Source organism: Flavobacterium macrobrachii (genome assembly GCF_014486675.1).
GTDB lineage: Bacteria > Bacteroidota > Bacteroidia > Flavobacteriales > Flavobacteriaceae > Flavobacterium > Flavobacterium macrobrachii.
The window spans coordinates 1-53,059 of the sequence record NZ_JACTAC010000014.1 but is presented as its reverse complement, the minus strand read 5'-3'; the positions used below and the strand labels follow the sequence as shown (position 1 = coordinate 53,059).

The following is a 53,059-nucleotide window of genomic DNA, read 5'->3' as shown; positions in this document are numbered from 1 at the left end:
GTTTTTATAGATAGATTTTGTGAGGACAGTTTAATTTACTTGTCCTCACTTTTTATAATATTACAATTTTATTTTGTATTGCAAATAATACTAATCCTGCAATATTTTGTGAATTTGTTTTAAAAAGTAGACTATTCCTATGAGTATCTACAGTTCGTGGACTTATAAATAGTTGTTCTGCTATTTCAGTAGAATTGAACTGTTGACAAATAAGTTCAAGGACTTCTCTTTCTCTTGATGTCAATTCGACTTTTTCAAAAAAATCACTCCTATTTTCAATTGGAAACTTAAATTCTGACAAAATTTTAATTACTTGTTCATTGTAATAAAAAGCCTTTTTATAAACTTCATTTATAGTAAAAATCATTTCTTTTGGTGAAGCATTTTTAACTAAAAATGATGCTGCACCAATTTCTATCATATTAGCAATAAATGATTTAGTATTATAACTCGTTAAAGCAATTATTTTAATATTGGGAAATTGTTGTGTAATCAATTTTGTAGCTTCTACTCCATTTAGCAAAGGCATTTTTAAATCCATCAATATAATATCTGGACGATTGGAGTTGGTTGTTAAAAAATCAATCAACTGATTTCCATTGGCAGCTTCAAATATAACTTCGAAATTCTGTTCGCGTTGCAAGAGAAAGTAAATTCCTTTTCTAAATAATTCTTCATCATCTGCAAGCGCAATTTTTATTTTGTCACTCATCATTAAAAAATAATTTCAATTTTAAATCCTTGATTTATATTGGTTTCTATAGAAAATTTACCTTGTATAACACCAATTCTACTTTCAATATTAATTAAACCCATTCCTTTAGTATGATTAGAACGCTCAAATCCAACGCCATTATCTTCGTAAAGAAATTGCTTTTTTTCGTTTAAATGATGAAAAGAAATTTGCACCTTACTAGCATTGGCGTACTTTAAAGTATTATTAAATAATTCTTGTAAAATTCTAAAAATCGAAAGCTGAATTTCGTTACTTAATTGACTAAAATCAATTGTATTTTGAAAATAAATTTGAAATTTTCCTGTAGATTTTGTTTCTTCTATTAATTCTTCAATTCCAGCTTCCAATCCAAATTTTTCAAAAACAGGCGGAAATAAATCGTGTGCAATTCGTCTTGAGCTTTCGAGTACTTTTGAAGTTAAATCGGCTATATTTTCGGTAATTTCAGCAATTTCATTTGACGAAAGATTTGGAGTTTTTAGTAAATGACTATTCAAAGAAACGACATTTAACTTAGAACTAATTTCATCATGTAAATCACGTGCAATTCGTTCACGTTCGTTTTCTTGAGTTGTTATCATCGCTTCTATCATTTCTTTTTGATGCTGAATTTCGAGATTTTTTTTATCAACTTCGTGTTTGATAATTTTTTTTCTGGAATAATAGAAAAACAATATCAAAACAAAAGCCATTGCCATGAAAGCCAAAAAAGTATACGTAAAAACTCTAATAATTTCAGTTTCTGTTTTCATGTCTTTTTGTTTTTAATAAATCTTTAAGTATAAACAACTGATATATAACATACAGAAAAATGTTTAAAAACCATGTATATACTCCTGCTACATCTTCTATTGCAATCATAATCAATTCATAGGATAAAAAAAGAAATGTACTGCCATAAAGATAAATAAGTAATCCTACAGTTGTATAATAAAAATAGTGCTCTTTATTTAGTAAATTATATAGGTGAAAAGCAGCATATATCACAACAGGTAATGATGTTACGAAAATTTCAAGCAGATTAAGTGAAAAAAAAAGTTCAGGTTTCCAAGCATAATTAATACTTAACACAAGTAATGTTATAATAGATACTATTTTTACCACTTTTTTTTGAAAAGGAACATCCAACAATGTATAGTAAAAATAACTGAGTATTAGAAATTGAAAAATAAAATAAAAATGTGACAAAAAAAGATTATTCATTTTTAAAGTAAACATAACCTTAGATGTCATTTGAATAAATAACATCAAAAGGTTATAAACAAAAAATATTTTAACTGATTTTGTCTTTTTGCAAATATTTTTACCTAACAGTACGCAGTTAACAAATAACAAGATATATCCAATATCAGCAAAAATCTCAGAAACTATTTTTATCATTTCAAATTGAAAAGAGGACTTTTGATATCACATTTGTCAGGACAAGGCTGTGTAAAATCATAAATTTCATAACCTTTTTGAGAATCAATCATGTCATCTCTATTAGAGTCAACTCCAACGAGCATTAATTTTTGCAAACCACTTTCGGGATCAATCCCTACATATGCTCTGATATCAACAGTTCCGTTTTCGCTTAGCAGCTGTTTAAAATCAATTCCAGGAATAAGATAAGCAATTACAGAGTCAGGATTTTTTTCTCTGTAAACTTGTGCCCAGTTTTGAGCTTGCTCTAAAGAAATAACATTTTTTGCCATAATTTGTGTATAGTTTTTTTAAATAGCTAAAATTAGCACAAAATATAGTATTACCTATGAATTAAGTAAAAAATAAGTGTTTTTACGTAGGATTAAAAAGGCACATCGCTATCGTCATCGGAATTTATATTACTTCCAAATGCCTCATTAGCAGAAGGTAAATTTTTAGTCATAAATGGATTATCGTCTGCATTCATTCTAGATGGTAAATCGTCATACATACTTCCAAATTCATCGAGATTGTCAAATTTTCCAAGATTTCCAATGAATTTCAGTCGGATATTTTCTAGCGAACCATTTCTGTGCTTTGCAATAATAAATTCGGCTTGACCTTCGGTTGGAGAATGTTCATCGTCATCCCATTCGTCAATTTTATAATATTCTGGACGATAAATAAAAGAAACAATATCGGCATCTTGCTCAATTGCTCCCGATTCACGAAGGTCTGAAAGCAATGGTCTTTTACTTGAGCCACGTGTTTCCACTGCACGCGACAACTGTGATAAAGCAATAACTGGAACTTCTAGTTCTTTTGCCAATGCTTTTAAATTTCGGGAAATGGTTGAAATTTCTTGTTCACGATTTCCGCCACCTTTTCCGCCACCGCCAGCAGTCATTAATTGAAGATAATCAACAATAATCATCTTAATTCCATGTTGTGAGGACAAACGACGCGCTTTTGCTCTTAAGTCAAAAATGGATAATGAAGGCGTATCATCAATATATAATGGTGCTTTTTCTAAATCCTTTACTTTGGTAGAAAGCTGTTCCCATTCGTGTTTTTCTAATTTTCCGGTACGAAGTTTTTCAGAAGACAAACCTGTTTCCGAAGAAATCAAACGTGTAATCAACTGAACCGAAGACATTTCCAGAGAAAATAATGCTACTGGATGACCAAAATCTATTGCCATATTTCGAGCCATTGAAAGGACAAACGCCGTTTTACCCATACCTGGACGAGCAGCAATAATAATTAAATCGGAAGGTTGCCAACCCGAAGTTACTTTGTCAAGTTTATCAAAACCGGTGGCAATTCCTGATAAACCCTCTTTATTTGCTATTTCTTCAATTCTTTTTTTGGCTTGAATAACCAAACTTTGCGCCGTTTCTGAGCTTCGCTTGATATTTCCTTGTGTTACTTCATAAAGTTTCGATTCGGCTTTGTCTAATAAATCAAAAACGTCAGTCGATTCATCATAAGATTCTTCTATAATTTCGGATGATATTTTTATTAAACTACGCTGAATGAATTTTTGCAGAATAATTCTCGAATGAAACTCAATATGAGCCGACGAAGATATTTTTTGCGTTAGCTGAATTAAATAAAAATCGCCTCCAGCCAATTCTAATTTTCCGTTCTTTTTTAACTGAGCCGAAACGGTTAATAAGTCAATAGGTTGCGAATCTGTGAATAACTGAAAAATAGCTTCAAAAATATGTTTGTGACCTTCTTTGTAAAAAGCATCAGGTTGCAAAATATCGATAACCTCATCAACTCCTTTTTTATCAATCATCATTGCGCCAAGCACAGCTTCTTCTAGGTCGAGAGCTTGTGGCGGTAATTTACCTTTTTCGAGATTTATGATAGTAGTTTTATCTACTTTTATTGGGTTAATATTTTTGAGATTTTCCATGAAGCGAAAGTAATTATTTTATAAAAAAAAACAGGATTGAGTTATTCAAAAATGATGTTTATAAGTTTCATTTTTTTGTTAATAACCATAAAAAAACCGCCTCGTTATTGGCGAGACGGTTTACAATATTTTATAAGATTTTACTCCTTGTATTCGCCCATTTTACTGTATTTGTCCATTCTTTGCGCTACTAATTCTTCTGTTGATAAATCTTTTAGTTCGTTAAACGCTTTCATGATGTATTGCTCAACTGTTTTGAAGGTTGTCACTTTGTCATAATGTGCACCGCCAAGTGGTTCTGGAATTATATCATCAACTAATTTTAGTTTTTTCATATCGGCAGAAGTCAGTTTTAATGCTTCGGCAGCTTGTTCTTTATATTCCCAACTTTTCCAAAGAATAGACGAACACGATTCTGGAGAAATTACAGAATACCAAGTATTTTCCATCATTAAAACTCTATCGCCAACTCCAATTCCTAATGCACCGCCAGAAGCACCTTCTCCAATGATAACGCAAATTACTGGTACTTTTAAACGACACATTTCAAGAATATTTCTAGCTATGGCTTCGCCTTGTCCTCGCTCTTCGGCTTCTAAACCAGGATAAGCTCCTGGTGTATCGATTAAAGTTACGACAGGAATATTGAATTTTTCTGCCATTTTCATTAATCGAAGTGCTTTTCTGTAACCTTCTGGATTTGCCATACCAAAATTACGCAATTGACGCATTTTTGTATTAATTCCTTTTTGTTGACCAATAAGCATAAACGATTGACCATCGATTTGACCTAAACCGCCAACCATTGCTTTATCATCTTTGAAATTTCTATCGCCAAAAAGCTCTAAAAAGGTACCTTTAGTTAGGTTTTCAATATGTTCTAAAGTATATGGTCTGTTTGGATGACGAGATAATTGCACTCGTTGCCAAGCCGTTAGGTTTTTGTATATTTTCTTTTTGGTTTCTTCTAGTTTCTTCTCGATTTGTTTGCAAGTAGCAGTAACATCAACGTTTGATTCTGAACCAATAATTTGACATTTGTCGAGTTGATCTTCCAATTCTTTGATAGGAAGTTCAAAATCTAAGTATTCCATGAGTTGTAGTTTTGTTTAATCGAATAGCAAATATAAAATATTCTATTGTGATACAAGTAAATTTTGACAGATTAGTTGAAAAAAATCAAGAAGATTGAACCGATTTTTTTCGGCTTTTAATTATAACATTCAGTAATACAGTAAATAAGATTATCAGAGCACCAATATAAAATTCAAAACTCATTTGTTCTTTTTCTTTGAAAATAAGCACGGCTAAAATTATTCCATAAATAGGTTCTAAATTGATGGTCAACATGACTGTATATGGACTTAAAAATTTCATTACAGCTGTTGATGCAATAAAGGCATAAGCAGTACAAACTGAACTTAAAATCAATAAATAGACAAAATCTTTAGTAGTAAGTTGGAAAAAATCGGCATTGAAACTATTCCCAAAAAGTAATAAAATTGAGAAGAAGAAAACACCGCCAGATAATTCATAAAAGGAAATAACTGTTGCGTCGTGTTCTTTAACAAATTTGCTATTGATGACTGCAAAAAGTGCTGATAGAAAAGCAGAAATCAAAGCGAGAATTATTCCTTCCCAATAATTTCCTTCGACATTAAAAATGATGTATAATCCACAAATTACAAGAATACCAAGGAAAACTTCATACCAAACAATTTTTTTTCCGTACAAAATAGGTTCCAACAATGATGCAAAAAATGCGCCAGTTGATAAACAGGCTAACGTAACAGAAACATTGGAAACTTTGATAGCTTTAAAGAAAGTAAACCAATGCAAAGCAATGATTAATCCGGAGAAAATAAATTGTAAAAATGCTTTTTTGGAAACCCGCAATGGAAGCTTTTTGAAATAGATAAAAACAGCTATAAATCCAACGGCAAAAAGCATTCTGAACCAAACTAAAGGCAATGCATCCAAGGAAATCAATGCACCAAGAATGGCGGTAAATCCCCAAATGAATACTATCAAATGAAGATGTAAATAGCTTTTTGTATTATCGCTTAGCATTTCTTAAAAGGAAAATTGCTAAAACTCCAAAAAGAATATTTGGTGTCCAAACGGCTAATAATGGTGGTGCCGTTGAAGCTTCGGCAAGAACTCCGAATACTTTGTCTAAAAATACAAAACCAAAGGCAAGAATGATTCCGATAGCTAAGTTCATTCCCATTCCGCCGCGACGTTTCATAGACGAAACAGAAACTGCAATAATCGTTAAAATAAATGCCGAAACCGGAATGCTGTATTTTTTATACAAAACCACCAAATAGGTATTGATGTTAGACGAACCACGTTCTCTTTCTTTCTCAATAAATTTGTTCAACTCGTTTAATGGTAGCGTTTCTGCGATGTAAACTACTGGCGTTAAATCGTCTAAATCAAAAGTAAAAACAGTATCTTTCTTTTCGCCTTTTTCTATGATATCGTTTAATATTCCAACTTTTCTTTTGGTGTAATTAAAAATGGTATAAGTAGAGTCTTTTGGATTGAATTTAATTCGTGAAGCGCTTAATTTGTACTTTAATTTATCGCCTTCAAATTTTTCCATAGAAAAGTTAAAAGCCATTTTAGATACATCATTAAAACTGCTTACATAAATGTATTCGTCTTTGCTGATTTGTCTAAAAACATTGGAGTCGTCTTTAACACTTGCACTATTGTTATTGAGATATTTATACCTAAAACTCTTGAAACCAGCTGCTGCACTTGGCATCAAAAAGACATTCATAACCAATGCAAAAACCGAAACCATCGTGGCTCCAATTAAATAAGGTCGTAAAAATCGGGTGAATGAAATTCCGGAACTTAAAATAGCTATAATCTCGGTATTGTTAGCCAATTTTGAGGTGAACCAAATAACCGATAAGAACAAAAATATCGGAAATAATAAATTGGCAAAATAAATGGTAAAGTCTAAATAATACTTTGCTACTTCAACAAAAGGGACTTTATTGGCTAAAATTTTATTGATTTTTTCAGATACATCGATAATAATTCCAATAGGAATAAACATCAATAACATTACTATAAATGTTACTAAGTAGCGTTTTAAAATGTATTTATCAATTATTTTCATCCTCAATTTAGAGTTTAGAATTTAGAATTTAGAAAGTTATCGATTATAAAAATCTATTTCTAATTTCTAACTTCTGATTTCTGACTTTATAATCGTTGGCTCATATTTTTCACCATCATGTCTTTCCAAGTTCTAAAATCTCCTGCTAATATATGTTTTCTGGCTTCGCGAACCAACCACATGTAGAAACCTAGATTATGAATGGTTGCGATTTGCTTTCCTAATAATTCATTTACAGTAAACAAATGGCGAAGATAGGCTTTGGTATATTGTGTATCAACAAATGTGATTCCCATTTCGTCTATTGGTGAAAAATCGGCTTCCCATTTTTTGTTTTTCATGTTGATTGTTCCGTTGGCTGTGAAAAGCATTCCGTTTCTTGCGTTACGCGTTGGCATAACACAATCAAACATGTCAATTCCTAAAGCTATATTTTCTAGAATGTTGATTGGTGTTCCAACTCCCATTAAATAACGTGGTTTATCTTCTGGAAGGATTTCACAAACCACTTCGGTCATGGCATACATTTCTTCGGCTGGTTCACCAACAGATAAACCACCGATGGCATTTCCTTGTTGACCTGCATTAGCAATATATTCAGCAGATTGTTGACGTAAGTCTTTGTATGTACTTCCTTGAACTATTGGGAAAAATGTTTGCTCATAACCATATTTGAATGGTAATTTATCTAAATGAGTGATACATCTGTCCAACCAACGATGTGTCATGTGCATTGAACGTTTTGCATAACGATAATCACATGGATATGGTGTACATTCGTCAAATGCCATGATAATATCGGCACCAATAGAACGCTGAATTTCCATTACATTTTCGGGAGTAAAAAAGTGATACGAACCATCGATATGACTTTTGAACTTTACTCCTTCTTCTTTAATTTTTCTATTGGCAGAAAGCGAATAGACTTGATAACCACCAGAATCGGTTAAAATATTTCTATCCCAATTCATGAATTTATGCAAACCTCCAGCTTTTTCGAGAATTTCGGTTTGTGGACGAAGGTATAAATGATAAGTATTTCCAAGAATAATATCGGGATTGATATCGTCTTTTAATTCGCGCTGATGAACACCTTTTACGGTTCCAACGGTTCCAACAGGCATGAATATTGGAGTTTCTATTACGCCATGATCAGTAGTTATTGTTCCTGCTCTGGCTTTTGACTGTGTATCTTTTTGTAGTAAATCGAATTTCATTTGTACAATTATAGTCGGCAAAGATAAATTAATTCGGATTTATCAATTAGTAATTATGAAATTATTTAACATAATCGAATTGAGTTCTGCTAAAGGTTATAAATGAGTTACTAAAAGTACAAAATGTTCTGCTAAAGGTTATGAATGAGTTGCTAAAAGCACAAAATGTTTTGCTAAAGGTTATAAATGAGTTGCTAAAAGCACAAAATGTTTTGCTAAAGGTTATAAATAAGTTGCTAAAAGCACAAAATGTTCTGCTAAAGACATAAAATGAATTACTAAAGGCATAAAATGTTCTGCTAAAGACATGAAATGAATTGCTAAAGGGTAAAAATGAGTTGCTAAAGGTTGAAAATGAATTTCTAACACATTTTATAAAGTGAAATTTCTTATTAACAAACGTTTGATAAGTAATGTACAAAACTTTTGTCTTTCGAAAAAATAGAATTACTTTTGCGACATTAAATTTTTAACTACATAAAATGTCTAACACGCAACATTTACAAGATTTTACAACACAAGTTAGAAGAGACATTCTTCGTATGGTTCATGCCGTAAATTCTGGTCATCCTGGTGGTTCGCTTGGCTGTGCTGAATTTTTTACTGTGCTTTATCAACATCAAATGAAACGCAATTCAGGATTTGATATGAACGGTATTGGAGAAGATTTATTTTTCTTATCAAATGGTCACATTTCGCCTGTTTTTTACAGCGTTTTAGCAAGAAGTGGTTATTTCCAAGTATCGGAATTGGCAACTTTTAGAAAGTTAAATTCGAGATTGCAAGGACATCCAACTACGCATGAAGGTTTGCCAGGAATTAGAATGGCTTCGGGTTCATTAGGACAAGGATTATCAGTAGCAATTGGTGCGGCGCAAGCTAAAAAACTAAACAAAGACAACCATTTAGTTTATGCTTTGCTAGGTGATGGCGAATTGCAAGAAGGTCAAAACTGGGAAGCGATTATGTATGCTTCGGCAAAAAAAGTAGATAATTTAATCGCAACTGTTGACTTCAACGGTCAGCAAATTGATGGTTCAACGGATGATGTATTATCTTTAGGAAATTTGAAAGCTAAGTTTGAGGCTTTCGACTGGGATGTTTTAGAAATCAAAGAAGGAAATAATATTGACGCCATCATTGCTGGATTGGAAGATGCTAAAAGTAGAACAGGTAAAGGAAAACCGGTTTGTATTTTGTTGCACACGGTTATGGGTAATGGCGTTGATTTTATGATGCATACGCATGCTTGGCATGGAAAAGCGCCAAATGATGATCAGTTAGCTATTGGTTTGGCTCAAAATGCTGAGACTTTGGGAGATTATTAATTGTATTAAGACTTAAGTATTAAGAATCAAGACTATTAATAAGAAAGTATTACTACAATTTAAAACACAACACAAACAAATGAAAAAATACGAAAATACAGGAAGTAAAGATACACGTTCAGGATTTGGTGAAGGAATGACCGAATTGGGACAAAAAAATGAAAATGTCGTAGCACTTTGTGCCGACTTAATTGGTTCATTGAAGTTTGACGATTTCAAGAAAAATCATCCAGAGCGTTTTTTCCAAATTGGAATTGCAGAAGCTAATATGATTGGAATTGCTGCCGGATTAACCATTGGAGGAAAAATTCCTTTTACAGGAACGTTTGCTAACTTTTCTACGGGAAGAGTTTATGATCAAATCCGTCAATCGGTGGCTTATTCGGATAAAAACGTGAAGATTTGTGCTTCGCATGCTGGTTTGACACTTGGAGAAGATGGTGCAACACACCAAATTTTGGAAGACATCGGTTTGATGAAAATGTTGCCAGGAATGACAGTAATCAACACTTGTGATTATAACCAAACTAAAGCAGCAACGATTGCATTGGCAGAACATCATGGTCCAGCATATTTACGTTTTGGTCGTCCAGTTGTGCCAAACTTCACTCCTGCTGACGAACCGTTTGTGATTGGAAAAGCAATTATGCTCAACGAAGGAACCGATGTAACGATTATTGCTACTGGACATTTGGTTTGGGAAGCGTTGATTGCTGCTGAAGCTTTGGAAGCCAGAGGTATTTCTGCTGAAGTAATTAATATTCACACGATTAAACCACTTGACGAAGAAGCTATTTTAAAATCGGTTAAGAAAACTGGTTGTGTAGTTACTGCCGAAGAACACAATATCATTGGTGGTTTAGGCGAAAGCGTTTCGAGAACTTTGGTTCAAAATCATTTAGTTCCACAAGAATTCGTTGCTGTAAACGATAGTTTTGGCGAAAGTGGAACACCTGACCAATTAATGGAAAAATACAAGCTGAACAATCAAGCGATTGTGGAAGCCGTTGAAAAAGTATTGAAAAGAAAATAATTTTTTAAATAAATAACTCTTAAAAAACACCTTTGGAAATTAATTTCTCTAAAGGTGTTTTTTATTTAAACAAATTATTAAATCTCTTTAACTAGCAATTATTGAACGCAACCTTTTTTACATTGCTACGTCTTAAAAATAAAATTAATATGACAATAAAGAATTACTCGACATTACTACTTGTTTACTATCTTTTCTCGAGCTGTTTTGGATTTGGAGAAGTTGATTCCAGAAGTAGTTTTAAACCTGTTTATATGAAACGTTCTGATTTTGAAAATTCTATAAAATTTGAAGCACCTAAATCAATTTTAAAATCAGGAAAAATATACATTAAAGATGAAATAATGTACTTAAATGATGTAAACAAAGGATTTCAAATTTATAATTATTCCAATCCAAATAATCCAGTAAAAATTGGGTATATAAACATTCCTGGTGCTACAGATGTTGCTATTCGAAATAATATTTTATATGTCAATCAAGCAACCGATTTAGTTACAATTAACTATAATACTTCTGCTAACTCTGTCACAGTTACTAATCGAATAAAAAATGCTTTTCCACCCAAAGTTTCTCCCGACGGATTTATGGCAAAAGAAAAACAAAATCAAGTTGTTATTGACTGGACCAATTCAAATTAATTATGAAAAAAAATATTATTCTTTTACTTTCAGTATTATTCTTTGGTTGTTCAACAGATCAAAATAACAACGAAACAAGTGATGGACAAGGTGGTTCTTTGGCTATTTTTGCATTGAAAGGCAACTATCTATATGGAGTAGATAATTCAAAATTGAATGTGTTTTCTCTTTTAAATCCGTCAGCTCCTGTAAGTGTAAATGAAGTTGAAGTTGGTTTTAATATTGAAACATTGTTTTCTTTTGAAAATTATTTATTTATTGGATCTAGAAATGGAATGTTTATTTATTCTATAGAAAATCCAGAGAATCCTATTCTTTTATCACAAGCTCAACATTTTACAGCTTGTGATCCAGTTGTTGCTAATGCTACGCATGCATTTGTAACTTTACATTCGGGTACTTTTTGTGGAAATAATTTAAATGTTTTACAAGTGTATAATACAACAGATGTTAATAATCCAATATTAATTCACTCAAGAAATCTTACTTATCCAAAAGGATTAAGTCTTTACAACAACTACCTTTTAGTTTGTGACGATGTAATAAAAATATTTGATATTCAAAATCCAGCTGAACCAGTATTAGTAAATACAATTAATAAAGAATGTTTTGATATTATTATAAATAACAATACGCTTTATGCAATAGGTGATTTTGGTTTATACAGGTATGAATTAAATCCTAATAATATCAATGATATTCAGTATAAAAGTGAAGTAGCTTTTTAACTTAGAAATACCCAAAAATTAAAAAAACCGTATCAATTTTAAACTGATACGGTTTTTATTTTTTTAATATTCTCTATTCACATCAAAAGCTTCCAAATAATCGGCTACTCGTTTTACAAAGCTTCCGCCAAGCGCACCGTCAACAACTCTGTGGTCATAACTGTGAGATAAAAACATTTTTTGACGAATTCCGATGAAATCACCTTCTGGAGTTTCTATAACCGCAGGAACTTTTCTAATCGCTCCAAGAGCTAAAATTCCCACTTGAGGTTGATTGATAATTGGGGTTCCAAATACAGAACCAAAAGTTCCAACATTCGTTACAGTATATGTTCCGCCTTGTGTATCGTCTGGTTTTAATTTTCCAGCTTTCGCACGATTTCCTAAATCGTTTACCGCTTTTGCCATTCCAACTAAATTCAACTGATCCGCATTTTTAATTACTGGAACAATTAAATTTCCATTTGGTAAAGCCGCAGCCATTCCAAGGTTGATATTTTTCTTTTTAATAATGTAATCGCCATCTACAGAAATATTCATTCCAGGGAAATCTTTCAATGCTTTGGCAACCGCTTCCATGAAAATTGGTGTAAACGTCAATTTTTCACCTTCGCGTTTTTCAAAAGCGCCTTTCACTTTATCTCTCCATTTCACGATATTCGTAACATCAACTTCAATAAACGATTGTACGTGAGCCGAAGTTTGAACCGAAGCAACCATATAGCCAGAAATTAACTTACGCATTCTGTCCATTTCAATGATTTCGTCGCCACCATTTACTGAAACTGGCACTGCAGAAGTTGCTGTTGGTTGAACATTTTGAACAACAGGTTTTACTACTGGAGTTACCGTTTGTGCTACAACTGGCTGATTAGTTCTATTTTTTACAAAATTCAAAATATCGTCTTTCGTAACGCGACCATCTTTTCCTGAACCCGAAATACTTTCCAATTCAGCAACAGAAACACCTTCTTGATTAGCAATATTTTTTACTAATGGCGAAAAGAATTTATCTGAACCTGAAAAATCAACTGGAGCGACAGTTTCTTTGGCTACTTCAATAGTTTTGGTAACTTCTGCAACAGCAATTGGCATCTCGACTGCGCTCGATGTGACAGAACTATTTTCAGCAGATGAACTTCCACCTTCAGTTTCGATAATTGCAATGGTTTGACCTACTTTTACAACATCGTCTTTACCAAAAAGTTGTTCTACCAAAACTCCCGAAACTTCACTTGGAACTTCGCTATCTACTTTATCAGTAGCGATTTCAAGTACTGCTTCATCCATTTCGATTTTATCGCCAACATTTTTTAGCCAATTCGTAATTGTTGCCTCAGCAACGCTTTCACCCATTTTAGGTAATTTCAATTCAAACTTTGCCATATCTATAAACTAAAGTTGTGTGTTTTAAATTTCGATGCAAAAATACTAATTGTTTTGAGCAAACACTACGAATTATGCAATTTTTGATAAATTTATAATTTCTCCTATATCGTTTGCGTGATTACTGCCAATAATTACTTTTGACTGTGGTAAATACATTTTATAAGTGATAGTAGCAGCTTTATGTTTTTGCATAAAATCAATGATTTCTTTGAACGAAAACGACTGAAAATCAAAGATAATTTCGGTATGTTTATTTTTATTTAAGGAAAATTCAAGAAGATTAGATTGAAAACTAATTGGTTTTTCTAATGCTAATTGTACTTCGTTTTTGGAGAATAAAATATAATTGTCAACTGCTATACTTCTATTTTTTTGTTGTGATTTTTTGATTTTGGAAAAAACAAAAGCACCAATTTTCATAAATCCACTAAAAAACAATGACTTTTTAAAATGTTTGTTATAGAAAAAATTCATCGCTTCTTGAAAACGCTTCATGTATTTTTCATCACGAACGGTGCTTTCACCTTTATAATGTATTACCGAAGTTTCTGCAAAATAGTAGTTTTCTCTACCCGATTTTTTGACCATATAACTCAAATCGATATCATCCGAATACATAAAACAATTTTCATCAAATCCACCAACTTCAAGATATAATCTTCGTTTCATTACCATAAAAGCACCAACGAGAATATCCGCTTTTCCCGATTGATTTTCCGATAAATGTTGTGCATAATATTTACCAAAAACATTTGAAATTTTATACAATCCGAAGATTTTGGTAAAAGCAACCCAAGGTGTTGGAACGCCACGCTTGCTTTCGGGCAAAAAGTTTCCTGTTCCGTCGATGAGTTTGCAACCTATTATTCCGAGTTGCGTGTTGCGTGTTGCGTGTTGCAAGTTTGGCATCTCGACTGCGCTCGATGTGACAGCATTCAGTATTTTTTCAAATGTATCTTCGGCGACAACCGTATCAGGATTTAGAATGCAAATGTATTCGCCTTTGGCTTGGTCAACGCCAATGTTATTTCCTTTTGGGAAACCAAAATTGGCTTTATTTTCGATGAGTTTAACGTTAGGAAAGTATTCTTTCATCATTGCACAACTATCGTCTGATGAATTGTTGTCAACCACAATTATCTCGGCATCAATATTCTGAATGGCTTTTTGCACACTCAAAACACAGAGTTCGAGAAAATAACGGACGTTATAATTGAGGATAATTACGGATAGTTGCATTGGACAAATTTAAAGCAACTTTTCTAAATCTTCAGGATTTTTTAGATTGTTCCAAAAAACATGTAGTTCAATTACTTTTTTTTCAGTGTTGAAACTATAATATAGTGTTGTTTGTTTTGAAATAACTAGACAATACAATTTGTATTTTTTATTAAAAATTCCAATTTCAGGATTTATTGAAAGACGATTTAAATTTATATCAACTAAATCTTCAAATTTTTGAACTTCTTTTTCATTCCACTTCAACAAAATAAATCCTAATTCTTCTGTATAGGAATTTATAGCTGTTAAATTCCATTTAAAAGAGAAACTCATTTCAAAAAAGGAAACTTTGATTTAATTATTTGTCTTGCTTCTTCATGAGAAAAAACCTTTCCATCTTGATGTTCTTTAATTGATTTTTCCAAGAGTTTTACCAAAACTGGATGCAATTCCTCGGAAGTTGCTTCAACTTTTGGAGTTGTTTCATACACTTCTGATGGTTCGTTTATTGTATTTTTCTTTTTGGAAGTCATTTTGAAAAAAATTTGAATTGTAAATATACGAAAAGTTTGAATTAGTTAATATACCAGTCAGGTTTTTGAAACCTGACTGGTGTAAAATTGTAGATAAACACAAAAGACGATTGTTTTTTAACCCCGATTATCTCACTGATGAAATGATTTTTATCTGTGTTCGATGAATTTCATTTGAAATGGAAATCCTTTTTTGAAAAAAAAGATTGTAATGTAAAGCGGGAAAATGGAATACCGATAAATCCCGAACGATTCGTTCCAAAAGAAAAGATTGCTTCTTGCTTTGTAATGAACTACTTTTGCAATCGTAAAAAATAATATTGTGAATTACCTTTCTGTAGAAAATATATCGAAATCGTTTGGCGAACGAACATTGTTTAAGGACATTTCGTTTGGAATTAATAAAGACCAAAAAATTGCTTTTATTGCCAAAAATGGTTCGGGAAAAACCCAAATTATGCGCATGATTAATGGTGATGATGAACCTGATACTGGGCAAATTATCATTAGAAAAGGCATTAAAATGGCGTTTTTGTCGCAGAATAATTTACTGCAAGATGAACTGACGATTGAGGAAAGTATTTTTGCTAGTGATAACGATGTTTTAAAGGTGATTGAACGCTATGAAAAAGCGTTGGAAAACCCTGAGGATGAGGAAAAATACCAATTGGCTTTTGATGAAATGGATCGTCATAATGCTTGGGATTTTGAAACGCAGTTCAAGCAAATTTTGTCCAAACTGAAATTGGACGATTTGAAACTGAAAGTGAAATCGCTTTCGGGTGGACAAAAAAAGCGTTTGTCTTTAGCAATTATTTTGATTAATCGTCCGGATTTGTTGATTTTGGATGAACCAACTAACCATTTGGATTTGGAAATGATTGAATGGTTGGAAAGTTATTTTGCAAAGGAAAACATAACTTTATTTATGGTAACGCACGATCGATTTTTCTTAGAACGTGTTTGTAATGAAATTATCGAACTTGACAACGGAAAATTATATTCGTACAAAGGCAATTACTCTTACTATTTGCAGAAAAAAGAAGAACGAATTGCGATGGAAAATTCATCGATAGACAAAGCGCAAAACTTGTTTGTAAAAGAATTGGCTTGGATGCGAAGACAACCTAAGGCTAGAACAACCAAATCGAAATCCCGTCAGGATGATTTTTATAAAATTAAGGAAGTTGCTGAAAGCCGCAGAAAAGAAAATGTAGTTGAGCTGGAAATCAACATGGAACGCATGGGAAGCAAAATTATTGAGCTTCACAAATTGTTTAAAAAATTCAAAGACAAAGTTATTCTCGACAATTTTACGTATGATTTTCAACGTGGTGAACGCATAGGAATTATTGGTAAAAACGGAACAGGAAAATCAACATTTCTTAATATTTTAACCAAGACAATGGTTCCAGATAGTGGAAAAGTTGTCATTGGCGATACGATTAAAGTGGGTTATTATACGCAAAGCGGCATTAATCCAAAACCGGGACAAAAAGTTATTGATATCATTAAAGAATATGGCGAATACATTCCGCTGACGAAAGGGAAAATCATTTCGGCTTCGCAGTTGTTAGAACGTTTTCTTTTTGATGCCAAAAAGCAATATGATTTTGTAGAAAAACTTAGCGGTGGCGAATTGAAACGATTGTATTTGTGTACGGTTTTAATTCAAAATCCCAACTTTCTTATTTTGGATGAACCAACGAATGATTTGGATATCGTTACGCTAAATGTTTTGGAAAGTTTCCTTTTGGATTATCCAGGATGTCTGCTTGTAGTGTCGCACGACCGCTATTTTATGGATAAAATTGTGGATCATTTATTTATTTTCCGTGGCGAAGGACAAATTGAAGATTTCCCAGGAAATTATTCCGATTTTAGAGCGTATGAAGATAGTTCGGAACCAACCAAAAAAGAATTAAATTCGGTTAATACGGAGAAAAATAGTTGGAAGCAAAACAACTCGACTGCTGCTGGTTTAAATTTCAACGAGCAAAAAGAATTCAACAAATTGGAACGTGAAATCAAAGATTTGGAATATGAAAAGAAACAAATCGAAAATCTTTTTGCCGAAGGAAAAGTATCCGATGCTGAAATTACGAATAAAGCCAACGAATTGGAAAAAATCATAAAAAAACTAGAAGAAAAAGAAGAACGTTGGTTTGAGCTTTCTTCAAAAATGGAATAATAAAAAAGTTTGCAGTCTCAGTCTCAGTTGACAGACTGAAAACTGTGACTGAAAACTGTGACTGAAAACTGTGCTACAAATCATTAAATCATATCTGAAATTCCTCTACAATTCCAAAAACCAACACGGAGTTCATTCGCCGTTTGTGTATGATTTAGTAACGAAATGCTTTTATGATAAAATAAAACATCCCGAATATTCCATTCTAAAAAACTATCGGAAATCATTACTTGAAAACAAAAACTTCATCGACGTAACTGATTTTGGTGTAGGTTCACGTGTTTTTAAATCCAACAAAAGACAAATCTCAAAAATTGCTAAAACTGCTGGAATTTCTCCAAAAAGAGCCGAGTTACTTTTCAGAATAACAAAATATTTTCAACCTGATACTATTCTGGAAATTGGAACTTCATTAGGATTAGCAACATCTGCTCTTTCTTTAGGTAACTCAAATGCAAAAATTACTTCACTTGAAGGTTGCCCAAAAACATCTGAAGTTGCTATAACCTTATTGCAAAAGTTTGGTTTCTTTAATGCAAGAGTGGAAACAACAGAATTTTCAAGCTATCTGAAAACCCAACAACTGACAACCGACAACCGACAACTGATTTACTTCGACGGAAACCATTCCAAACAAGCAACACTTGACTATTTTGAACTTTTACTTCCAACTATTGCTAACGAAACCGTTTGGATTTTTGACGACATTCACTGGAGCAAAGACATGGAAGAAGCATGGGAAACCATAAAAAATCATCCAAAAATTACTGTAACCATCGATACATTTCAATGGGGAATTGTGTTCTTTAGAGCCGAACAAGAAAAAGAACATTTTACAATTAGAGTGTAAAAAAAATAGCAACCATTACTGATTGCTATTTTCTGAATTGAATAAATAAACTTAAAAATTATTCTTTTGCCTCTTCATTTTCTCTTGCTTTAGCACCAATTCTGTTTACTTTAAACATTGGAGCAAATTTAAATTTTATTGATGCAATTTTAGTATTATCACTAGATGACAAACCTTCTTTTTCAACTGTGTTTTTTCTTGTATCTAATGCTTCATACATTAACTTAACTTCATCATAATCTTCTCTAGAAAAATCACTTTTATTTGCTTTGTAAGTATCAAAGAAACTTTGATATGTACTCAAAATATTATCTTTATTAACCCACGAAAAATTCATGTCTTCACCAATTTTTCCAGCACCAAAAAATCGATCTCTCAAAAGTTGATTTGGATTGATAACCTGTTTTTTTGCCGCTTTTGTTTCAATAGTTGTTTTAACAATAACATATCGTGCATTAATACTATCAATTTTTGCCTGACTAGTATACTTTACATCTTCAGTTAACTTTGATATCGCATCACTCGATTCTAAATTTTTTCTATCAAAATCACTAGAAATTCTGTCCCAATTGGTTTCCGTTTCTTCAATATTAATCGCTTCAATAGAATCTACATAACTTTCCAATGAAGCTATTTTTTTATCCGCAATTTCCAACTCCTTGTTTTTACAAGAAACTAAACTCACTGCTACGATAAAAAAAACTCCATATTTCAAAATACTTTTTTTCATTTTATAAGGTTTAAATGTTGATGTAAAACTAATCCAACATCAATTTTTAAGCATTACACAATTATTTATAAAAATTACATAATTCTTTCAATTAAAAGCAAAAAACAATTGTAACAATATCAGTATATTTACTACCAATAAAAAAACTCAATTCAATTAAAAATGGCAAATCCATTAATCAACATAACACAAATCAAAAGAGATTTCCAGCTTGGAAACGAAACCATAAATGTTTTAAAAGGCATTGATTTACAAATCAATAAAGGCGAATACGTTGCACTAATGGGACCAAGTGGTTCAGGGAAATCAACACTGATGAACCTTTTGGGATGTTTAGACACACCAACTTCTGGTAGTTATATTCTCAACGGAAAAGACGTTTCCCAAATGCACGATGACGATTTAGCCGAAATTAGAAACAAAGAAATTGGTTTCGTTTTTCAAACCTTCAACCTTTTACCAAGAACAACAGCGTTAGACAATGTAGCTTTGCCAATGATTTATGCCGGTTATTCAAAATCCGACAGAAATTCTCGCGCTTCCGAAGTACTAACCCAAGTTGGACTTGCCGATAGAATGGATCATCAACCCAACCAACTTTCGGGTGGACAACGCCAGCGTGTTGCCGTTGCTCGTGCTTTGGTCAACAAACCTTCCATCATTCTTGCTGACGAACCAACAGGAAACCTTGACAGTAAAACCTCGGTCGAGATCATGAAACTTTTTGGCGACATTCACGCCGCTGGAAACACTGTCATTTTAGTAACGCACGAAGAAGACATTGCAGCTTATGCTCACAGAATTATTCGCCTTCGAGATGGATTAATCGAAAGTGATAATATTAATAAAGATCATTTATAATTTAAACAACTCAAAATAGTTTAGTTATGAAAAAAGTTTTCTTTTTGATTATTATATTGCTCAATTTTTCTACTTCTTTTGCGCAAAATGAGACACATAAAAAAGTAACAAATTCATTTATTCTAAACTTTAACAACAGTAATTTTGAAATGATATTCAATTCATTTTCAACAAAAATGAAAAATTCACGTCCCAAAAATTACTTCCTTAATTTGTTTAAAAAGGTTAAAAAAGATTACGGAAATTTGTTGTTTATAGAGCTAACAGATTACCAAGAAAACAGTCAAAAGAAATCCAGAGGAATATATAATGGCCATTTTGAATCTGGAAATCTACAAATCAAGATAACAGTTGACTCAAAAGAAGAAATTATAGGATTATATATTTTAAAAGATAAAATAGTTTTATGATGAGCGAATCGCATGGGCTTTATCAGTAATAGTAATTCCAGCTTTTCGTTTCTATCTTTCTTGAATTGCCACGGGTTTAAACCCGGCAATTCAAGAAAGGATTTCCACTACAATCTGGGCTAATTAGATAAACCTTTCTAATTTTTGCTACCTTTGAAAAAAGAAATTTAAGTTTAAAATAAACTCTCAAACTTTTAAACACATAAACCCAAAATGAAAGTATATACCAAAACCGGCGATACCGGAACCACAGCGCTTTTCGGCGGAACACGTGTGCCAAAGCATCATATTCGCATCGAAAGTTATGGAACGGTAGATGAATTAAATTCGCATATAGGTTTAATTCGAGACCAAGAAATTAATGTTTTATATAAAAACATATTAATTGAAGTTCAAGATCGACTTTTTACTGTTGGCGCAATTCTTGCCACACCACCAGAAAAAGAAGTTTTAAAAAACGGTCAAAAACGCCTTCAAAATCTTGGCATTCTTGAAACCGATATCGAATTTCTCGAAACCGAAATCGACACTATGGAAAATAGTTTGCCACCAATGACACATTTTGTACTTCCTGGCGGACATACAACCGTGTCATATTGTCATATTGCAAGATGCGTTTGCCGTCGTGCCGAGCGTTTAGCTGTCCATTTGAATGACATAGAACCAACTGACGAACTCGTAATTAAGTACCTAAACCGACTTTCTGACTACCTTTTTGTCTTGGCACGAAAGTTGTCCTTTGACCTAAAAGCCGACGAAGTTCAGTGGATACCAAGAAAATAGAAATTTTAGATTGTTGATTAACGATTCTCGATTTAAGAATAAAAAATCAACATTTAAAGTTTAAAATGTTTTATAAAAATCACTGTTCTTAAATCAAAAATCAGCACGTTCTTACCTAATATTGAAAATAAATCAAAAAAAACTTGACTTTTTCAGTTAAAAATTTATTTTTGCATAAATTAAAAACCGATAGAAGATGTATTGGACATTAGAATTAGCATCCTATTTAAGTGATGCGCCGTGGCCTGCAACCAAAGATGAGCTTATTGACTACGCTATTAGAGCTGGTGCTCCGCTAGAAGTAGTTGAAAACCTTCAGTCTATTGAAGACGAAGGCGAAATATACGAATCAATGGAAGAAATTTGGCCAGATTATCCAACCGACGAAGACTATCTTTGGAACGAGGATGAATATTAAAAAATAACAACCAACAATTGAAAAGTCCGAATTAGGGCTTTTTTTTTGTTAAAATTTGCACTTTATAAAATAAAACAATTATGAGTTTCATAAATAGTATTCTCAAAGCTTTTGTTGGAGATAAATCTCAAAAAGACGTAAAAGCGATACAACCTTTAATTACTAAAATTAAATCTTTTGAAAGCACTTTAATGGCTTTGTCTCATGATGATTTGAGAAAAAAAACCGTTCAATTCCAAGAGAAAATCAAAGCCGCACGAGCTGAAAAAGACAACAAAATCCAATCGCTTAGACAAGAAGCAGAAAACACTACCGATGTAGATAAAAAAGAAGATTTCTACAACGCTATCGATGTTTTAGAAAAAGAAGCTTATGAAATTTCAGAAAAAGTTTTAAAAGAAATTCTTCCAGAAGCCTTTGCTGTGGTTAAAGAAACTGCACGTCGTTTCAAAGAAAACACATCAATTACCGTTACAGCAACACCAAAAGACAGAGAATTTTCGGCAACGAAAGCTTACATCACTTTGGATGGAGACAACGCCATTTGGGCAAATTCTTGGAATGCTGCCGGAAAAGAAATCACTTGGGATATGATTCACTACGACGTTCAGTTGATTGGTGGAATCGTATTGCACGATGGTAAAATTGCCGAAATGCAAACCGGTGAAGGAAAAACATTGGTAGCAACGCTTCCACTCTATTTGAATGCGTTAACTGGAAACGGAGTTCACTTGGTAACCGTGAATGACTATTTAGCAAAACGTGATAGCACTTGGAAAGCACCTTTATTCGAATTCCACGGATTGACTGTTGATTGTATCGATAATCATTCGCCAAACTCGGCTGCAAGACGCAAAGCATACGAAGCTGATATTACGTATGGAACAAACAACGAATTTGGTTTCGATTATCTTCGTGATAATATGGCACATTCGCCAGAAGATTTAGTTCAAAGAAAACACAATTATGCTATTGTCGATGAGGTCGATTCTGTTTTAATTGATGATGCTAGAACACCATTAATTATTTCAGGTCCAGTTCCTGATGGTGATCGTCATGAGTTCATGGAATTAAAACCAAAAATCGAAAACCTTTACAATTTGCAACGTCAATTATCAAATGGATTTTTAACCGAAGCTAAAAAATTAATCAAAGAAGGAAATACTAAAGATGGTGGTTTCCAACTGTTAAGAGCTTATCGTTCGTTACCAAAAAATAAAGCTTTGATCAAATTCCTAAGTGAAGAAGGAATTAAAGCGCTTTTACAAAAAACAGAAAACGAATACATGCAAGACAATAACCGCAAAATGCCGGAAGTAGACAAAGCAATGTATTTTGTAATCGAAGAAAAAAATAATCAAGTGGAATTGACCGATAACGGTATAAAATTCCTTTCTCAAGATACCGATGAAAACTTCTTCGTTCTTCCTGATATTGGAACCGAAATTGCTATTATCGAAAAACAAAATCTTGACAAAGATGCTGAAGCCGAAGCTAAAGAACGATTATTTCAAGACTTCGGAGTAAAATCGGAACGAATTCATACGCTTACGCAATTATTAAAAGCATATACACTTTTTGAAAAAGATGTAGAATATGTTATCATGGACAACAAAATTATGATTGTCGATGAACAAACTGGTCGTATTATGGATGGTCGTCGTTATTCTGACGGTTTACATCAAGCCATTGAAGCCAAAGAAAATGTAACCATTGAAGCGGCAACTCAAACCTTTGCAACGATTACATTACAGAATTATTTCCGTATGTATAGCAAATTGGCTGGTATGACTGGAACTGCCGTTACTGAAGCTGGCGAATTATGGCAAATTTATAAATTGGACGTAGTTGAAATTCCAACCAACAGAGGAATTTCAAGAAAAGATAAAGAAGATTTAATCTACCGTTCGGTTAGAGAAAAATTCAATGCGGTTATCGAAGATGTAACGCAGTTATCACAATCTGGAAGACCAGTTTTAATTGGAACAACATCGGTTGAAATTTCAGAATTATTGAGTAGAATGTTGAAAATGCGCGGTGTAGGTCACAACGTATTAAATGCAAAAATGCACAAAAGCGAAGCTGAAATCGTTGCCGAAGCTGGAAAACCAGGCGTTGTAACCATTGCAACAAATATGGCTGGACGTGGAACCGATATTAAACTAACTCCAGAAGTAAAAGCGGCTGGTGGTTTAGCAATTATTGGTACAGAACGCCACGACTCACGTCGTGTTGACCGTCAGTTGCGTGGTCGTGCTGGTCGTCAAGGTGATCCTGGAAGTTCGCAGTTTTATGTATCGTTAGAAGATAACTTAATGCGTCTTTTTGGTTCGGATAGAGTTGCCAAAATCATGGACAGAATGGGATTGAAAGAAGGTGAAGTTATCCAACATTCGATGATGACAAAATCTATCGAACGTGCGCAGAAAAAAGTAGAAGAAAACAACTTTGGAACTCGTAAACGTCTATTGGAATATGATGACGTAATGAATGCACAACGAGAGGTAGTGTACAAACGTCGTCGTCATGCTTTGCACGGAGAACGATTGAAACTAGATATTGCCAACATGATGTATGACACATGCGAAGTAATTGTTGGCGATAACAAAGCACAAAATGATTTCAAAAACTTTGAATTTGAATTAATCCGATATTTTTCAATTACTTCACCAGTAACAAAGGCTGAATTTGATAAAATGTCTGAAACCGAAATTACAGGCAAAGTATATAAAGCAGCAATGGCTTATTATACTGAAAAAACAGCTCGTAGCGCAAGAGAAGCTTTCCCTATTATTGCAAATGTTTATCAAAACGAAGGAAATCAATTTGAACGTATTGTAGTTCCTTTTTCGGATGGAATTAAAACGTTGAATGTGGTAACCGATTTGAAAAAAGCATTTGAAAGCGAAGGCGCACAACTAGTTGCTGATTTTGAAAAAAATATCACGTTGGCGATTGTGGATGAAGCTTGGAAAAAACATTTACGCAAAATGGACGAATTAAAACAATCGGTTCAGTTAGCTGTTCACGAACAAAAAGATCCGTTACTGATTTATAAATTGGAAGCGTTCAAATTGTTTAGTAAAATGATTGATAGCGTAAACAAAGAAGTGATTTCGTTCTTGTTTAAAGGCGATTTACCACAACAAAATCAAAACATTCAAGAAGCACGAGAAGTAAAACGTAATGACAATTACACCGAAACTCGTGACGAAATTGAAAGCAGCGAACAAGCAAACCGAGAAGCAAGTCAAACGCAACAACGTCCGCAAGTAACAGAAACCATCGTTCGAGATCAACCAAAGATTAACAGAAATGACAACGTTACTATAAAACACGTAATGAGTGGCAAAACCGAAACCATGAAATACAAAAAAGCCGAAAGTTTATTAGCTGGTGGCGAATGGGTTTTGGTTAACGAATAAATAATATAATTTTTAAGAATATAATCCTCAATAGATAAAAATGTTGGGGATTTTTTTATAAGATTAATGTACAGACTATTTGTTAATATTAATTAAAAATAATTTAGTGCATAAAAAACTCCAACATTTGAAGTTGGAGTTTAATAAAACTAACGTGAAATAAATTAAAATCTATAACCAACACCTATTAAAAAGTGACTTACTTTAGTGTCACCTGTTAAACCCAATGAATATCTTGGATCAACAAAAAGATTTTCTGTAATGTCGTAAGAAGCTCCAATATCAAAATTAAATCTAGTTTTGTCATCATCGTTAGATTCTAAACTATAGAACATCGATGGTCCAGCCAATAAATTAAATTTTTCTGCAATAGTATATTTCACTAAAACAGGAATACTGATGTAATTAAAATCAACTCCATCTTTGGCAGCTGCATGATAATTCAATCCTGGTTGTAAAGAAAATTTGTCTGCAATACCAAATTCAGCAAAACCTCCAACATAGAAACCAGTAGCCGAAACACTTCCAGCTCCATCTGCTTTTGCTGATAACATGTCTAATCCTGCTTTAGCACCAAATTTTGTTTCCTGAGCATTTGTAAATCCAAACGCGAATACTGCAACAGCAGCAAAAAGTAATTTTTTCATCATAAATTGTTTTTAAAGTTATAAGACAAAACTACCTAAGCTAAAAATATTTAACAATACGACAAATGCCGTATTTTACAATTCTAAGTTAAATGGTCAGGAAAAATCTTTCCAGGATTTAGAATGTTATTTGGGTCAAAAACACGCTTGATACTTTCCATCAATTCCAAATGAGAACGTGAAAAAGCAATATCCATGAAGTTTTTTTGTACATAACCAATACCGTGTTCGCCCGACAACGTTCCTTTGAGTGAAACGGTTAATTCAAATATTTCACGAATACCAATTGGAACTTGTGTTTGCCAATTGTCATCCGTCATATCGCCTTTGATGATGTTTACGTGTAGATTTCCATCGCCAGCATGACCATAACAAACGGATTTAAAACCATGCTTCGCTCCTATTCGTTTAATTCCTGTCAATAGTTCAGGCAACATATAGCGTGGCACAACCGTATCTTCTTCTTTATAAATCGAATTGGCTTTCACGGCTTCGGCAACCGAACGACGCATTTTCCACAAGGCCTTTTTTGTATCTTCTGTATCAGCAAAAAGCACCTCATCAATTTCAAATTGTTCAACAACTGACATTATTTTTTCGGCTTCAAGCATCAAGATTTCTGGATAATTTCCATCTACTTCAATTAATAAATGCGCTTGAACTTTGTCATCAACATTGATACTTATATCGTCGTGGTATTTCAATGTCCAATCGATAGCATCGCGTTCCATAAACTCCAAAGCACTTGGAATAATTCCAGCACGGAAAATAGCCGAAACGGCTTCGCAAGCTTCTTGTGCTTTGTAAAACGGCACTAACATTAAAACATTATGCGAATTTTTAGGAAGCAATTTCAAAACCGCTTTCGTGATTACGCCAAGCGTTCCTTCGCTGCCAATCATCAATTGGGTTAAGTTGTAACCTGTAGAGTTTTTTAACGTATTGGCTCCAGTCCAAATGATGTCGCCATTTGGCAAAACAACTTCTAAATTCAAGACATAATCTTTGGTTACACCATATTTCACCGCTCGTGCACCACCTGAATTTTCGGCAATGTTTCCTCCAATCCAACAACTTCCCATACTGCTTGGATCGACTGGATAGAACAATCCTTTTTCGGCAACGGTTTCACGTAAAACTTGGGTTATTACAGCTGGTTCAACAGTAACTTGAAGGTTTTGTTCGTCTATTTCGAGGATTTTATTTAATCGTTCCAATGACAATCCGATGCCTTCATAAATGGATAATGAGCCACCACTTAAACCCGTTCGCGCACCGATTGGTGTAGTTGGGATTTTATATTCGTTGGCTACTTTTATGATTTGTGAAACTTCGTTAGAATTGGCTGGTTTAACGACAACATTAGGCGGAAAAACATAGTCTTCGGTTTCGTCGTGACCGTAGTGATTTCTAGTTTCGATGTCGGTAAAAATATAATTTTCACCAACTATTTGAGTGAGTTTATTCAGTATTTCTGGATTAAGTGACATGGTTTTTTATTTAAAAAAGTAAATGTAATGATAACAAAAACAAAAGACAAATCCTGATTAGCCCTGATTGAAGTGGAAATCCTTTTTTGAATTGCCACGGGTTTAAACCCGTGGCAATTCAAAAAAGATTGAAACGAAAAGCAGGAATAGGGAAAACAAGAATGCACTACCGATTCGCTCCTACTCTTTTTTCTTTAAATTGGGAAGGAAATAACAAATTGCACCAATCAACGGAAGATAGGAACAAACGTGATAGACGTATTGAATTGAGGTTTCGTCTGCCAATTTGCCGAGTAAAGCCGAACCCAAAGCACCCATTCCGAAGGCAAAACCGTAGAAAAGTCCGGAAACCATGCCGAGTTTTTTAGGTAATAGTTCTTGTGCGTAAACCAAAATGGCTGGAAATGCTGAGGAAATGATTATTCCAATGACAACCATTAATACATCAGTCCAAAAAAGGTTCACATAAGGCAACAGCAAAGCAAAAGGAAACGCTCCGAAAACGGATAACCAAATAACATATTTTCTACCGATTTTGTCGCCTAATGGTCCGCCGAGAATGGTTCCAACGGCATAGGCAATCAGGTAAATAAACATGTGAAATTGGGCTTGCTTAATGGTTAATCCAAATTTATCAATAATGTAAAATTGGTAATAACTCGATAGACTTGCTGAGTAGAAAAACTTAGAAAATATAACGATTAGAAGTATGGTAATAGCGATTTGTACTTTTCGTTTTGGAAGATTATGAAAATCGATAAAAGGTTGCACTTTGTTTTTTCGCAGTACTAAATGGTCGCGATACCAATAGGCAATTTTGCTTAGAATTGCCAATCCGATTGCGGCTACGATGATGAACCAAAGAATGTATTGTTGTGAATTTGGAATTACAATTAATGCTACTAAAAGTGGTCCGAGTGCTGTTCCGAAATTTCCGCCAACTTGGAAAATAGATTGTGCCAAACCACGTTTTCCGCCCGAAGCTAGATTGGAAATTCGTGCCGATTCGGGATGGAAAATGGATGAACCTGTTCCGATTAAAATTACCGAAGCGATTATCCAGTAGAAATTATCGGCAAAGGAAATGGAAACAATTCCTGCCATGGAGAACAGCATTCCGTAGATTTGGGAGAAAGGCTTTGGATTTTTATCGGTATAATAACCCACTAACGGTTGGAAAATGGATGCCGAAAACTGAAAAGCAAAAGTGATTAAACCAATTTGTGAAAAGGTCAAGTTATAACTTTCCTTCATCAAAGGATAAATAGACGGAATAATTGCTTGAATTAAATCGTTGAGCAAATGGGCAAAACTGATTGAAAATAGTATTGAGTAAACTGTTTTTTCTACTAAAGGGGTTGCCTTTTTTGTACCATGTAGCGTAGTTTCTACTTCCATTTTATTTTTTTAACGCCACAAAAGTACTATTAATATTAGTCATTAAAATAACATTTAGTAATTTTAGCAAATCATTAAGAGTAGTATTTTTTAAACGAACAGACACCTTGGAAGAAAACCAAAAGAAATCGGCACTAAAAGAGAAAGACGGTATTCCTCAACCAGAAACTTTGAACGCATCTTCTGTTCAAAACGTCTTGCTCAAGAGAAGAAATCAACCTTCGGCAAAGGAATTGATTGCTGGAATTTTGGCACAAGATAAAGTAGCACTCAGCCGCGCCATTACCTTGGTAGAAAGTACTAATCTTGACCATCTAGTCAAAGCAAACGAAATCATCAACGGCTGTTTGCCTCACGCCAATAAATCTATCCGCATAGGAATTACGGGTGTGCCAGGCGTTGGTAAAAGCACTTTTATTGAAGCTTTTGGAAAACACTTGACTTCTATGGGTAAAAAAGTTGCCGTCTTGGCGGTTGATCCAAGTTCATCGATAAGTCACGGAAGTATTCTTGGCGATAAAACCCGAATGGAAGAATTAGTAAAAGACGAAAACGCATTTATCCGTCCGAGTGCTTCGGGAGATACGCTTGGTGGTGTTGCTCGAAAAACCCGCGAGACTATTATTCTCTGCGAAGCGGCAGGATTTGACACGATTATTATTGAAACCGTTGGCGTTGGTCAAAGTGAAACTGCGGTTCACAGTATGGTGGATTTCTTTTTGCTATTAAAAATTTCGGGTGCTGGCGATGAACTCCAAGGGATAAAACGTGGCATCATGGAAATGGCTGATACCATTGTTATCAACAAAGCCGATGGCGATAATATTGCTAAAGCCAAATTAGCTAAAACAGAATTTAATAGATCGTTGCATCTATTTCCTGCCAAAAACAGTGGATGGATACCAAAAGTCACTACCTGTAGCGCCTTTGAAAAGACAGGAATTGACAACGTTTGGAAGATTATTTCAGAATATTTAGAACTGGTGAAGAGTAACAATTATTTTGACGAAAAACGTCAAAACCAAAACCAGTTTTGGATGATGGAAACCATTAATGAGCAGTTAAAAAACCATTTTCATCAATTTCCTTCGATGGAGGAATTATTAAAAAACAAAAGCTTGGCTGTGCAGCAAGGAAAAATTTCTCCTTTTAAAGCCGCCAACGATTTATTGGACTTCTATTTTAAATCCAAACCATAATCGTTTTGCTCCGCTAGGCTTATCGCATATAGTTTTGCACTCGGTTTAAAAACTCCACCGGTGCTACTCGCTGTTCCGAAGCACTAATACATTTATCCACCGCGTGAGCAATGCGCAACCTTGGTACATCAGGAAACTCGTCAGAGATTAAATTGATAATCATCCTGCGCTCTACAGCATCCGCAGCGTTTATAAACTGCGTATGGTAGACTTGTTTACATTTTTTTTCTAGATTTTTCCAACACATAACTTAATTAATAATGCATATAAATTTGATACATCTGATACAGCATAAACATTATGCTTGCTACAATTAATATTTTAATGACTAACTCTACGTTTTTTAACATCTTCATACTTTACATTTTAAACCTGCCTCTCTTTTTAATCCAATAAATGAAGTAACCCTCAAGGCAGGAAATTAAAACTACTCAACCAACTTTTAATTTATTTTTTAATTTATGGCATATATAACAACTCTTTTGGCTCTTTATTACTTGCAAATTTCAGCATTATATTTGACCTGTATATACGTATTTTTACGTATATTGGAAGTAATATAATCTTACAAAAACACCCCAAAGACCTTTTTTTTGTACCTATTGATTATAAAACTACTCGACAAATCATCAAAAGTTGAAGTTAAAAAATGTTACTATGATTACCCCGTTATGGTAGCCATTACCGCATCGCTCCATGGACCTACTTCGCCACGGTTATTTTCCCATCTAAGCCAGTAAAACACATTTTTACCAGCAAGTTCTCCATTAAAATGATAAATATGAGGCGAAGCAGTATCGGTAGCCATATAGCTAAGCTCACTAGGATCGATAGGTGCCTCGCCTACCTTGAACCAAATTTGACAACCGCGAACCCCATGAGGCTTTGCTAATGAGCCATCTTCGTTAGTAAACGAAATAGTATGCTCTAGTCTTCGGCTGGTATCTACCTGCCCTATAGGGATAGTAGTAGGCACCGGTACTGGTGTTCTAGTAGTACTGCGTTCATGAACATTGAGCGTATTTCGGTCTTCTAATGTCCAAATGCTAGCGGGAATATCTGCATATACGGCTCTTAATGCCGTCATTAATTCTTCTTTTGCCCCATCTTTAATTTGAATTATTGTTTTGGTTTTTGTGTTACTGTTTTGAGATTGGGGAAAAATTTCATTCCACGCCTCTAATTTTAATTCAATCAAATCTTGATTGGCTTGAGAGATTAATAACCTTATTCTGTTTTCTAATAAATAAGGTACTGCAATTTGAAAATACGAGTTCAAATCAGCTTCTTTACTCGGAAAGGGTTTAGAGTTAGGCATAATTTAAAGTTTTATTGGTTAAACATTATTTATAATTTTCTTTATCTACTTCTAAAGTAAAATTGTTCTGGTAAGGATACCGAAGCTTCCGGTAAGGATACCGAAACTTCCGGTAAGGATACCGAAGCTTCCGGTAAGGATACCGAAACTTCCGGTAAGGATACCGAAGCTTCCGGTAAGGATACCGAAGCTTCCGGTAAGGATACCGAAACTTCCGGTAAGGATACCGAAACTTCCGGTAAGGATACCGAAACTTCCGGTAAGGATACCGAAATCTTCGGGGCGCAACCCAAATCTTTTTTTATGCATCCCAAAAATTGGCGGGCATCACTGGCCAATTTTGGGTGCAATCTAAAAAACTACTCAACTTATACTGAACAATTTGTAATCTACTATTTTAAAGAGCGATAGTTAGTTATAGAAAGCTGATTTTTATTGAAATATGTTTGATTAAAAAAATTTACTTTGAATAACTTTAACAAATATTGTATGTTTTTAACAAATAATTTCCAGTTAAAAAACGGTATTTAACAGGGTTATTTAACGGGTATTAAATACCGTTGTTTAACGGGTATAAATAATTTGAAAAGATCTTATTTTTAACAAAAAACTAGTCGTTTATTTGTGGTAACTATTAAAATTAAATGACAATGTTTATTTTTATATTTTAACGCCTACTAATTTTGTTATTTTGTATGTATACTAATGATACTTTTTTTATTGAACTTTGCTTCTACTCTATAGGTTTTTTAAGCTTGGCGGGTGTCATTAGCCTTTTTCTTAATTTTTATTTTTCTTCAAAAGTTTATAAGTTTTATAGTGCCTATCTAGCTATTTTAATAGCGTTTGTTTTAATTGTGTATTATAAAAACACTGGCGATTTTCCTCCTAAAACGCCTCGTCGTCGTACCATGAATTTATTGGTAGATGTTTTGCAGATGCTAAGCCATTTTTTGTTTTGCGCTTTTATCTATTATGCCATGATTATTGAAGACGAAAAGTTTAAAAAACTTGTGGTTTATTTTCGTATTTTCTTGGGTTTTACTATTATATATATACTGGCAGTTATAGGGTTTCCTTTATTTATGAGCCGTGATTTTGTGGTGTTTTTAATTAGTAGAATTGTAATTATTGGTTTGTCGTTAGTATTTTACATCCAGTTGTATAAAAATTTAGACAAAGTTTTTTTTAGGTATCTTTTTGCGGCAGTAAGTTTTGTTTTTATAAGTGGTTTTCTTGCACTATGGGATAGTTTTAGCACCGAAGGTCATAGCAAATACACAGGTTTCGACTATTTGTGCTATGGTTTCTTTTTAGAAAACCTTTGTTTTGTAGGTGCATTTGTGTATCGCTATTTTAAGGTAAATAAAGAAAAGAAAGAAGCAGAAGAGCTGTATTTGACCCAACTGTATGCCACTAAACTTGAAATTCAACAGCAAACGATGGATAATATAGGCAAGGAAATTCATGATAATATTGGTCAAAAATTAACTTTAGCCAGCATTTATATGCAGCAATTAGAACATGAAAACAAACAAACTGATACAAAAGAAGGAATACAAAACATTAGTGGCATTTTGAACGAAACGCTATGGGAAATGAGAGAATTAACTAAATCATTAACCCAAAATTCAATTTCAGAGCAACTAATTTATGATTTAATTCAAAAAGAATGCGAACGAGTAGAAAAACTAAAAATTATCAAAGTCAAGTTTCTTTGCTATGATAAAAAACTAATTTTAGACACCGAAATTAAAACGATACTAGTTAGGATCGTTCAAGAGTTTATACAAAATAGTATCAAACATTCAGAGTGTGAAACCATTTCTATAGTGATGCATTCACATAAACAAAAAGCTACTCTAGTTTTAACAGATGATGGAATAGGTTTTGATTTAGAAAAAAGATATACCAACGGAATGGGGCTAAAAAACATGGAGAAACGAGTGAAAATGATTTTGGGTACCTTTGCTATAGAAAGTAAGATTAATGTAGGAACAAAAATAACGATTACTTTACCTATATAGTGAAAAAGAAAATAGCCATAATAGATGACCATGTTCTTATAGCCCAAGCTATAAAAGGAATAATTAGCAACTTTACTAACTTTGAAGTGCTCTACGTATGTGAAAACGGTAAGGAACTTATTGATAAAATAACTAAGAAAAACCAATTGCCCGACATCGTTTTATTAGACATCAGCATGCCGATAATGAATGGTTTTGAAACCGCAAAATGGCTCCAAGAACATCATCCAGAGGTAATGATTGTAGTATTAAGCATGCAAACCGATGAAGAGAGCATCAACAAAATGATTAAAAATGGTGCAAGGAGTTATTTATTAAAAAATGTACATCCAAGAGATTTGGAAATGGCACTCAATACCATGCTAGAAAACGGTTATTATTATCCAGACTGGGCATCGCGACTTATTTTTTCGGGCATGAATAAAGTAAAAGGAAAATTATCAAACAAATTGTCTGATAGAGAAAAAGAATTTCTGCGCTATTGCATCACCGAAATGAGCTACAAAGAAATAGCAGAAGAAATGCACTGTAGCCCACGAACGGTTGAAGGTTATCGAGATAGTCTATTTGAAAAATTGGATTTAAAAAGCCGTGTTGGTCTAGCGGTATATGCTATTAAAAACGGCTTTGAGTAGAACTAATCTTTGGGAACTACTCGTCGTAACCTTCCATTTCTTTATCATAAAACTCTCCGGCAAGCGTAATTAAATGCTCCATTTCGCTTTCGAGTTCGGTTTCATCTTCGCCTTCAAGGTCTTCAAGAAATTCTACCTCATCATCTTTTAAGTTGATAATAAAACGAGGGAAATCAAGGTGAATAACAAATATATCTTCTGGAAAATCAGAGTTATCAGCGAGAACAAATTTTGGTAATTGCATTTTTATTAGTAATTAGTGATTAGTAAATAGTTTACAGTTAATAGTGATTGGTAATTAAAGCTTTATACTTTTTACTCATCACTATTTACTCTTTACTTTATAAGTTTTTTAGTCAAATAATCGAAGCGAAGATACAAAAATAATGCTGCTGCTGTCAAACCCGCTAACAATCCTATCCAAACACCTACGGCTTTCATATCAGTATATAATCCTAAATAGATTGAAACGGGAAAACCAATAACCCAATAGGCAACAAAAGTCATATACATTGGTATTTTCACATCTTGTAAACCTCTTAAAGCACCAAGAACAACTACTTGAATACCATCGGATATTTGGAAAAAAGCAGCAACAATAAGCAATTGTGCCGATATGGAAATTACTTCTTGGGTTTCAACAATAGTAGCTAAATCTTGGGTATTGACAAAAATAATAGGTAATACTTGGTGGAAAGCAATAAACAATATAGCAAAAACAATTTCGAGTATAACCGCTAAAATAAATATCGATAATCCAACGGTTCTAAGCATGATATAATCTTCTTGTCCTTTTTGATTAGCCACGCGAACCATAGCCGTAACGCTCAATCCCATAGCAAACATAAAGGTTAACGATGCCAAACTGAGCGCAATTTGGTTGGCGGCTTGACTAGTGGTACCAATCATTCCGCAAAGCCAAATCGCTCCTGTGAACAACGCTACTTCAAAAAACATTTGCATCGACGAAGGAAGTCCAATTTTGATAATCTTCAGGTTTATTTCCTTCTTAATTTCTTTTAAAGTAAAGCCTTCAAAATAGTAATGAAACTTGGTTTTGCTTTTCATAATGTAATGCATGAAAATCAGCATGATAATTCTTGAAGCAATAGTTCCAATAGCAGCACCGATAATACCCAACTCTGGAAAAATCCAAATCCCGTAAATAAAGAAATAATTGATAACAACATTGGCAACATTTCCAACTATCGTTGCCCACATCGAGTATTTAGTTTGGCTCATTCCGTCAGCAAACTGCTTGTAAGCTTGATACATAATCAACGGAACTAGAGAAAACCCAACAATATCAAGATAAGGTTCCGCCAGCGTTACAACAGCTTCGGGTTGTCCCATAAAAGACAACAAAGGTTTGGAAAAGAAAACAAAGCCGAATAAAATTAATCCCAAAATAGTACACAAATACAGTCCGTGATGAAAGGCCAATCGACCTTCTTCTCTATTCGATTTTCCATGAGCTTCGGCTACTAAAGGAGTGATTGCGGTAGAAAAACCAATACCAAGCGACATAGCGATGAAAATGAAGCTATTGCCCAGCGAAACCGCAGCCAATTCGGTCGGACCAATTTTTCCAACCATGATGTTATCTACAATTCCAACCAAGGTGTGACCAATCATCCCGAGAATAACAGGATAAGCCAACTTTAAATTGTATTTGAATTCTTTAGTGTAATTTGAAAAAGTCACTCTTGCATTTTTTAACCCCGAAACTTCGGGGTGCAAAGATAAAGTATATAAAGACAAAAATTTCAAAAATCAAAAGTCAATTTCAAAAACAATATCAATATCAAAAACAATTTCAATTTCAATTTCAATTTCAATTTCAATTTCAAAAACAATATCAATTTCAATATCAAAAACAATATCAAAAACAATATCAATATCAAAAACAATATCAATATCAATATTAACTTTTGAACTTGACTTTGTAAAAAGGAATATTTTTATAAATTTGATGTCTAATCCAATAACAAATAAAATATGAAAAAAATTCTACTCTCAATTGCAATAGCATTTTCATTAAATTCCAATGCACAAAATATTTTCAGGGATGATTTTAGCACCTACAATACAGGTGTTCAGTTAAGTGGTCAAGGTTCATGGACAAACAATTCATCCAATGGAGGTTCAGGTCCATGCACTGGAGCTATATGCTCAAATGCTCAAGTGGTTCAACAAAATATCGGTTATACAGGTTATGGAAGTTCATCAAAAGCTTTTAGTTTAACCCCAGATACTGATGGATGTGGTAGATTGTTTGGAACTACCGTTACTTCGGGAGATTTATATGTTGGTATGGTTATCAATATAACCAATGCACAAACATCACCACAAGATTTTTTTAGAGTACAAAACGGCAGTTTCATAACAACTACTTTCAGAGTACTTGTTCAACCTACAAGCGGAAGTACATACAGTATCGGAATTAGAAAAGGTGATCTTGCAAATCCTACTGTTTATACATCCAATTCATATAACTATGGAACTGATTATTTATTAATTTTTAAATACACTCAAGGTGCAGGAGCTAATGATGATACTGTTTCGCTGTATGCAAATCCAAATTATTTAGCCGGAGAAAGTGGTAATAACGTTTCCGCAACAAATTTTGCAGGAAATGACCAAGCTGGCGGAATTGATAGATTAGTTTTTAGACAAAATGTAGGTCCAGCTGGAATGCCAACCGGTAAAGTTGGATTGGTTAGTGTTGCTAGAACATGGGAAGAATTAACTTTTACATTATCTAATAATGAATTTACTAAAAATTCGTTTATCATAACAAGCAACCAAGCCAATTACGGAAAACTTAACATTAAATCTTCCATTGCTTCAGAAAAAGTTCGTTTGTCAATATACAACATTGACGGTAAAAATATCGAAACGAAATTAATTACACTCAACGAAAATAATAATGATATAACGATAAATCCAATTCAGAATAAAGGAATTTATATTGTGGAAATTTCATCTGAAAACAATCGATTTACTCAAAAAATAATTGTGAATTAATCATTTAAAAAAAATGCGCTAAAGACTTTAGCGCATTTTTTTTTATCCTTTCAATTGGTCTTTATAAAGTTGAAGATTATCTTTCACTTTTGCATCCAATGTTGGCTCAGCAATATCGGTTAACGACTCTAGTTTTTCCCAAATCGTTTTGGCTACAATATATCGTGCAACACCTTTATCATCCGCAGGAACAACATACCAAGGCGCATAATCGGTATTGGTTTTATTAATCGCTTCTTCGTAGAAGTTCATATAATCATCCCAACGTTCGCGTTCTTTCAAATCGCCAGTCGAAAACTTCCATTGATCTTCCGGTTGTTCCAATCGTTTCAACAATCTTTTGCGCTGTTCATCCTTACTCATGTGAAAATAAAACTTCAAAATGGTCGTTCCGTTTTGCGCAATATGCTTTTCAAAATTATTGATTTGCTCCATCCTATTTTCCCAAAACTGTGGCGTTATGTCTGAAACTTTCTCAATTCCAGGCAAATTTTCAAACAAAATATATTCCGGATGCACGCGGGTTACCAAAACATTTTCATAATGCGTTCTGTTGAAAACCGCAAACTTTCCTTTCTCGGGCAAAGCCAAATAATGTCGCCAAAGGTAATCGTGTTCCAACTCCGTCGAATTAGGCGTTTTAAAACTATGAACCACAACACCACGTGGATTAAATTCCTTAAAAACCTCCCGAATCAAACTGTCTTTTCCACTCGTGTCCATACCTTGCAAACAAATCAAAAACGCATGACGATTGTGCGCATACATCGCATCTTGTTTGGCACTAAGCTTTTTTTGAATATCGTCCAAAGCCGTTTCTTCTTCTTTTTTCGATGTTTCAATCGACAATTCAGTTGGTGTATTAAACAAATCAAGTTTGCCTTTTACCCTAAAATCTTCTGGATTAATTGAATGCATAAGTATCTTTTTATGTTTATAAAAATAGTATTTTTGAGGAGCTATTTCCAGCTATTCGCTATATCTTTTTCTTTTTTTGTTTTGTCATCTTGAAATTGTCGGAGAACAAAACAAAAAAAGAAAAAGGATGCCGCTTCTATCTGGGCTAAACTTACCTGCTAACTTATGGAAAAAATTCAACTTTCGCTACTTTTTAAAATCATCGGCATTGGTTCTGCATCAGGATTACTATTTCAAAACAACACCATTTTGGCAATCGGCGACAACAGTTCGTATCTCTACGAATACCAAACCGAAACCTCAAAACTGCAACGTCATCCGCTTGCCGAAAATCCTCAAGAAAACACTCCAAAAGCTTTCAAACCCGATTTTGAAGCCATAACACAATATGCCGACAGCATTTACATCTTTGGTTCTGGTTCCACCGAAAATCGAAATTTCATGGTGCAAGTTGACAGTAAAACCAAAGAAGTTATAAAAACCCAAGATTTAACCGATTTGTACTTAACCATGCAATCTTTTGCTAAAATTGCCCCAGAAGATTTCAACATCGAAGGCGTAATTTATAATGGCGAAACTTGGTTTTTCTTCAATCGTGGCAATGGAAAAACAGCAAAAAATGTAGTTTTCACCGTAGAAGGAAAAAATCTAGTCAACGAATTTCAAATCATCTCTAACGAATACAAACTCCCAAAAATCAAAGGCGTTCGCACCAGTTTTACTGATGCAATTTTGGTCGATGACAAAATTTACTTTTTGGCTTCCGCAGAAAATTCCAATTCAACGTATGATGATGGTGAAGTTCTTGGCAGCATCATCGGACGAATTGATGTAAAGAAAATGAAAATCGATTTCACCCAAAAAATTTCCGATACTCATAAATTTGAAGGTATTACATTGTATAAAAAATCGTCCAACGAAATTGAATTTCTACTTTGCGAAGACAATGATACCGAAGTTTTGGAAGCGGATATATATCAGTTGAAGTTAAAAACAAAATAAAACCTTTTGAGATTCCTACGGAATGACAAACTACAATTTGAAACAAACTACAGTCATTTCCAACTTGATTATAAACTGAAAACAGACAACTGAAAACAGACAACTGAAAACTTTTTTTCACTCCTTCCCAACCTTTTTGATAAAATAATCCTCTTTAGTAATAAAGACATTCATTGTGATAAACGAAAACCTAATACAAGCTTGTAAAAAAATGCAGCGAGACGCGCAGCGGCAAGTCTATGAACAGTTGTCGCCCAAGTTGTATCGAACCTGCAAACGGTATCTCAAGAAAGAGGAAGAAATTGAAGAAGTTATGGCAGATGCGTTTTATACCATATTTACCAAACTTGACCAACTGAAAGAAATTGGCGCTTTTGAAGCATGGGCAAGAAAAATAACGGTCAATCAATGCTTACTTCAATTGAAGAAAAACATCAATTTTAATCTGTATTTAGAAGATACAAAAATTCATGTTTTAGCAGAAAACACTAACGATACCAAATTGGAAGAAGAAGATTTGCTCAATCTGTTAAACCACATTCCCGAAGGATGCAAAACGATTTTTAATCTGTTTGCCATAGAAGGTTTTGGTCACAAAGAAATTGCGCAAATGCTCAACATCTCTGAAGGAACATCAAAATCACAATTGAATGTAGCCAAAACCAAATTACAGGTTTTAGTCAACAATTTGTTTTATCAAAAAGCGAAGTAACACTCATGGAAAATCAAGATAAATTATATAATCAGTTCAAATCGGCTGCCGAAAATGCAGAAACGGAAGACTTTCCCGGAATGGAAAACGTCTGGAACCGAGTGGAACAAAAATTGGATACCAAAGTCCTGAAAAAAGAAACCAAACTTTGGAAAAAATTAGCCGTTGCCGCTTCAATTTTATTAGTCGTTTCTGTCGGTTATCATTTTTGGAACAATGAAAAAACAACAGTAACGCCAACTACTGAAATTGTTATTACTGATAGCATTACAACTCCAATTATTGAAGAAAATAATGCTATTGCTGACGTAGAAAAACATCCAGCCATAAAAGAAAACGCCGAAGAAATTCTGAAACAACAAACTAAAGTTACTGATGTAATTGTTATGAACGATACGGTAAAACCAAAAAAAATGGCAGCACCAATGCCAGCAGCAGTTTCAGAAGTAGCTGTTCAAGACGTTAAAAAAGAAAAAGAAGAAGCCAATTCATATGATGGTTATTTTAATGCAAAAAATTATGAAGCTAGAAGCGTAAAAAATAATGGTTATAAAGTAATGGTAAATACAAACCAACAAAAGACAAAATCTAAAAAAGAAGAACCATTACTCGTTATCGATGATGTTGCTGAAGATTTGCAAAAACTAGGAAAACTGAATGCTGACGATGTTGAATCGATAGTGGTTTTAGCAGAACCTTTATACATCATCAATGGCGTGGAATATTCGGAAGTGGAAGTTTTTGGTCCAAATCCAACCAGTCCATATTCGCCATTAAATAAACAAGACATCGAAACTATTTCCATACTGCAGGAGGAAAAAGCCATCGAAGTCTATGGTAAAAAAGGAGAAAAAGGTGTTGTAATCATTACCACTAAAAACGGAAAACCGAAGCTCAAAAAGTAGCTAAAAATCAAGTGTAACATTCTAAAAATTTAAGTCATGAAAAATTCAAAAATCTTTTCATCAGCCATAGCTATGCTTTTTTGTATCGTAGCTTTTGCACAGGAAAAAACAATCACAGGTATTGTATCAGACAAACTTGGACCATTGCCTGGCGCAAGTATTGTCGTAAAAGGAACTACTCGCGGAACACAAACCGATTTTGACGGGAAATATTCCATCAAAGCTAAAGAAGGAGAAACTTTAGTTTTCAATTTTACTGGATACAACTCTAAAACAGTGAAAGTGAAAAAAGCAACTACAATTAATGTTGTTTTAGATAGTGGAGTTACACTTAATGAAGTTGTAGTAGTTGGATATGGTTCAGAATATGATAGTTATTCTCCTAAAAAAGTAAAAGGCAAAGCTCCAGGAATTCAAGTTGTCGCGCATTCAAGTAGTATTAGTATTCGAGGTAATAGTCTGATGAAACAAGAAGTCAACAGTTATAATCCAAACTATCCTTCAAAACATGATGTAATTGCACCAAATGTTGGAGATGAAGATTATGGCACATTTGTAGAAAACGTCTTCGAAAGTCCAAAATCATCACCGCTTTCTACCTTTTCAATTGATGTGGATAATGCTTCTTATACTAACATTCGTCGTTTTATCAACAACGGACAAAAAGTTCCGAAAGATGCCGTTCGTGTAGAAGAAATGATGAACTTCTTCAAATACAATTATCCACAACCAAAAAATGAACATCCGTTTTCCATCAACAGTGAATACAGCGAATGTCCTTGGAATACTAATAACAAGTTGGTTCGCATCGGTTTACAAGGAAAAAATATTGATGACGAAAAACTTCCAGCTTCCAACTTGGTTTTCTTGATTGATGTTTCGGGTTCGATGTTTTCGGAAAATAAATTGCCTTTATTGAAACAATCCATGAAAGTATTGGTCAATCAGTTGCGTGCCGAAGATAAAGTTTCCATTGTGGTTTATGCTGGCGCAGCCGGAATGGTTTTGCCTCCAACTTCGGGAGATAAAAAAATGACAATTATCGATGCTTTGGAAAAATTATCGGCTGGCGGAAGTACAGCTGGCGGCGCAGGAATTCAATTGGCTTACAAAACGGCTAAAGAAAATTTCATCAAAAATGGAAACAATCGTGTGGTTTTGGCAACTGATGGCGATTTTAATGTTGGTGCAAGTTCGGATAATGATATGCAACGATTGATTGAAGAAGAACGAAAATCAGGTGTGTTTTTAACGTGTTTAGGTTTTGGAATGGGCAATTACAAAGATAGCAAAATGGAAACTCTTGCCAACAAAGGCAACGGAAATTATGCTTACATCGATAACATTCAAGAAGCCAATCGCTTTTTGGGCAAAGAATTTAAAGGTTCGATGTTTGCCATTGCCAAAGATGTCAAAATCCAAATTGAGTTCAATCCTGCACATGTGCAAGCCTATCGATTGATTGGTTATGAAAACCGAAAATTGCGTCCAGAAGATTTCAAAAACGATGCTATTGATGCGGGCGAATTAGGCAGCGGACATACCGTTACGGCTTTGTATGAAATCATTCCGGTGAATACAAAAAGTAAATTTTTCACACCAACAGATGAGTTGAAATATACTAAAACCAAACCATCAGCAACTAATCTTGGTGCGGAATTAGCAACGATTAAATTCCGATACAAAAAACCCGATGGCGAAAAAAGTATTGAAATGGATGAAGTGATTAAAAACAACGTTGTGACATTGGAACAAACTTCAGAAGATTTTAAATTTTGTGCTTCGGTAGCTTGGTTCGGATTGAAATTAAGAGATTCGGAATTGGTTTCCAACAAATCCATTTCGGACATAAAAAAGTTAGCCAAAAATAACATCAAAAACGATAACGAAGGTTACAAAGCGGAATTCATCCGATTGATGGAAGCTGTGAATCTATAAATTGTGGGTTAATTTGATTAAATGTGGCAAATCCATCAGTTGTATAAATTGGCGGATTTTGTTTGAAAACAAACCATTAAGAAATTAAGTTTCATTAAGATTGATGCAGAATTAATCAAGAATATAATAATTTGACAAAAAAAACGTTCTATAAAAAACACTTTACACCATGAAAAAAACCTTCTTTTTAATTTCAATTCTCGCCTCTTTCATAACATTTAGTCAAGAGAAAAACTTTATCGACAAACCGTATCTTGAAGTACAAGGGAAAGCCGATACCTTGGTAACACCAAACCGAATTTACATTGATGTTTTAATTTCTGAAAAAGATGTAAAAGGAAAAAAATCGGTGGAAGAATTAGAAAACGATATGCTAAATAAACTAAAAACTTTAGGCATTGATGTGGATAAAAACGTTGCAATGCAAGACATGATGAGCAACTACAAAAAATTCTTTTTGAAACAAACTGATATTCAAAAATCGAAGTCCTACTCTATTTTGGTTTTTGATGCCAAAACAACCTCCAAGGTATTTATTGGTTTGGAAGAAGTTGGCCTTTCTAACGTTAGAATTGATAAATTAGAACATTCCGAAGAAAAGAAATTACAACTTCTAATGAACAGTAATGCCATTGAAAATGCTAAAGCCAATGCTATTAGCTTCACAAAACCATTAGGGCAAACTGTTGGGAAAGCTATTTTTATTGGAAACGTTTCGGAAGGAATAATTAAAAGAAATTATACTGGTTCAACAATAAGAATAAGAGGCAATTCTTCTCAAAAAGACTATGACGCTAAGGATTACAGCACCAACATCGAATTCGAAAAAATTACTATTTCCAGTGAAATTGGTGTTCGCTTTGCATTGGAATAGCAAACTATTTTTATTACTTTTATCCAAAATCCAATTCCAATGAAAAAAATACTTATTGCGCTTTTAGTAGTGTTGGTTGTGCTACAGTTTTTCCAAATTGACAAAACCAATCCTTCGGTTGATGAAAGTAAAGACTTTTTGAAAACACAAAACACACCCCAAGAAATTGCATCGATTATCAAAACATCGTGCTACGATTGTCATTCTAATCAAAGTAACTATCCGTTGTATTCTTATGTGCAACCTGCAGGATGGTTTTTAAAAGGTCACATTGATGAAGGTCGAGAGGAACTTAATTTTTCCACTTTTACTGATTATGAATTAAAAAGACAAGATCACAAACTGGAAGAATGCATCGAATATATCGAAAAAGATGAAATGCCTTTGGGAAGTTATACTTTGGTACATCGAGAAGCAGCATTAACCGAAGCGCAAAAAAATATCTTAATTGATTATTTCAAAAGTGTCAGAACAAAATTGAACTACAAAGAATAAAAGAAAACCCGTCACTTCTATTGAACTGACGGGTTTTTTATTACTGAACACTGCGACTGAAAACTACTTCTCTATCTCTTTCAAGCTTTCCATTTTTTTGTTAGCCAAGAAACCTTTGATATCTTCAAAATGTTCTTTTACTCGTTTGTTTCCAAATTCGAATACTTTTTCAGCCAAACCATCAAGGAAATCACGGTCGTGGGAAACTAAGATTAATGTTCCGTCAAAATCGCGCAACGCATCTTTGATGATGTCTTTGGTTTTCATGTCTAAATGGTTGGAAGGTTCATCCAGAATTAGCAAATTCACTGGTTCTAACAATAATTTTATCATTGCCAAACGCGTTTTTTCTCCACCGGAAAGCACTTTTACTTTCTTCTGAATGTCATCACCTTGGAACATGAACGCACCTAGAATATTTTTAATCTGCGTACGAACATCACCAACGGCAATTCTATCAATCGTTTCAAAAATAGTAGCGTTTTCGTCTAGTTGTGCGGCTTGATTTTGAGCAAAATACCCAATCTGCGCATTATGACCAACTTCTACCGAACCACCATTAATTTCAATTTCTTTCATAATGGCTTTAATCATGGTTGATTTTCCTTCACCATTTTTACCAACGAAAGCTACTTTTTGTCCACGTTCAATCACTAAATTGGCATCTTTAAAAATTAGCTTATCGTCATACGACTTTTCTAAATCTTTTACAATTACTGGGTATTGTCCTGAACGAACTGATGGTGGAAACTTCAACTTCAAAGCGGAATTGTCTATTTCATCAACCTCGATTGGAACAATTTTTTCTAACATTCGCACACGCGATTGCACTTGTTCCGTTTTGGAAAAAGTACCACGAAAACGTTCAATAAAGGCTTGATTATCGGCAATGAATTTTTGTTGTTCTTCGTAGGCTTTTTGTTGGTGAATGCGTCGGTCTTTGCGTAGTTCTAGATAATGAGAATATTTGGCTTTGTAGTCATAAATTCTTCCCATCGTTACTTCGATAGTTCTGTTGGTGATGTTGTCCACAAACGCTCTATCGTGAGAAATTACCATTACGGCTTTGGCTTGATTGATTAAAAATTCTTCTAACCATTGAATACTATCCATATCCAAGTGGTTGGTTGGCTCATCGAGTAAAATCAAATCGGGTTTGGTTAAAAGTATTTTGGCTAATTCGATACGCATTCTCCATCCACCGGAAAATTCTTTGGTTGGACGGTTGAAATCTTCTCTTTCGAAACCAAGACCTTTTAAAATTTTCTCTACCTCAGCTTCATAGTTTACTTCTTCGATAGAATAATATTTCTCAGACAGTTCCGAAACCTTTTCAATCAGTTTCATATAGTCGTCACTTTCATAATCGGTGCGAATGGTCAACTGTTCATTGATGTCGTCGATTTCCTTTTTCATGTTTAGGACAGCTGCAAATGCTTTTGATGTTTCTTCCATTACCGTGCAGTTGTCTTCGGTTAGCAAATGCTGTGGCAAATAGGCAATAACCGCATCGCTTGGTGCAGAAATAGTTCCGCGCGTTGGCTTGTTTGCTCCGGCTACAATTTTAAATAAAGTAGATTTTCCTGCGCCGTTTTTACCCATCAAGGCTATTTTATCCGTTTCGTTGATGGCGAAAGTTACTTCGCTAAAAAGTGTGGTTCCGCCAAATTCTACGGCTATATCGTTTACTGTAATCATTTATTTGGATTGAAAGATTTTAAGATTTATAGACTTAAAGATTTTTGAAGCGGCAAAGATAGTCTAAATTCCATATATTAAAATTCCAAATAAATCAAACAAATAAAATTTAATTGAAGATATTTTCAATAAGAGTATTTACAAAAGTGTTGACCTTTATAAAAATACTGAAAATAAAAAAAGTAGTAACTGATATAAATTCAAAATCTATTTTTTTAAACCTTATAAAAAGTTAAATTTTTAACCGCTTACAAATACATCTTAAAATTATAAACGAAATAAGTATACAAATGAAAAAATATCAGTCAATAAACAAACTATAATGAAATGAGGTTTGTTTATTGACTGATAAAAAAAGTCTATCTTACATATTCCTTCTATATTGACCGCCAACTTCAAACAACGCTGACGTGATTTGTCCTAACGAACAATATTTTGCTGCATCCATTAATTTTTCAAAAAGATTTTGGTTGTTAATAGCTGCATCTTGTAAAATACTCAGCTGCTCATTTACTTTATCAATATTGGCTTTATGTAAATTTTCCAAAGTTGCGATTTGGAATTGCTTTTCTTCTTCGGTAGCACGAATTACTTCTAAGGGAACAACTGTTGGCGAACCTTTGGAACTTAAAAAAGTATTTACACCAATAATTGGAAATTCTCCCGTGTGTTTCAACGTTTCATAATACAGACTTTCTTCTTGAATTTTTGAACGTTGGTACATCGTTTCCATCGCACCAAGAACTCCGCCACGTTCTGTAATTCGGTCAAACTCTTGTAAAACTGCTTCTTCAACTAAATCAGTCAATTCTTCAATAATAAACGAACCTTGAATTGGATTTTCGTTTTTCGCCAAACCTAATTCTTTATTAATAATCAACTGAATTGCCATTGCACGACGAACGCTTTCTTCTGTTGGCGTAGTAATTGCTTCGTCATAAGCATTGGTATGTAATGAATTACAGTTATCATAAATCGCATACAAAGCTTGTAATGTTGTACGGATATCGTTGAAATCAATTTCTTGTGCATGAAGTGAACGACCAGATGTTTGAATATGATATTTCAACATTTGAGCTCTTTCATTTGCACCATATTTTTGCTTCATCGCTTTTGCCCAAATTTTTCTCGCCACACGACCAATCACAGCATATTCTGGATCAATTCCGTTGGAGAAAAAGAATGATAAATTTGGTCCAAAATCATTGATATTCATTCCACGAGACAAATAATATTCTACGTAAGTAAAACCATTTGACAAGGTAAACGCTAATTGCGTAATTGGGTTTGCTCCAGCTTCGGCTATATGATAACCCGAAATCGAAACAGAATAGAAATTACGCACATTTTTTTGAATAAAATATTCCTGAACATCGCCCATTAATCGGAGTGCAAATTCCGTAGAAAAAATACAAGTATTTTGCGCTTGATCTTCTTTTAAAATATCGGCTTGAACCGTTCCACGAACTTGAGATAAGGTTTTTATTTTGATATCATCGTAGATTTCTTTTGGTAAGACTTGATCTCCAGTTACACCTAGCAACATCAATCCTAAACCATTATTTCCTTGAGGTAAATCACCATTATATGTTGGTCGAGAAACACCTTTCTTTTTATAAATTTCATTGATTTTTTCCTCCACTTCTACCTGAAGATTATTCTCAACGATGTATTTTTCACAATTTTGATCAATTGCGGCATTCATGAAAAAGCCTAACAACATTGGTGCTGGACCATTTATCGTCATAGAAACCGAAGTCATCGGATGACTTAAATCAAAACCAGAATATAATTTTTTAGCATCATCCAAACAACAAATTGAAACTCCGGCATTACCGATTTTTCCATAAATATCTGGACGCAAATCAGGATCATTTCCATATAAAGTTACGCTATCAAAAGCAGTTGAAAGTCTTTTTGCAGGCATTCCTAATGATACATAGTGAAAACGACGATTGGTTCGTTCTGGTCCGCCTTCGCCAGCAAACATTCGAGTTGGATCTTCTCCTTCGCGTTTAAAAGGATACAAACCTGATGCAAACGGAAATTCTCCAGGAACATTTTCTTGTAAATTCCAACGTAAAATATCACCCCAAGCTTGATATTTTGGCAACGCTACTTTTGGGATTTGAGAATGCGATAAACTTTCGGTATGCGTTTGGATTTTGATTTCTTTGTCACGTACTTTAAAGCTGTAAACTGGATTTTTATATTTGTTTACTTTATCGTTCCAAGTCGTAATAATTTCCCAATTGAACGGATCAAGGTTCATTTTTACTCTATCAAATTCCTTAACTAATAAGTTTAAGAAGTCATTGTTTTCATAATTGATATTCAATAAATTAACATCAATTCCTGATTTATCAAAATTGGGAGCTTTTTTATTGACAACTTCTATCGTTTTATAAATTCCATATAACTTTTGTGCAACTTCAACTTGAGTTAAAACTGTTTCATCATATTTACGATTATTCTCGGCTATTTCAGACAAATAACGTGTTCTATGTGGTGGAATTACAAAAATCTTCTCGCTCATTTCGCGAGTAATCTCGAAAGTCGATTGTAAATCAGCTCCGGTTTTCTCTACAATTTTATCCATGATTTTTTTGTAGAGTGTGTTCATTCCCGGATCGTTAAACTGCGATGCAATTGTTCCAATCACAGGCATTTCATCTGGGTTTACATCCCAAAGATTATGATTTCGCTGGTATTGTTTTTTTACATCTCTAATTGCATCTAAAGCACCACGTTTGTCAAACTTATTAATAGCAACCAAATCAGCAAAGTCAAGCATGTCAATTTTTTCTAATTGCGTTGCCGCACCAAATTCTGGTGTCATTACGTATAAAGAAATATCCGAATGCTCTAAAATCTCGGTATCACTTTGACCAATACCAGAAGTTTCCAAGATGATAATATCGTATTTTGCAGCTTTTAATACCTGAATGGCTTCGGCTACATATTTTGACAATGCCAAATTGGATTGACGTGTTGCTAATGAACGCATATAAACTCTTGGGTTATTAATAGCATTCATCCGAATTCTATCACCAAGCAATGCACCGCCAGTTTTACGTTTAGACGGATCAACCGAAATCAAGCCGATAGTTTTTTCAGGGAAATCGATTAAAAAACGACGAACTAATTCATCAACCAATGATGATTTTCCAGCTCCGCCAGTTCCGGTAATTCCTAAAACAGGAATTTTTGAAGTTTCATTTTTCTTGTGAATTGCATCCAAAGTTTCTTTGGCAACATCTGGAAAATTCTCAGCAGAAGAAATAACTCGAGCAATTGCTGTTGGATTTTTTTCTTCCAAATGATTGATTTCACCATTTAAAACTTCACCAACTGGAAAATCGGCTTGTTTTACTAAATCATTAATCATTCCTTGTAAACCTAGAGCTCGACCATCATCTGGAGAATAAATTCGGGTTATTCCATATTCATGCAATTCTGAAATTTCAGATGGAAGAATAACGCCTCCGCCACCGCCAAATATTTTGATATGACCTGCGCCTTTTTCCTTTAATAAATCAAACATGTATTTGAAATACTCGTTGTGTCCACCTTGATAAGAAGTCATTGCTATTGCATTTGCATCTTCCTGAATTGCAGTATTTACTACTTCTTCCACGCTTCTATCGTGTCCAAGATGAATAACCTCAACACCAGTTGCTTGAATAATTCGGCGCATAATATTGATAGCGGCATCGTGACCATCAAAAAGTGATGCTGCTGTTACGATTCTTACTTTATTTTTAGGAATATAAGGAGTTTGTTGTTCCATAGTAATGATTTGCTAATTTAAGTGGTGCAATTTACGTAATAATTAAAAATAGTTATAACGATTTCGTAGAAAACATAAAAATAATATCGGTTTAATAAAATAACATTAGTTTATGAATATTCTTAATTTTTGGCACTATTTTTGAAAACTTGAATTAAATTTTAAAAATTCCTTTTTTTATGAAAAACATACTACTCCTTTTGGGTTGCTTCACTTTAATAAGTTGTGCAGAATTACAACAGGTTGCCAATCAATTACCTAATATTGGACAAAATCAAAATCTTGATATTGCTGGTGGATTGAAAGAAGCATTAAACAATGGAATTTCAAAACAAGTAACTAAACTTACTGCCGTTGATGGTTTCTTTAAAAACGAAATGGTGAAAATTCTTCTACCACAAGAATTACAAAAAGTAGATAAAACTTTGCGACAAATTGGAATGGGAAGTTTGGCGGACGAAGGATTAAAAGTACTAAATCGAGCAGCCGAAGATGCGGTTAAAGAATCTACTCCAATATTTGTTGATGCTGTAAAAAACATGAGTTTCAAAGATGCCAAAAACATTTTAATGGGTAACGAAAATGCGGCAACTAACTATTTACAAAATTCCACAACAACAGCTTTGTACTCAAAATTTAATCCGGTGATTAAAAATTCGTTTACTAAAGTTGGTGCTGATAAAATTTGGAGTCAAATAATTACCAAATATAATTCCGTTCCATTAGTAAAAAAAGTAAATCCAGATTTGACCGATTATACGACAACCAAAGCGCTTGAAGGTGTTTTTAAAATGATAGCAATTGAAGAAAAAAATATCAGAACAGACATTAATTCACGCACAACAACGTTACTACAGAAAGTTTTTGCAATTCAAGACAAAAAGTAATTCTAATTTTTTAGAAATCAATAACATAAGTATAACAAATCCTTAACATAACCTTTAAAAAAGTAAACTTATCTTTGTACTATATATTTGGTTTTATAAGTTTTGGTTAGGGTTAGTTAAAAAAGTCGGAGTTTGAAAAAGCTTCGACTTTTTTTGTTCTATAATGATTCTTGCAACTTTTTAAAATATTGAAATGCTTTAACCAATCGGCTTCCATACCACGAAAACATTTCGCCGTCAACAAAAACCGTTTTGGCATGATGCGTATGTCGTCCTAATTCAAAAGCATGTTGATCGGTAAACGGAAAAGGTTCTGAAGAAAGCAAAACTAAATCTGGATCGCCTTGAATTCGCATTTTTTGAATAACCACTTCTGGATAACGACCTTCATATTTTGGATTATTATCATAAATATTTTCTAACTTATTTATTTTCAGCATTTCGTTGATAAAAGTATTTCCTGCGGCAACCATATAAGGATTTGCCCAAATAAAATATGCTGCTTTCTGAACATCTTTATCTTTAACAAACTGTTGAAAATCTTCCAATCCAAAATTGATTTTATCAATCCATTTTTGAGCTTCGGTTCGTTTATTAAAAAGTTGTCCAAAATCAGAAATCACTTTCAGGTTGTCTTCTACAGTAACAATATTGGTTACCCAAACCGGACAAATTTTTGATAATTCTTCTACAATTTCAACTGTGTTTTCTTCTTTATTGGCTATAATTATATCTGGTTGTAGCAATCTTATTTTCTCAAAATGTACTTTTTTTGTTCCGCCAATAATTTTCTTGGTAGACTTAAAATGAAATGGATGAACACAAAATTTAGTTATCCCAACAATGCTTTCTTCTAAATCTAAATCATATAATAATTCGGTTTGAGAAGGAACTAGCGAAATAATTCTTTTTGGAACGATTTCAAAAGAATGATGATTTCCAATTTGATCGATAAAAATTCTTGACATAAATCAAAACTAATGGTTACTTAAATTGACAATTTCTGTTTAAAATGAAGTCTAATACTTGTTGATTAAAAATTGTAGCTTGCTCAATGTTAACAACATGTCCACATCTTTTTATAACAAATAATTTTGACGATTTTGAATGTTTTTCAACTACTTTTTTTACTGATGGCAAAAACATGTAATCTTCTTCTCCCATTACATAAAAAGTTGGTATACTCAATTCTTTTTGGCGAAACCATCGTAAAACTGGATTAATTTCGGCAGTAAGTTTAAACCATCTAATAAACTCCTTCTGATATAATTTTTTGGCTTCGTTGATAAACAATATTCTCGACTGTTTATGATTTTTATTGGGCATTATTACAAAAGCAAAAAATTTATATAATACTAGATAAGGTAACACATATTTAAAAACATTTCCTAAGCGCATTAAAACTTGAGATCTAAAATTCATTTTTAAAATTGCTCCGCCCAATATCATAGTTTGAACTCTGCCCGGATTATCTTCGGCTAACTGACGAATGATAATTGTTCCAAGTGATATTCCAATAAAATGGGATTTTTTAATTTTCAAAAAATCCAACACTTCTATAACATCATTAGCAATAGACTTGAAGGTGTATTTTTGTTTAAAAGCTTTTTTGATTTGAGAATTAGAACTGCCATGACCTCTTAAATCAAGTAACAAAATATTGAAATGCTTTTGGAATTCTCTAATTTGTTTAAACCAAATTGAAGAACTTCCTCCTGCACCATGAACAAAAGTTACCCATTCTAGAGATATATCATTTTTATATATTGAATATGAAATCAATTAATTGATTTTAGAATTAATGCCATTTCTAATTTTAATTTTAAAGCTTCTTCCCTAGCTTTTTGAGCAAAATCAATTCCATTGGAAGCATAAATAATTCCGCGTGAAGAATTGATTAGCAAACCTACGTTTTTATTCATTCCTAATTTACAAACTTCTTGTAAACTTCCGCCTTGTGCACCAACGCCTGGAACAAGCAAAAAACTATCGGGAACAATTTTACGAATTTCGGTGAAATAGTCGGCTTTGGTTGCGCCAACGACATACATTAGGTTTTCGGAGTTTTTCCAAGATTTGGAAGTTTCAATGACGGTTTTGTACAATTCTTTTCCTTCTGAAACTTTGGTTTGAAAATCAAATGCACCTTCGTTGGAAGTTAGTGCTAATAAAATAGTATGTTTATTTTTAAAAGCTAAAAATGGTTCAACGGAATCTTTTCCCATGTATGGTGCAACGGTTACGCTGTCAAAATTCAAATCCTCCAGAAAAGCTTTGGCATACATTGTTGAAGTGTTTCCAATATCGCCACGCTTTGCATCAGCAATAGTGAAAATTTCGGGATGATTTTGATTGATGTAATCAATGGTTTTTTGTAATGATTGTAAACCTTTTATTCCATAAGCTTCATAAAAAGCGGTGTTTGGTTTATAGGAAACGCATAAATCGTGTGTAGCATCAATTATAGCCTTGTTGAATTCGAAAATTGGATCTTCGAGTTCGAGTAAATGTTGTGGGATTTTAGTTAAATCGACATCTAAACCGATGCAGAGAAATGATTTTTTTTGTTGGATTTGTTGTATTAGTTGTTGTGTTGTCATGTTTATACTGTGTTGCAGTACAAAATTACAAACATATAATTGAAATAGTGTAACAAACTCTTAAAATTCTATAACTCTAAAAAAGTCGATGTATGTAAATTTGTAATGCATACAAAAACAATTAAAAACTTAAAATATGATGATACAACTTAATCCCTCTATTCTAGTAGAAACACCATTAGGTACTGGTCAAGCTATTTTTATTATTGACTATGGAATGCATCAAAATACTTGTTGGATAATTGCACTTCAAGAAAGTGGTATTATAAAACATTTTGATTGCAATGATGTCATATTAAGTACAAATTATACATATGGAATGAATTTGATTAAAAATTCGTTTAGTAAAAGTAAATCATAAATTAATTATTAAATCTAAAATTATGAACACAAAAGAATTAGCAGGAAAATGGAACGAGTTAAAAGGAATTTTAAAACAAAAGTATGCCGATTTAACTGACGATGATTTATTATTTGTTGAAGGAAAAGAAGAAGAATTGTATGGTAGAATTCAACAAAAAATAGGAAAAACTAAAGAAGA

51 protein-coding genes are annotated in these 53,059 nt (G+C 33.5%); 24 read left to right on the top strand and 27 right to left on the bottom strand.

Going from position 1 to position 53,059, the window contains the following annotated elements:
- Positions 1 to 52: 52 nt before the first annotated feature.
- The 10 genes from IAI56_RS05240 to IAI56_RS05195 all read right to left on the bottom strand — a co-directional run bounded on the left by IAI56_RS05240 (position 53) and on the right by IAI56_RS05195 (position 8,786).
- Entirely contained in the window at positions 53 to 712 is a 660-nt protein-coding gene (locus IAI56_RS05240) for a response regulator transcription factor (RefSeq protein WP_187656872.1), read from the bottom strand.
- Between the two features lie 2 nt (positions 713 to 714).
- Positions 715 to 1,488 (bottom strand): sensor histidine kinase, encoded by a 774-nt coding sequence (locus IAI56_RS05235; RefSeq protein ID WP_187656870.1) that lies wholly within the window; start codon positions 1,486 to 1,488, stop codon positions 715 to 717.
- Entirely contained in the window at positions 1,472 to 2,116 is a 645-nt protein-coding gene (locus IAI56_RS05230) for a hypothetical protein (protein ID WP_187656869.1), read from the bottom strand. The genes IAI56_RS05235 and IAI56_RS05230 overlap by 17 nt, the downstream gene beginning before the upstream one ends.
- The gene (locus IAI56_RS05225; RefSeq protein ID WP_187656868.1) at positions 2,113 to 2,430 is read right to left on the bottom strand and encodes a hypothetical protein; all 318 of its coding nucleotides are present in this window, start codon (positions 2,428 to 2,430) and stop codon (positions 2,113 to 2,115) included. Before IAI56_RS05225 ends, IAI56_RS05230 begins: the two co-directional genes overlap by 4 nt.
- 92 nt (positions 2,431 to 2,522) lie before the next feature.
- Positions 2,523 to 4,064, bottom strand: a complete 1,542-nt coding sequence (gene dnaB / locus IAI56_RS05220; RefSeq protein WP_187656867.1) for a replicative DNA helicase — start codon at positions 4,062 to 4,064, stop codon at positions 2,523 to 2,525.
- A gap of 140 nt (positions 4,065 to 4,204) precedes the next feature.
- Positions 4,205 to 5,158: an acetyl-CoA carboxylase carboxyltransferase subunit alpha gene (locus IAI56_RS05215; protein WP_187656866.1), complete on the bottom strand. Its 954-nt coding sequence runs from the start codon at positions 5,156 to 5,158 to the stop codon at positions 4,205 to 4,207.
- An 85-nt stretch (positions 5,159 to 5,243) separates the two neighbouring features.
- Entirely contained in the window at positions 5,244 to 6,134 is an 891-nt protein-coding gene (locus IAI56_RS05210; RefSeq protein WP_187656865.1) for a DMT family transporter, read from the bottom strand.
- A complete protein-coding gene (locus tag IAI56_RS05205; RefSeq protein ID WP_187656864.1) occupies positions 6,121 to 7,200 on the bottom strand; it encodes an LptF/LptG family permease in 1,080 nt (359 codons plus the stop codon). The genes IAI56_RS05210 and IAI56_RS05205 overlap by 14 nt, the downstream gene beginning before the upstream one ends.
- Positions 7,201 to 7,286: 86 nt before the next feature.
- The gene (gene tgt / locus IAI56_RS05200) at positions 7,287 to 8,417 is read right to left on the bottom strand and encodes a tRNA guanosine(34) transglycosylase Tgt (RefSeq protein ID WP_187656863.1); all 1,131 of its coding nucleotides are present in this window, start codon (positions 8,415 to 8,417) and stop codon (positions 7,287 to 7,289) included.
- A 222-nt stretch (positions 8,418 to 8,639) separates the two neighbouring features.
- Positions 8,640 to 8,786 (bottom strand): hypothetical protein, encoded by a 147-nt coding sequence (locus IAI56_RS05195; protein ID WP_187656862.1) that lies wholly within the window; start codon positions 8,784 to 8,786, stop codon positions 8,640 to 8,642.
- 113 nt (positions 8,787 to 8,899) lie between these two features.
- Here IAI56_RS05195 and IAI56_RS05190 point away from each other — a divergent pair, with 113 nt between their 5' ends.
- From IAI56_RS05190 to IAI56_RS05175, 4 genes are all read left to right on the top strand, one after another.
- Positions 8,900 to 9,745 carry a transketolase gene (locus IAI56_RS05190; RefSeq protein WP_187656861.1) on the top strand — a complete coding sequence of 282 codons (846 nt, stop codon included), beginning with the start codon at positions 8,900 to 8,902 and terminating at the stop codon, positions 9,743 to 9,745.
- A gap of 79 nt (positions 9,746 to 9,824) precedes the next feature.
- Positions 9,825 to 10,778, top strand: a complete 954-nt coding sequence (locus IAI56_RS05185) for a transketolase family protein (RefSeq protein ID WP_187656860.1) — start codon at positions 9,825 to 9,827, stop codon at positions 10,776 to 10,778.
- A 149-nt stretch (positions 10,779 to 10,927) separates the two neighbouring features.
- On the top strand, positions 10,928 to 11,419 hold the full coding sequence (locus tag IAI56_RS05180; RefSeq protein ID WP_187656859.1) for a hypothetical protein: 492 nt from the start codon (positions 10,928 to 10,930) through the stop codon (positions 11,417 to 11,419).
- Between the two features lie 2 nt (positions 11,420 to 11,421).
- Positions 11,422 to 12,147, top strand: coding sequence for an LVIVD repeat-containing protein (locus tag IAI56_RS05175; protein WP_187656858.1), 726 nt, complete (start codon positions 11,422 to 11,424; stop codon positions 12,145 to 12,147).
- 63 nt (positions 12,148 to 12,210) lie between these two features.
- On the opposite strand, the gene IAI56_RS05170 is transcribed toward IAI56_RS05175, so the two are convergent.
- The 4 genes from IAI56_RS05170 to IAI56_RS05155 all read right to left on the bottom strand — a co-directional run bounded on the left by IAI56_RS05170 (position 12,211) and on the right by IAI56_RS05155 (position 15,290).
- Positions 12,211 to 13,533: a dihydrolipoamide acetyltransferase family protein gene (locus IAI56_RS05170; protein WP_187656857.1), complete on the bottom strand. Its 1,323-nt coding sequence runs from the start codon at positions 13,531 to 13,533 to the stop codon at positions 12,211 to 12,213.
- A 72-nt stretch (positions 13,534 to 13,605) separates the two neighbouring features.
- Positions 13,606 to 14,775, bottom strand: a complete 1,170-nt coding sequence (locus IAI56_RS05165; protein ID WP_187656856.1) for a glycosyltransferase family 2 protein — start codon at positions 14,773 to 14,775, stop codon at positions 13,606 to 13,608.
- Between the two features lie 9 nt (positions 14,776 to 14,784).
- Positions 14,785 to 15,090, bottom strand: a complete 306-nt coding sequence (locus IAI56_RS05160) for a hypothetical protein (protein WP_187656855.1) — start codon at positions 15,088 to 15,090, stop codon at positions 14,785 to 14,787.
- On the bottom strand, positions 15,087 to 15,290 hold the full coding sequence (locus IAI56_RS05155; RefSeq protein WP_187656854.1) for a hypothetical protein: 204 nt from the start codon (positions 15,288 to 15,290) through the stop codon (positions 15,087 to 15,089). The genes IAI56_RS05160 and IAI56_RS05155 overlap by 4 nt, the downstream gene beginning before the upstream one ends.
- Before the next feature lie 322 nt (positions 15,291 to 15,612).
- Here IAI56_RS05155 and IAI56_RS05150 point away from each other — a divergent pair, with 322 nt between their 5' ends.
- Both IAI56_RS05150 and IAI56_RS05145 read left to right on the top strand, forming a co-directional pair.
- A complete protein-coding gene (locus IAI56_RS05150; RefSeq protein WP_187656853.1) occupies positions 15,613 to 17,481 on the top strand; it encodes an ABC-F family ATP-binding cassette domain-containing protein in 1,869 nt (622 codons plus the stop codon).
- Positions 17,482 to 17,551: 70 nt separating this feature from the next.
- On the top strand, positions 17,552 to 18,331 hold the full coding sequence (locus IAI56_RS05145; RefSeq protein ID WP_187656852.1) for an O-methyltransferase: 780 nt from the start codon (positions 17,552 to 17,554) through the stop codon (positions 18,329 to 18,331).
- A 58-nt stretch (positions 18,332 to 18,389) separates the two neighbouring features.
- Here the strand turns inward: IAI56_RS05145 and IAI56_RS05140 are convergent, their stop codons facing one another.
- Positions 18,390 to 19,061, bottom strand: a complete 672-nt coding sequence (locus IAI56_RS05140) for a hypothetical protein (protein ID WP_187656851.1) — start codon at positions 19,059 to 19,061, stop codon at positions 18,390 to 18,392.
- 162 nt (positions 19,062 to 19,223) lie between these two features.
- Here IAI56_RS05140 and IAI56_RS05135 point away from each other — a divergent pair, with 162 nt between their 5' ends.
- The 5 genes from IAI56_RS05135 (at position 19,224) to secA (ending at position 24,958) form a co-directional block, all read left to right on the top strand.
- Complete coding sequence (locus IAI56_RS05135; protein ID WP_187656850.1) at positions 19,224 to 19,922, top strand: ABC transporter ATP-binding protein; 699 nt, start codon at positions 19,224 to 19,226, stop codon at positions 19,920 to 19,922.
- A gap of 26 nt (positions 19,923 to 19,948) precedes the next feature.
- Complete coding sequence (locus tag IAI56_RS05130) at positions 19,949 to 20,332, top strand: DUF3887 domain-containing protein (RefSeq protein ID WP_187656849.1); 384 nt, start codon at positions 19,949 to 19,951, stop codon at positions 20,330 to 20,332.
- A 213-nt stretch (positions 20,333 to 20,545) separates the two neighbouring features.
- Positions 20,546 to 21,115: a cob(I)yrinic acid a,c-diamide adenosyltransferase gene (locus IAI56_RS05125; RefSeq protein WP_187656848.1), complete on the top strand. Its 570-nt coding sequence runs from the start codon at positions 20,546 to 20,548 to the stop codon at positions 21,113 to 21,115.
- 196 nt (positions 21,116 to 21,311) lie between these two features.
- Positions 21,312 to 21,533 carry a DUF2795 domain-containing protein gene (locus IAI56_RS05120; RefSeq protein WP_022828503.1) on the top strand — a complete coding sequence of 74 codons (222 nt, stop codon included), beginning with the start codon at positions 21,312 to 21,314 and terminating at the stop codon, positions 21,531 to 21,533.
- Positions 21,534 to 21,613: 80 nt separating this feature from the next.
- Positions 21,614 to 24,958: a preprotein translocase subunit SecA gene (gene secA, locus IAI56_RS05115; RefSeq protein ID WP_187656847.1), complete on the top strand. Its 3,345-nt coding sequence runs from the start codon at positions 21,614 to 21,616 to the stop codon at positions 24,956 to 24,958.
- Positions 24,959 to 25,122: 164 nt separating this feature from the next.
- Here secA and IAI56_RS05110 read toward each other — a convergent pair whose 3' ends face one another.
- From IAI56_RS05110 to IAI56_RS05100, 3 genes are all read right to left on the bottom strand, one after another.
- Positions 25,123 to 25,605: an outer membrane beta-barrel protein gene (locus IAI56_RS05110; protein WP_187656846.1), complete on the bottom strand. Its 483-nt coding sequence runs from the start codon at positions 25,603 to 25,605 to the stop codon at positions 25,123 to 25,125.
- A gap of 83 nt (positions 25,606 to 25,688) precedes the next feature.
- The gene (locus IAI56_RS05105; protein ID WP_187656845.1) at positions 25,689 to 27,095 is read right to left on the bottom strand and encodes an FAD-binding oxidoreductase; all 1,407 of its coding nucleotides are present in this window, start codon (positions 27,093 to 27,095) and stop codon (positions 25,689 to 25,691) included.
- 180 nt (positions 27,096 to 27,275) lie between these two features.
- Positions 27,276 to 28,493: an MFS transporter gene (locus tag IAI56_RS05100; protein ID WP_187656844.1), complete on the bottom strand. Its 1,218-nt coding sequence runs from the start codon at positions 28,491 to 28,493 to the stop codon at positions 27,276 to 27,278.
- A gap of 107 nt (positions 28,494 to 28,600) precedes the next feature.
- Between IAI56_RS05100 and meaB the strand changes: the two genes are divergently transcribed.
- Positions 28,601 to 29,692 carry a methylmalonyl Co-A mutase-associated GTPase MeaB gene (gene meaB / locus IAI56_RS05095; protein WP_187656843.1) on the top strand — a complete coding sequence of 364 codons (1,092 nt, stop codon included), beginning with the start codon at positions 28,601 to 28,603 and terminating at the stop codon, positions 29,690 to 29,692.
- 661 nt (positions 29,693 to 30,353) lie between these two features.
- Here meaB and IAI56_RS05090 read toward each other — a convergent pair.
- Positions 30,354 to 31,010: a hypothetical protein gene (locus IAI56_RS05090; RefSeq protein ID WP_187656842.1), complete on the bottom strand. Its 657-nt coding sequence runs from the start codon at positions 31,008 to 31,010 to the stop codon at positions 30,354 to 30,356.
- 857 nt (positions 31,011 to 31,867) lie between these two features.
- Between IAI56_RS05090 and IAI56_RS16390 the strand changes: the two genes are divergently transcribed.
- Positions 31,868 to 33,037, top strand: a complete 1,170-nt coding sequence (locus tag IAI56_RS16390) for a sensor histidine kinase (protein ID WP_187656841.1) — start codon at positions 31,868 to 31,870, stop codon at positions 33,035 to 33,037.
- Positions 33,037 to 33,672 (top strand): response regulator, encoded by a 636-nt coding sequence (locus IAI56_RS16385; RefSeq protein WP_187656840.1) that lies wholly within the window; start codon positions 33,037 to 33,039, stop codon positions 33,670 to 33,672. The genes IAI56_RS16390 and IAI56_RS16385 overlap by 1 nt, the downstream gene beginning before the upstream one ends.
- Before the next feature lie 16 nt (positions 33,673 to 33,688).
- Here the strand turns inward: IAI56_RS16385 and IAI56_RS05075 are convergent, their stop codons facing one another.
- Complete coding sequence (locus IAI56_RS05075; RefSeq protein WP_169523471.1) at positions 33,689 to 33,916, bottom strand: hypothetical protein; 228 nt, start codon at positions 33,914 to 33,916, stop codon at positions 33,689 to 33,691.
- Positions 33,917 to 34,008: 92 nt separating this feature from the next.
- Entirely contained in the window at positions 34,009 to 35,376 is a 1,368-nt protein-coding gene (locus IAI56_RS05070; RefSeq protein WP_187656871.1) for an MATE family efflux transporter, read from the bottom strand.
- A gap of 294 nt (positions 35,377 to 35,670) precedes the next feature.
- Here IAI56_RS05070 and IAI56_RS05065 point away from each other — a divergent pair, with 294 nt between their 5' ends.
- Positions 35,671 to 36,699, top strand: a complete 1,029-nt coding sequence (locus tag IAI56_RS05065; protein ID WP_187656839.1) for a T9SS type A sorting domain-containing protein — start codon at positions 35,671 to 35,673, stop codon at positions 36,697 to 36,699.
- A 42-nt stretch (positions 36,700 to 36,741) separates the two neighbouring features.
- Here the strand turns inward: IAI56_RS05065 and IAI56_RS05060 are convergent, their stop codons facing one another.
- Positions 36,742 to 37,617: a PPK2 family polyphosphate kinase gene (locus tag IAI56_RS05060; RefSeq protein WP_187656838.1), complete on the bottom strand. Its 876-nt coding sequence runs from the start codon at positions 37,615 to 37,617 to the stop codon at positions 36,742 to 36,744.
- A gap of 165 nt (positions 37,618 to 37,782) precedes the next feature.
- Between IAI56_RS05060 and IAI56_RS05055 the strand changes: the two genes are divergently transcribed.
- From IAI56_RS05055 to IAI56_RS05030, 6 genes are all read left to right on the top strand, one after another.
- Positions 37,783 to 38,619: a DUF6929 family protein gene (locus tag IAI56_RS05055; RefSeq protein WP_187656837.1), complete on the top strand. Its 837-nt coding sequence runs from the start codon at positions 37,783 to 37,785 to the stop codon at positions 38,617 to 38,619.
- Positions 38,620 to 38,830: 211 nt separating this feature from the next.
- Entirely contained in the window at positions 38,831 to 39,331 is a 501-nt protein-coding gene (locus IAI56_RS05050) for an RNA polymerase sigma factor (protein ID WP_187656836.1), read from the top strand.
- Positions 39,332 to 39,336: 5 nt separating this feature from the next.
- Entirely contained in the window at positions 39,337 to 40,236 is a 900-nt protein-coding gene (locus tag IAI56_RS05045; RefSeq protein ID WP_187656835.1) for a hypothetical protein, read from the top strand.
- A gap of 36 nt (positions 40,237 to 40,272) precedes the next feature.
- Positions 40,273 to 42,174: a vWA domain-containing protein gene (locus IAI56_RS05040; RefSeq protein WP_187656834.1), complete on the top strand. Its 1,902-nt coding sequence runs from the start codon at positions 40,273 to 40,275 to the stop codon at positions 42,172 to 42,174.
- 169 nt (positions 42,175 to 42,343) lie between these two features.
- Positions 42,344 to 43,048, top strand: a complete 705-nt coding sequence (locus IAI56_RS05035; protein ID WP_187656833.1) for an SIMPL domain-containing protein — start codon at positions 42,344 to 42,346, stop codon at positions 43,046 to 43,048.
- 39 nt (positions 43,049 to 43,087) lie between these two features.
- Positions 43,088 to 43,543 (top strand): heme-binding domain-containing protein, encoded by a 456-nt coding sequence (locus IAI56_RS05030; protein ID WP_187656832.1) that lies wholly within the window; start codon positions 43,088 to 43,090, stop codon positions 43,541 to 43,543.
- 63 nt (positions 43,544 to 43,606) lie between these two features.
- Here the strand turns inward: IAI56_RS05030 and IAI56_RS05025 are convergent, their stop codons facing one another.
- Positions 43,607 to 45,241: an ABC-F family ATP-binding cassette domain-containing protein gene (locus IAI56_RS05025; RefSeq protein ID WP_187656831.1), complete on the bottom strand. Its 1,635-nt coding sequence runs from the start codon at positions 45,239 to 45,241 to the stop codon at positions 43,607 to 43,609.
- Between the two features lie 364 nt (positions 45,242 to 45,605).
- Positions 45,606 to 49,031 carry a methylmalonyl-CoA mutase family protein gene (locus IAI56_RS05020; RefSeq protein ID WP_187656830.1) on the bottom strand — a complete coding sequence of 1,142 codons (3,426 nt, stop codon included), beginning with the start codon at positions 49,029 to 49,031 and terminating at the stop codon, positions 45,606 to 45,608.
- Between the two features lie 179 nt (positions 49,032 to 49,210).
- On the opposite strand from IAI56_RS05020, the gene IAI56_RS05015 reads away from it, so the two are divergent.
- On the top strand, positions 49,211 to 49,918 hold the full coding sequence (locus IAI56_RS05015) for a DUF4197 domain-containing protein (protein ID WP_187656829.1): 708 nt from the start codon (positions 49,211 to 49,213) through the stop codon (positions 49,916 to 49,918).
- A 158-nt stretch (positions 49,919 to 50,076) separates the two neighbouring features.
- Here the strand turns inward: IAI56_RS05015 and IAI56_RS05010 are convergent, their stop codons facing one another.
- From IAI56_RS05010 to pyrF, 3 genes are read right to left on the bottom strand one after another with little or no spacing between them, the layout of a single operon-like run.
- Positions 50,077 to 50,886: an ABC transporter substrate-binding protein gene (locus IAI56_RS05010; protein ID WP_187656828.1), complete on the bottom strand. Its 810-nt coding sequence runs from the start codon at positions 50,884 to 50,886 to the stop codon at positions 50,077 to 50,079.
- A 16-nt stretch (positions 50,887 to 50,902) separates the two neighbouring features.
- The gene (locus IAI56_RS05005; RefSeq protein WP_187656827.1) at positions 50,903 to 51,700 is read right to left on the bottom strand and encodes an alpha/beta fold hydrolase; all 798 of its coding nucleotides are present in this window, start codon (positions 51,698 to 51,700) and stop codon (positions 50,903 to 50,905) included.
- Positions 51,697 to 52,518, bottom strand: coding sequence for an orotidine-5'-phosphate decarboxylase (gene pyrF / locus IAI56_RS05000; protein WP_187656826.1), 822 nt, complete (start codon positions 52,516 to 52,518; stop codon positions 51,697 to 51,699). The genes IAI56_RS05005 and pyrF overlap by 4 nt, the downstream gene beginning before the upstream one ends.
- Positions 52,519 to 52,654: 136 nt before the next feature.
- On the opposite strand from pyrF, the gene IAI56_RS04995 reads away from it, so the two are divergent.
- Together IAI56_RS04995 and IAI56_RS04990 are read left to right on the top strand one after the other, a co-directional pair.
- Complete coding sequence (locus tag IAI56_RS04995; protein ID WP_187656825.1) at positions 52,655 to 52,879, top strand: hypothetical protein; 225 nt, start codon at positions 52,655 to 52,657, stop codon at positions 52,877 to 52,879.
- Between the two features lie 22 nt (positions 52,880 to 52,901).
- Positions 52,902 to 53,059, top strand: a 158-nt coding sequence (locus IAI56_RS04990) for a CsbD family protein (protein ID WP_187656824.1), incomplete at its 3' end; no start/stop codon positions are given.

What these genes read in the sequence shown, in the direction of transcription:
- IAI56_RS05130 (WP_187656849.1), top strand. Translation starts at nt 19,949, where the DNA reads ATGAAAAAAGTTTTCTTTTTGATTATTATATTGCTCAATTTTTCTACT.
- IAI56_RS05125 (WP_187656848.1), top strand. Translation starts at nt 20,546, where the DNA reads ATGAAAGTATATACCAAAACCGGCGATACCGGAACCACAGCGCTTTTC.
- IAI56_RS05075 (WP_169523471.1), bottom strand. Translation starts at nt 33,916, where the DNA reads ATGCAATTACCAAAATTTGTTCTCGCTGATAACTCTGATTTTCCAGAA.
- IAI56_RS05105 (WP_187656845.1), bottom strand. Translation starts at nt 27,095, where the DNA reads ATGTCACTTAATCCAGAAATACTGAATAAACTCACTCAAATAGTTGGT.
- IAI56_RS05025 (WP_187656831.1), bottom strand. Translation starts at nt 45,241, where the DNA reads ATGATTACAGTAAACGATATAGCCGTAGAATTTGGCGGAACCACACTT.
- IAI56_RS05110 (WP_187656846.1), bottom strand. Translation starts at nt 25,605, where the DNA reads ATGAAAAAATTACTTTTTGCTGCTGTTGCAGTATTCGCGTTTGGATTT.
- IAI56_RS05040 (WP_187656834.1), top strand. Translation starts at nt 40,273, where the DNA reads ATGAAAAATTCAAAAATCTTTTCATCAGCCATAGCTATGCTTTTTTGT.
- IAI56_RS05175 (WP_187656858.1), top strand. Translation starts at nt 11,422, where the DNA reads ATGAAAAAAAATATTATTCTTTTACTTTCAGTATTATTCTTTGGTTGT.
- IAI56_RS05030 (WP_187656832.1), top strand. Translation starts at nt 43,088, where the DNA reads ATGAAAAAAATACTTATTGCGCTTTTAGTAGTGTTGGTTGTGCTACAG.
- IAI56_RS05050 (WP_187656836.1), top strand. Translation starts at nt 38,831, where the DNA reads ATGCAGCGAGACGCGCAGCGGCAAGTCTATGAACAGTTGTCGCCCAAG.
- IAI56_RS05155 (WP_187656854.1), bottom strand. Translation starts at nt 15,290, where the DNA reads ATGACTTCCAAAAAGAAAAATACAATAAACGAACCATCAGAAGTGTAT.
- IAI56_RS05185 (WP_187656860.1), top strand. Translation starts at nt 9,825, where the DNA reads ATGAAAAAATACGAAAATACAGGAAGTAAAGATACACGTTCAGGATTT.
- IAI56_RS05240 (WP_187656872.1), bottom strand. Translation starts at nt 712, where the DNA reads ATGAGTGACAAAATAAAAATTGCGCTTGCAGATGATGAAGAATTATTT.
- IAI56_RS05045 (WP_187656835.1), top strand. Translation starts at nt 39,337, where the DNA reads ATGGAAAATCAAGATAAATTATATAATCAGTTCAAATCGGCTGCCGAA.
- IAI56_RS05225 (WP_187656868.1), bottom strand. Translation starts at nt 2,430, where the DNA reads ATGGCAAAAAATGTTATTTCTTTAGAGCAAGCTCAAAACTGGGCACAA.
- IAI56_RS05230 (WP_187656869.1), bottom strand. Translation starts at nt 2,116, where the DNA reads ATGATAAAAATAGTTTCTGAGATTTTTGCTGATATTGGATATATCTTG.
- IAI56_RS05235 (WP_187656870.1), bottom strand. Translation starts at nt 1,488, where the DNA reads ATGAAAACAGAAACTGAAATTATTAGAGTTTTTACGTATACTTTTTTG.
- IAI56_RS05165 (WP_187656856.1), bottom strand. Translation starts at nt 14,775, where the DNA reads ATGCAACTATCCGTAATTATCCTCAATTATAACGTCCGTTATTTTCTC.
- IAI56_RS05120 (WP_022828503.1), top strand. Translation starts at nt 21,312, where the DNA reads ATGTATTGGACATTAGAATTAGCATCCTATTTAAGTGATGCGCCGTGG.
- secA (WP_187656847.1), top strand. Translation starts at nt 21,614, where the DNA reads ATGAGTTTCATAAATAGTATTCTCAAAGCTTTTGTTGGAGATAAATCT.
- IAI56_RS05055 (WP_187656837.1), top strand. Translation starts at nt 37,783, where the DNA reads ATGGAAAAAATTCAACTTTCGCTACTTTTTAAAATCATCGGCATTGGT.
- IAI56_RS05190 (WP_187656861.1), top strand. Translation starts at nt 8,900, where the DNA reads ATGTCTAACACGCAACATTTACAAGATTTTACAACACAAGTTAGAAGA.
- IAI56_RS05210 (WP_187656865.1), bottom strand. Translation starts at nt 6,134, where the DNA reads ATGCTAAGCGATAATACAAAAAGCTATTTACATCTTCATTTGATAGTA.
- IAI56_RS05140 (WP_187656851.1), bottom strand. Translation starts at nt 19,061, where the DNA reads ATGAAAAAAAGTATTTTGAAATATGGAGTTTTTTTTATCGTAGCAGTG.
- IAI56_RS05060 (WP_187656838.1), bottom strand. Translation starts at nt 37,617, where the DNA reads ATGCATTCAATTAATCCAGAAGATTTTAGGGTAAAAGGCAAACTTGAT.
- dnaB (WP_187656867.1), bottom strand. Translation starts at nt 4,064, where the DNA reads ATGGAAAATCTCAAAAATATTAACCCAATAAAAGTAGATAAAACTACT.
- IAI56_RS04995 (WP_187656825.1), top strand. Translation starts at nt 52,655, where the DNA reads ATGATGATACAACTTAATCCCTCTATTCTAGTAGAAACACCATTAGGT.
- pyrF (WP_187656826.1), bottom strand. Translation starts at nt 52,518, where the DNA reads ATGACAACACAACAACTAATACAACAAATCCAACAAAAAAAATCATTT.
- IAI56_RS05215 (WP_187656866.1), bottom strand. Translation starts at nt 5,158, where the DNA reads ATGGAATACTTAGATTTTGAACTTCCTATCAAAGAATTGGAAGATCAA.
- IAI56_RS05180 (WP_187656859.1), top strand. Translation starts at nt 10,928, where the DNA reads ATGACAATAAAGAATTACTCGACATTACTACTTGTTTACTATCTTTTC.
- tgt (WP_187656863.1), bottom strand. Translation starts at nt 8,417, where the DNA reads ATGAAATTCGATTTACTACAAAAAGATACACAGTCAAAAGCCAGAGCA.
- IAI56_RS05020 (WP_187656830.1), bottom strand. Translation starts at nt 49,031, where the DNA reads ATGGAACAACAAACTCCTTATATTCCTAAAAATAAAGTAAGAATCGTA.
- IAI56_RS05010 (WP_187656828.1), bottom strand. Translation starts at nt 50,886, where the DNA reads ATGTCAAGAATTTTTATCGATCAAATTGGAAATCATCATTCTTTTGAA.
- IAI56_RS05135 (WP_187656850.1), top strand. Translation starts at nt 19,224, where the DNA reads ATGGCAAATCCATTAATCAACATAACACAAATCAAAAGAGATTTCCAG.
- IAI56_RS05035 (WP_187656833.1), top strand. Translation starts at nt 42,344, where the DNA reads ATGAAAAAAACCTTCTTTTTAATTTCAATTCTCGCCTCTTTCATAACA.
- IAI56_RS05015 (WP_187656829.1), top strand. Translation starts at nt 49,211, where the DNA reads ATGAAAAACATACTACTCCTTTTGGGTTGCTTCACTTTAATAAGTTGT.
- IAI56_RS05100 (WP_187656844.1), bottom strand. Translation starts at nt 28,493, where the DNA reads ATGGAAGTAGAAACTACGCTACATGGTACAAAAAAGGCAACCCCTTTA.
- IAI56_RS05160 (WP_187656855.1), bottom strand. Translation starts at nt 15,090, where the DNA reads ATGAGTTTCTCTTTTAAATGGAATTTAACAGCTATAAATTCCTATACA.
- IAI56_RS05090 (WP_187656842.1), bottom strand. Translation starts at nt 31,010, where the DNA reads ATGCCTAACTCTAAACCCTTTCCGAGTAAAGAAGCTGATTTGAACTCG.
- IAI56_RS05065 (WP_187656839.1), top strand. Translation starts at nt 35,671, where the DNA reads ATGAAAAAAATTCTACTCTCAATTGCAATAGCATTTTCATTAAATTCC.
- IAI56_RS05170 (WP_187656857.1), bottom strand. Translation starts at nt 13,533, where the DNA reads ATGGCAAAGTTTGAATTGAAATTACCTAAAATGGGTGAAAGCGTTGCT.
- IAI56_RS05205 (WP_187656864.1), bottom strand. Translation starts at nt 7,200, where the DNA reads ATGAAAATAATTGATAAATACATTTTAAAACGCTACTTAGTAACATTT.